This window comes from Ruegeria sp. HKCCD4884, from assembly GCF_013110855.1.
GTDB lineage: Bacteria > Pseudomonadota > Alphaproteobacteria > Rhodobacterales > Rhodobacteraceae > Ruegeria.
On record NZ_WVRJ01000003.1, the window covers coordinates 227794 to 283421 of the forward strand.

Genomic DNA, 55628 nt, shown 5'->3' on the forward strand with positions numbered 1-55628 from the left:
CCCAGCATCGCCAGGTGCCCCGGAGACACCTCTCGGAAACCCGGTCGCAGGATGATCAACACCCCGACCAAAGCAACCAGAATTGCTGCGATCCGCCGAAAGGCCAGTTTTTCGCCCAGAAAAAGGGCTGCCCCCAAAGTCACGTAGACGGGTGTCATGTAGTTCATAGCCGTAACTTCAGCCAACGGGATCTGCGTCATGGCAAAGAACCACAGCATCACCGCAACAGCATGAACCACACCCCGCACGCCGAACAGAGTCAACAAACGGGGCGTTAGCCGCGTTGCCATGATCGACCGAAGAGCCGGAAGTAAGAAAACCAGCCCCAAAGCGTACCGCAGAAACGCTGCCTGAATCGGGTTCATGGTCGTCCCCAAGGACTTCACCAAAGCCGTCATCACAACAAAAGACAGCCCGGCGGAAAACATCCAGAACATGCCTGCTATGGGGCGGGATGAAACGGCGTGTGAAGTCATGGCTTAGGTTGAACACCGAAACCCGGTCAGGAACAACCCTTCACATGACAACAAGTTTCAGTGCGATCCCCAGCATGACAATGCCAATCCCGGCATCCAGCACCTGCCACGCCCTCGGGCGGGTAAAAACAGGCGACAAAACGCCTGCGCCGTACCCTAGCGAGAAGAAGAAAACAAAGCTGGACGTCATTGCGCCCAGTGCAAACCCCAGACGGTCGTCATACTGCGCCGAGATTGAACCGATCAGCACGACAGTGTCTAAATAGACATGCGGGTTCAGCCAGGTGAAGGCCAGAACCGTGAGAAGCGCGGTTTTCAAGCTGGTGCGCTGACCATTGCCGATCTCCATCACTGCGCCACCCTGCCAGGCCGAGCCAAGGCTACGCAGCCCATACCAGGTCAGAAACGCGGCACCGCCATAGCGCATCACGGTTTCGAACCATGGCACCGCCTGCGCCAGAGTGCCAAAACCGGCCACTCCCGCGCCGATCAAAACAGCATCGGACACAGCACAGGTCAGGCACAGAATGAAAACATGCTCGCGCCGCAGTCCCTGCCGCAGGATAAAGGCATTTTGCGCACCGATCGCAAGGATCAGGCTGAAACCCAGTGCAAAACCGGCAATCATGGATGTTGGCATGGAACCTCCTGAACCTTTCCAAGCGTTGACTAAGCCCCTTGGCTTGACCTATCAAATTAAAGATTCTGCTCTGACTTAAGAAACTCTAATGCTGCTGGATCCAAACCAACTGTCCGCATTGTCAGCCATCCTGCGCCTTGGGAGCTTTGAAGCCGCCGCTGCGGAACTGGCTGTCACGCCTTCTGCAGTTTCCCAGCGGATCAAAGCGCTGGAGGATCGGGTCGGCGCATCCTTGATCCATCGGGTTACGCCTTGCACCGGAACGCCCGCAGGGTTGCGCATCGCCCGCTATGCCGAGGATGTCGGTCTTCTTGAGGCGCAACTTGCCCGCGATTTGGCGTTGGAGCAGAACCCGCGATCCGCGCGGGTGCGCATCGCGGTACCCGCCGATGTTCTGGCCACATGGTTTATCGATGCAATGGCGCAAGTGCCCGATATGCTGTTCGATTTAGTCGTTGACGACCAGGACCATTCGGCGGACTGGCTGAAACGCGGAGAGGTCAGCGCAGCCGTCACTGTGGGCGGACGTCCCGTGACCGGATGTGACGTGACGGCGCTGGGTGTGCTGCGATACCTGCCCACAGCCAGCCCTTCCTTCATCAACACGTGGTTCAAAGATGGTGTGAACGAGGGCACGCTTAGCAAAGCGCCCTGCCTGGTTTTCAACCAAAAGGATGGTTTGCAAAAGGCATGGCTGTCGCAATACATCGCGGGCCAGATGTCGCCGCCGTTTCATTTCCTGCCATCCTCGAACGGCTTCGTGGATGCCGCGATTGCCGGGCTGGGATGGGGAATGAACCCAGCGGCCCTTGCCAAAGACGCCTTGGAACAAGGGCGGTTGCTGCCCCTCCTGGCCAATGCTCCGCTGGATGTTGCCCTCAGCTGGCAGGTTGGTCGCGTACTTGCACCTGCCCTCAAACCGCTTACACATGCGGTTCAACGTGCCGCCAAGCAGGTCCTGCTGCCGCCCAGCGCGAACTGATCGCACACCAAAGTTTCGGAGGAACCGATGTTTTCACGCGATGCTCTCAGCTATGATCCCATTCCATTGCCTGACCGGTCCGAGATCAGCGATGCTGACATGCAAGGTGCCGCACAAGAGTTCTACGACAAGATGCGCCAGCGCCACACGGTGCGAGATTTCAGCCTCCGCCCCGTGGACCGTTCTGTGATCGAAACGTGTCTGCGTACGGCGGGCACCGCGCCGTCTGGCGCCAATCATCAACCCTGGCACTTTGCTGCGATCTCGGCCCCTGACCTAAAGCAGCGCATCCGGGAAGAAGCTGAAGAAGAGGAGCGCCGGTTCTACGCAGGCGGCGCAGGTGACGAATGGATAAAAGCGTTGGAGCCCATCGGCACCAACGCTGTCAAAGAACATCTGACTATTGCACCCTGGCTGATCGTGGTGTTCGCCCAGCGCTGGGGACACTTCGAAGATGGGACGCGGTACAAGAACTACTACGTGCCGGAAAGCGTGAACATTGCCACCGGGTTTCTGCTGGCTGCGCTGCACCACGCGGGCCTCAGCACTTTGACCCATACCCCGAATCCGATGCGGTTTCTGAACGATGCACTGGACCGCCCTGCATCGGAAAAACCGACAATGATCATCGCAGTAGGTCACCCTTCGGAAAACGCAACGGTACCTGCGGTGGCAAAGCTGAAGAAACCGCTTGAGGAGATTTCTTCATTCTTCTGAAGGCCACTGGATTATTCCTGCGAAAGGGGCGCGTCCTTCTGTACGGGTGACATCATGCGATAGCATGTCGCGCAGGCCACCAAACTGGCGGCAACGATGAAGCCGACCGCCAAGGCGACCTCGTGCATATGCGCGACAGCGGCCAAGGCCGCCGAAAGCAGAACCGCGAACAATCGTGTGAACGACTTGATCGCGGCTGATCCCTGTACACGTTGTTCCTTGGGCGCGACATCCAGAAAATAAAGTTTGCGCGCACTGCTGATCCCAGTCACTGCGACCGTGACAACAAACAACGCGACGGCATGCAGATGAACCTCGTGATCGATGCCCAAGTAGTGGAACGCCAAAAGAACAGCTCCGGTCGCTGCCACCATCAAGGTGCCAACCACCATGACGGCGCGATGAGACTTCATGTTCACGATTTGCCACAGCGGTCCGGAAACGAGATACCCCGAGGCGGAAGACACGATCATCGCAGTCAGACCTTTCGCAGAACTGTGATGCGCCTCGGCCGCGATGAGCGCGAAAAACGGGACAGAGAGCGAGACTGCCACCAAAGGGATACGCATGGCCATGTAACGCCGAAACCAGGCCTGCTCGAACATACCCAGAATACCTTGAACATTGGACCTGAGCGACAACCTTGTTTTGGTTTCAGTCGGTTTTGCCGGTGCGGCAGAGCGTGCATTCTCTGTCATCGCCAACATCAACAGACCCGATAGCAGAAAGAACGCGACAGACACGCCGATCATTGTGGAATGGCGTGAGAAGGGTGGGTTTTCCTTGGTGATCTGATGCACCAGCAATGCAAGGCCAATGGCACATAATCCACCTCCGCCAAGCTGCAGATAGTGCATCACCATGCGAGATCGGGAATGGACATGATCGCCCAGCAGATCGGTGAACATCAGGTTCTGAACCTCGTCGACCAGACCGATCACAAAAAAGACTGAAACGAAAACTACCGCGATCAAAGGGACGACGCCGGTCGCGGCTGCGGCCATTGCAAGGACAAGACAGGCACCGATAACGGCCTCGGTTATGGCAATTGCGCGCTTCTTTTGCGGTTTTGCTGCAATGGATTGCGCCAGAAAGAAATCGGAAATCATGCTTCCAACCATCCGCACCGAAACCAGCGCGCCTGCCACAAACATGGGCAGTTCGAAAGACACCGCCAGAAAGGGCAACACCACCGATGGGCTGCCCAGCGTCCACGCAACCTGTGACACAATACTCTGGCCGGTCAGAACCGGTACATTGCGCTTGGCGGTATCAGGTGTTTCGGATGTCATTGGCCTTTCGGTTGCGCCTTCCCTGCGGATCAACACCCGCCCAGCCTATGCGTTTACGGGGATTCAGCCAATAACCCTCAGAATTTGTGCCAAAACGAAAAAACCCGACCAGATTGGCCGGGCTTCGTATTGGCGATTTGCAGCAGCTCAGAGCTGAGCCATCACTTCGTCAGTGGCTTCGAAGTTGGTTGTGACGCGCTGCACGTCGTCATCGTCTTCCAGCGCATCGACCAGCTTCATTAGCTTTTGCATGTCTTCCAGACCCAACTCGGTCGTCGTAGTCGGTTTCCAAACCAGCTTGGTGGATTCTGATTCACCCAGTGCTTCTTCCAATGCGTTTGACACATCGTTCAGGTCAGTGTCCGCACACCAGATGATATGGCCATCTTCCGAGCTTTCGACATCTTCGGCACCGGCTTCGATCGCGGCTTCGAAAATTGTGTCTGCATCGCCAGCATCCGCCTGATAGACAACTTCGCCCTTACGGTCGAACATAAACCCGACCGAGCCCGTCTCGCCCAGATTTCCACCGTTCTTGGAAAAGGTCGAGCGCACGGTCGAAGCGGTGCGGTTGCGGTTGTCTGTCATGGTCTCGACGATCACCGCGACACCGTTCGGGCCGTAACCCTCGTAGCGGATTTCTTCGTATTCGTCGCCTTCACCTGCAACCGATTTCTTGATTGCGCGGTCGATCACGTCCTTGGGCACCGAGTTCGACTTTGCCTCTTTCACCGCCAGACGCAGGCGCGGGTTCTTGTCGGGATCGGGGTCGCCCATCTTGGCGGCCACTGTGATCTCTTTCGACAGTTTGGAAAACAGTTTGGACCGCGCGGCGTCCTGACGTCCCTTGCGGTGCTGGATGTTGGCCCATTTGGAGTGGCCTGCCATAGTGCGTCCTCGTCATCGTGATTACGTGTTCGGCGCTCATATAGACGTTTGCAGGGGGCGGGATCAAGAGAGCGACTTGCTCCTTGCGAGGCTGGGACTATGGTGACTGTATGACGACAGATCAGATTATTCTTTTTGCGCTATTCATTACGGTTTTTGGAATGCTGCTTTGGGGTCGGTTTCGTTACGACCTTGTGGCTTTTGCCGCACTGATGATCGGTGTCGTGCTGGGTGTTGTGCCAGTGGATGACGCTTTTGCAGGGTTCGGCCACCCGGCCACCATCATCGTGGCGCTGGTTCTGGTCGTCTCTGCCGGTTTGGTCCGGTCAGGGGCGGTGTTCATGATCACCCGCACATTGGTCGATGCCTCACGTGGGCTGGGCGCGCATATTGCGCTGATGGGCGGGATCGGTGCGGTCTTGTCAGCCTTCATGAACAACGTGGCTGCGCTGGCTTTGCTGATGCCGGTGGACATCCAAACCGCGCGCAAGGCGGGGCGATCAGTGGGTCTGTCGCTGATGCCGCTGAGCTTTGCCACCATTCTTGGGGGGATGGCAACACTGATCGGCACCCCTCCGAACATCATCATCGCTTCGATCCGGGCCGAGACGCTGGGCGAGCCGTTTCACATGTTCGATTTTGCGCCCGTGGGCGGGATAGCCGCAATTGCGGGTCTTGCCTTTGTCGCTCTGGTCGGCTGGCGTCTGATCCCAAATCGCGGGCCGCAAACTGAAACATCGGAAGCATTGGCGGAGTATATAGCCGAGCTAACTGTCCCCCCTGAATCCGCGCATATCGGCAAACGCGTCAGCGAGCTTTATGAGGCCGCTGAAAAATCCGACGTCGCCATCATCGGCCTGATCCGCGATGGCAAGCGGCGTTATGGCCGATCCGCCCATGCCACGTTGAAAGAAGGCGACGCACTGGTTCTGGAAGCCCGGCCCGAGGCGTTGGACGAATTTCGCGCCGCGCTGAACCTCGACTTCTCGGACACGCGACGGCAAGAAGTGTTGACGGCAGAAGGTGACGGATTGGACGTCATCGAAGTGGTCGTGCCAGAAAGCGCCCGCATCACCGGGCGCACCGCACAAGGTCTTGGATTGGCTTGGCGGCAAAGCACAGTGCTGATGGGCATCTCGCGTCAGGGTCAGCGGATCACCGAACAAGTTCGTAAAACCGAGGTTGAACCCGGCGATATCCTGCTGCTGCTCTGCCCGCGCGACCGCGCGGCGGATGTCACGGAATGGTTGGGCTGCCTGCCCCTTGCAGGGCGTGGATTGAACGTCACTGCCAACGATAAGGCGTGGCTTGCCATTGGGCTGTTCGCTGCTGCGGTTTTGGCCGCAAGTATTGGGTTGATATATCTGCCCATTACCCTTGGACTGGTGGTCATTGCCTATGTCCTAACCAAGATCATGCCAATTGCCGACATCTATAATCACATTGAATGGCCGGTGGTCGTACTTCTAGGGTCGATGATCCCACTCGGCAGTGCTTTGGAGACTTCTGGCGGGACTGAACTCATCGCCAATGCGCTGATCCAGCTGACCGATGGCCTGCCCGCCTGGGCGATCCTGACTGTGCTGATGGTCGTAACCATGACTTTGTCAGATGTACTGAACAACACCGCCACCGCCATTGTCGCCGCGCCGGTCGGAATACAAATGGCCCGCACGCTCGAGGTTTCGCCCGACCCATTCCTGATGACGGTTGCCGTTGCGGCCTCGGCCGCGTTCCTCACGCCAATTGGACACAAGAATAATACGCTGGTTCTGGGTCCCGGAGGCTATCGGTTCGGCGATTACTGGCGCATGGGTCTGCCGCTTGAGGTGCTGATCATCGCAGTTTCCATCCCTGCAATCCTTGTCTTCTGGCCGCTTTGACGGGTAAAGGCAGCACATGAAACGCTTTTTAATCCTGCAACTGCGACCGGAGACGGATGCATCCGACGCCGAATATGATTCGATTCTGGACAAGACCGGTTTGACGCCCGAGCTGACCCATCGCGTCCGGCTGGATTGTGAGAACCTGCCTGACGATCTGGATGTCACGGACTATGCAGGCGTCATCGTTGGCGGAGGTCCCGGCTGTGTCAGCGACGATCCAGCAACGAAATCTGAACTGGACGCAAAGATCGAAGGCGCGGTTATGGGCCTGATGCCGCAGATCACGGCGGAGGATCACCCCTTCATGGGCTGCTGCTATGGTTTGGGCGTTCTGGCCGCGCATCTGGGCGGTGACGTGAGCAAAGCCCAGTACAGCGAGCCAGTCGGACCCTCAGCTTGCCACCTTACAGAAGATGGTTCCTCGGATCCGCTGACAGCCGGGCTGATCCCGGAATTCGACGCCTTCGTTGGTCACAAGGAAGCTGTTCAAGCATTGCCTGAAGGCTGCGTGCATCTTGTCGCCTCAGACCCCTGCCCGTTTCAGATGATCCGCTTTGGTCAGAACGTCTATGCCACGCAGTTTCACCCCGAAGCGGATGCAAAAGACTTCGAACAGCGCATCAACATCTACAAACATCACGGCTATTTCCCGCCCGAAGACGCCCAGCGCTTGATCGACATCTGCAACGCCGCAGACGTCACCCAACCCGGCGAAATCCTGCGCCGCTTCGTCGAACGCTACAAGTGACCTAACGGCGCGGTTGCCTGCGCCTTTCATGCTCGCATAGGCTGATCCGAAACGACTTTGGGAGGAGTTGTTCTTGGACTTGCTCATCAATGTTGGCCTGCCGATCTCGCTGGCCATTATCATGCTGTCACTTGGCATTGGACTCGAGACCGCAGATTTCCGGCGCGTACTGAGCCGAAAATACCCGTTTGCAATCGGTGCGGTCTGTCAGGTGGTGCTTTTGCCCATCGCTGCGTTCCTCACCGTCACTCTGTTTGGCCTGCCCCCTGAAATCGCAGTTGGCTTCATGCTGCTCAGCTTTTGCCCCGGCGGTGTGACCAGCAATATTCTGACCAAATTGGCAAAGGGCGACGTGGCGCTTTCCGTCAGCCTGACTGCGGTGATCAGCATCTTGTCAATCCTGACAGTGCCCTTTCTGGCCGCGTGGTCCATCACCTATTTCATGGAGGAAAACGCACCTGATGTGTCGATCAGCGGCCTGGCCATTGCCATGTTTCTGATCACCACCCTTCCCGTCGCCATCGGGGTCATAGTTCGCAGGTTTGCAACCGGGTTTGCAAACCGCATCGAGAATGGGCTTTCAACGCTCGCAACCGCTTTGTTCGTTTTGATCGTTGTGGCCGCCCTGGCCGGGAACTGGCAGATTTTTATTGATAACCTGGGCATCATGGGCACCGGTCTGATCTCGCTCAACGTTGCACTTTTACTCATCGGGTTGGGGATCGCACGGGCTGCAAATCTGTCATGGGCCGAGTGTAAAAGCATATCAATTGACACTGGCATCCAGAACTCGACACTGGGCATTACACTGGCGGCCCTTATCACAGGCACAGAGAGCGGATTTAGCCCTCTGGCCCTGCCGTCCGCAGTCTACGGGATCACGATGTATGCCGTCGTGTTGCCGTTCCTCGTTTGGTTTCGCCGACGCTGAAAGGACAGTTTATGACCAAGAACACAGCAGATGCGATTGTCGTCGGCGCGGGCCTGGCTGGATTGGCAGCAGCGGCTGAACTGGGTGACCGAGGCAAGAAGGTGATCATTGTCGATCAGGAGCCCGAGAGCTTTCTGGGTGGTCAGGCGTTCTGGAGCCTCGGTGGTTTGTTCATGGTCGACACTCCGGAACAACGCCGGATGGGCATACACGACAGCCAAGAGCTTGCCCTTCGTGACTGGATGGGCAGCGCACAGTTCGACCGCGCGGAAGACGCCTGGCCCCGCAAATGGGCCGAGAGTTATGTCGAGTTTGCGGCTGGTGAAATGCGCCCGTGGTTGCACGAGATGGGTTTGCGCTGGTTTCCGGTCGTAGGTTGGGCAGAACGCGGTGGCTCTTATGCGAACGGGCATGGCAACTCTGTCCCGCGTTTTCACATCACTTGGGGCACTGGTCCCGGCGTTCTGGAGCATTTCATCCGACGTGTGAAAGAACATGCCAGCGCCGGTCTGATCCAAATGAAGTTCCGCCATCAGGTCAGCCACATCATCATGCAGAACGGCACTGCCAAAGGCGTATCTGGCGAGGTTTTGGCCGACGACACCGCCCAACGTGGCGGCAAGACCAACCGGGACGAAGTGGGTGAGTTCGAGGTTTATGCGCCGTCGGTCATCGTTACCTCGGGCGGTATCGGCGGTAACTTTGAAATGGTTCGGCAGAACTGGCCCAAAGATCGTCTTGGTGAACCGCCAAAAGACATGGTGGCTGGTGTGCCCTTTCATGTCGACGGCCGCATGATCGGGATCAGCGAAAAAGCGGGTGGACACGTCATCAATGGCGACCGCATGTGGCATTACACCGAAGGCGTCCGCAACTGGGATCCGATCTGGCCTGCCCATGGCATCCGCATTCTGCCCGGCCCCAGCTCAATGTGGTTCGACGCCAAAGGGAACCGTCTAGAACCACCCTGCTTGCCGGGATTCGATACGTTGGGGACGTTGAAGGAAATCCTGAAAACAGGGTACGAGTACAGCTGGTTTGTTCTGACCCAAAAGGTCATCAAGAAGGAATTCGCGCTGTCTGGGTCGGAACAGAACCCCGATTTCACCTCGGGCAGTTGGAAAGAAGTGATCCGTCAGCGCATCCTGTCCGGGTCCAAGGCAACCGCCCCGGTCGAGGCGTTCAAAGAACATGGCGAGGATTTCGTCGTGGCCAACACGCTGACCGAACTGGTCAACGGGATGAACCATCTGGGCGGTGGGTTGATCGACGAAGCGCACTTGCGCGGGCAGATCGAAGCGCGCGACTCGCAGGTCGACAATCCTTTCTCGAAGGACGCCCAGATGATGGCGATTCTGGCCGCCCGAAACTATCGCGGAGACAAGTTGATCCGCACTGCCAAACCGCACAAGTTCCTCGACCCGGCCAACGGCCCGCTTATTGCGGTTAAGCTGCACGTCCTGACCCGCAAAACCCTGGGCGGGCTACAAACCAACCTGGACAGCCAGATGATCGGGGAAGATGGCAACGTGGTGCCTGGCCTGTTCGCCGCAGGCGAAGTCGCCGGTTTTGGCGGAGGCGGCTATCACGGGTACAACGCGCTGGAAGGAACCTTCCTGGGCGGATGCATCTTTTCGGGGCGCAACGCAGGGCGGTCTAGGGCCGTCGCCTGACGGCCTTGCAGCTCTATTTACGGACCAGCTTGATCACAGGCTCTCCCTCAGCATCAAGAAGAGCCAGCGCGTCCCCCTCCATCGCAAAGGATGTGATGGCCTGCATCGACTTCAGAAACGCGCGCTCAACCTCATCCAATTCGGGCGGGCAAGCCATGAGGGTTGCGGCCATGTTGTCCGGAAAGGTAATCCGGTTGCCCGAAACCTCTGCCTGACCACTGAAACGGTTGCAGCCGCCACTGCCCCCAAAGGCCCCGCCTTGCCCAAAGCTCAGTTCGGGGCGTCTTTCAGCCTGCAGCGGTGCGCCGTTTAGTGTTGCCACGACCCATTCGGTGTTCTCAAGTGTTGCGCTTTTTTGGCTTTGAACCCGGACCAGCAACAGGTCAGCCGTGTTCCCCGCTTCGTTTGTCAGGACCGGATAAACCGTGTCTGTAGTGAACAACAGCTTTTGCCCCTGCGTGACCGTCGCACGCACCGCATAGCTGTGCCCGTCCTGGATCAACGCGTCGTCATAGGTCAATTCAAACTGCGCGGGCACACCTGTCAAAGCGTATCTTTGCGCCGAGAGTGTTACGGCTGGTGCATCGGCCAGCGAAACATCCTGAAGCTCGACAAACAGGGTTGCGTCAGGTGGAAGCGCAATACGCTCGCGATAGGTTGCGGTCCCCTCAACCGTACCGGCCATTGCGGCACCACTGATCATGGTTGCAATTGCTGCGCCTGCCAATGTGGCTTGGGCTGTTGTCAGCATGGCAAATCCCCTTTGCAAATCACATTCACAAAAGATTGTGTGTCACCCGGAATTTACAAGTCTAGCAGTTCACGAGTGGCGATTCCGCGCCGACATTAGATAGGCCAGATCAACGGGATAAGCAGGGATGCGAGCAATCCGACCGTCAGGTTCAACGGGACGCCCACCTTCAAGAAATCGGTAAACCGATAGCCGCCGGGACCGTATACCATCATATTCGTTTGATAGCCGATCGGCGTTGCAAATGATGCCGAGGCCGCAACCATGACAGCGACGACAAGGGGGCGCGGGTCCATCCCAATAGCCTGAGCCAGCCCGATTGCAATCGGTGTAACAACGACGGCCACGGCATTGTTTGATACCAGCTCGGTCAAGACCGAGGTCAGCAGGTAAACCGCCCATATGATCAGGAACGGCGGCAAGGCACCTAGCCCGGGCGCTACGGCCTCGACGATCAGCGACACCGCGCCAGAGTTGTCCAGTGCCGCACCGATGGCGAGCATGGCGAAAATCAATGCCAACAATCGGCCTTCCACAAAGGAAAACGCTTCGTCCGCGTCAATGCAGCGGGTCATCAGGACCACAGCGACTGCTACAATCGACAACAGAAGGATCGGCGCGATGCCCAGCGCGGCCAGGGCGACAATCCCGACAAGCGCACCAATTGCAATGGGTGCGTGACGACGGCGAAATGCCCGCGCGGACGGTTGTGTGACATCGACCATGTCCATTTCCGCTGCAAGGCGCTGGATGTCTGAGGGTGCACCTTCCAGCAGCAGGGTGTCACCGACGCGAACCACCAGTTCGTCCAACTGGCGACCGATGTTTTGATTGCGGCGATGAACGGCCAAGACATAAACGCCATAGCGCCGGCGCAGTCGCAGCATGCCCAAGGCCCGTCCCACCATCCGGCAACCGGGCGTGATCAGCACCTCAACCGTCTTGGTTTCAACGGCAGACACCTGGTCCACGCGCTTGAGTTCCTTGTTGCTTTGCAAGCTCAACAACTCGGTCATCTCGGTCCGCAACACGACACGGTCGCCGACCCGCAGTTCGACGCCTTTCAGGTTACGCCGCAGGGATTCATCCCCTCGGAGAACATCGATCAAGCGTACACCCGGCCGCTTGAACAATTGAACACCTGTCACCTCGCGCCCAATGAGGTTGCTGTCTGGCGGAATGACGGCCTCGGTAAAGAACTTCATCTTCGACCGATCGCTGAGCAGCGACGCCATGCTGTCGCGCTCGGGCAAAAGCTTGGGCGCAATGAAGCGCAGGTAGAACATCCCATAGATCACAAGGACGATCCCCAGTGGCGTGACTTCGAAGATTGTAAAGGGTGTCATCCCTTGAGCGCGTGCCACACCATCGACCAGCAGGTTGGTAGACGTGCCAATCAGCGTCAGTGTACCGCCCAGAATGGCGGCATAACTCAACGGAATCAGCAGTTTGGACGCTGGCACATTCAGGGTGCGGGCGATTTGCACAAAAACCGGAATCATGACCACCACAACTGGCGTGTTCGACACCACAGCCGAGGCCACAACAACAAACCCCATGAGCAAACCAATCGCGATACGAGGATTCACCTGCGCCTGCTTCTGCGCGGTTGAAGTGAACGAGTCCAAAGCCCCCGTTCGCACCAAGGCACCCATGATGATGAACATCGCCGCAATGGTCCACGGCGCAGGATTGGACAAAACCGCCAATGCGCTTTGATAGGGCAGAATGCCTGTGACAAGCATCAACGAGACGCCTCCGATGGCCACAACCTCGGTCGGATACACCTCGCGCAGGAACATGATGAACATGCCCGCAACAATAAGCAGCGCCAGAACTGCGCTGCCCGTGTCTGTCAGTGAAAGGAAATTCATTCGTGGTATTCTGTCCGAACCCGGGCCCAAGCGCCTGATGACATGCAGTTTCACGCATTGCGCGCAGCAGAGCAAGCCTGACGTTGATTATTCGGGCCCAGCCTGCTCCAAACGCCCGCCGACGCGCACCATTTGAACAGATTTGGCCTGACCGTCACGATCATCGGTTTCCACGAACACGCCGCTCAGCGTGGCTTCACCGTTTGCAGGGGTGAACCGCGCCTTGGGCATACCGGTGATGAAGCGGCGCATCGGTTCCTGCTTGTCCATCCCGATGACCGAGTCGTAGTCTCCGCACATGCCTGCATCTGTCAAATACCCAGTACCACCTGGCAATATCTGAGAATCCGCAGTCGGCACATGGGTATGCGTTCCTACAACGAGGCTGGCACGCTTGTCGCAGTAGTGGCCCATCGCCATTTTCTCGGACGTCGCCTCGCAATGCATGTCCACAATGACGGCTTGCGCCTGACCCCCGCGAGGGTGGGATTTCAGGATCGGTTCGATGGCCGAGAACGGGTCGTCAAAGGGCCGCTTCATGAAAACCTGCCCAAGCACCTGTACGACCAGAACCTTGCGCCCACCCGGGGCATTGAACAGCCGATGACCCCGCCCCGGCGCGCCTTTGGCGAAGTTCACAGGGCGCACAATGCGCTGCTCTTTCTCGATATACTGCAACATGTCCCTCTGGTCGAAGGCATGATCACCCAGCGTCAGGCAATCCGCACCCGCATCCAAAAGCAACTTGGCGTGATCGCCGCTGAGTCCCATACCGTTCGACGCGTTTTCACCGTTGACCACAACAAAATCCAGCCGCCATTCATCGCGCAGGCGCGGCAAGTGCTGCTGAACGGCGGCGCGACCTGCGCGCCCCATGACGTCACCAAGAAACAAAATCCTCATGATCCGGGTCGTAGGGGCTGTGCAGGGCAATAACAAGGCGGAAGCATGAAATTTGCCACCGAGTTGAGGGTTGAATTCACATTCACCTGTGGCAATGTTTTGAAACAGCGTTTGAATATAGAAGGAATTCTTCGTGAAATCTCTAGTTTTATTGACCGCCAGCGTCTTTGTCGCTACGTCCGCCGCTGCCGAAGGCACCAAAACCTCCATGCCCAACCCTGCGGCAACATTTTGCATCGAAAACGACGGGACGTATCAACTTCGGAAAAACGAAGATGGCAGCGTCTACGGCGTCTGTATCCTTAAAGACGGCACCGAAGTGGATGCCTGGGATTACTTGCGCAGCCATTTCGAGCAATAACAGCTAGAAGGTCAGCACCCGACTTTCCGTGATGACCATGTCCAACGGTTGGTCTGTTGACTCCAACGGCAGGCCCTCGGCCTCTTGCGCGTCAAAGGCGAAACCGATGGCCAGCGTCGGGCGTTTGGCGCGCAAACCTTCTAGCGTGCGATCATAGAACCCGCCGCCATAGCCCAGCCGACCGCCATTTGCATCAAACGCGACCAGCGGCACGACCAGAATCTCGGGATCGAAATAGTCATCCACCTCGGGCACTTTGGCACCAAACGGGCCATCTTTCAGCACACCTTCGGGCGTCCAGCGAGAGAATTTCAAAGGTTGACCAGCGGCCTGAATGACCGGTACGCCAACCGGCCCGTAAGCCGATGCCTCGGCCATCGCGGGCAGAGGGTCGATCTCGGTTCTGATGGGCATATAGCCTGACATGGGTACGCCCCGGTGCCCCGCCAGAACCTCGGACAACCGTCCGGCTGCACCGGGCAAACGCGTATCGAATGCAGCCTTGCGGCGCGCAAAGGCCGCCTTACGGGCTGCGGCTTTGATTTCGGTCAGATCGGTCACAAGAGCACCACGCTGGCAAGGCCAAGAAAGATGAAGAACCCCATGACATCCGTTGTAGTCGTCACAAAGGTTCCGGACGCCAGCGCCGGGTCAACACCCAAACGGTCCAGCACGACAGGTACTACCGTACCCGCGAACCCGGCGATGATCATGTTCACGACCAAGGCAGAGCCGATCACGACACCCAATAGCGGAGAGTCAAACCACAACATCCCCACGGTACCCAACACGATGGCAAAGCATAGCCCGTTGAGCATGCCGACCAACAATTCGCGCCGGATAACACGCATCACGTTTGCATTGGTCAGGTCTCGCGTCGCCAAAGCACGCACCGCCACCGTCAGCGATTGCGTGCCCGCATTGCCCCCCATCGAGGCCACAATTGGCATCAGTATGGCAAGTGCGACCAGTTGATCAATTGCAGCCTCGAACTGTGAAATCACCAGCGAGGCACAGATCGCGGTACATAGATTCACCGCCAGCCAAGGCAACCGCCGCCGACTGGTCGCTGCGACACTGTCGGAAATAGAGCTTTCGTCACTGACACCGGCAAGGCGCAGGATGTCTTCTTCGTGTTCTTCATCCAGAACCACCATCGCATCGTCGATGGTGATGACACCAACCAGACGTCCATCTGCGTCCACAACCGGGGACGAGATCAGGTGGTACTGATTGAAGGCATACGCCACGTCCTCCTCGTCCTGATCGACAGGGATGATGTGGAACTCTTCTTCCGTCAGATCATGCAGCGGCACCTCGCGACGGGCTGCCATCAGCTTGCCCAAAGTCACCTGCGCCACTGGCTTCAGGCGCGGATCGACCAGAACCACGTGATAAAACTGCTCGGGCAGATCATCATTGGCGCGCATAAAATCGATGGCTTGCCCGACGGTCCAATGCTCGGGCGCCATGACGACCTCGCGCTGCATGAGACGGCCGGCCGAGTTTTCGGGGTAGGACAGCGCCTGTTCGGCGGCGATCCGTTCGGAATCCTCCAGCGCATCCAGAATGGTTTCCTGCTGAGGCTCCTCAAGGTCCTCAAGCAGGTCAACGACGTCGTCGCTTTCCATCTCGCGCACAGCGTCCGCTAGAACATCAGGCTTCAGGACCGAGATCACCTCTTCCCGAACCGATTCATCCAGTTCGGACAGGATGTCGCCGTCGAATTCCTTGTCATAGAGGCGGATCAGGCGGGCCCGGTCAAACGGGTTGATCTGTTCAAGAAGGTCAGCGATGTCAGCCGCGTGCAGCGGCTCCATCAACTCGATCAGCTTTTCGCGATCATCGATATCTACCGCATAGAGGATCGCAGCCACTGCTTTGGGATCCAGCGCGTAAGCGTCGTCCTCCCGGGGCAGATCGTGTCCGGCTTCGTCACTGCCTGTCGTCATGCGCTGCCCCCTTTATTCGGCGATTGGCTCCTAAATAGAAGAAGCAGCTACCGGAAAACAATGACAATGCGCCGATTTACCCACTTCTTTCGTCCGCCTATGCTGATGCGTGGTTCCAAACAGGTGGAGAACAGGGCAAATGGCGCAAAAGACGCTTTTGAAAGGGCGCGTTCTGAGCTTTATCGGCTCACCCTTTGACGGAGAGCCGACCGACGCCACGCGGTTGGACGAAGCGGTCGTGATAGAAGACGGGCGCATCGCAGATGTTGGCGCCGTCGATGCTTTGGCGCTGGCTCATCCTGATGCGGTCACCAGGGATCACGGCAATCATCTGATCATGGCCGGTTTTGTTGACCCGCATGTGCATTACCCGCAGACGGGAATGATTGCCAGTTGGGGAAAGCGGCTGATTGACTGGCTGAACACCTACACCTTCCCGGAAGAAATGAAGTTTGGCGATCCCGTCTATGCAAGTGAAATCGCCAATCGCTATCTGGATCTGACCACCGCACATGGCACCACTACGATGTGCAGCTTTTGCACAATCCATCCCGAAAGCGTGGATGCATTCTTTACCGCAGCGCAGCAGCGTGGGCAGCGGGTGGTGGCGGGCAAGACATGCATGGATCGCAATGCGCCAGAAGGTCTTCGCGATACGGCTCAGACCGCCTATGACCAATCTGCCGCGCTTCTGGAAAAGTGGCACCGCATTGACCGGCTGTCCTATGCCATCACCCCGCGCTTTTCGCCGACCTCAACCCCCGAACAGCTTGAGGCGATGGGCGCGCTTTGGGCAGAGCATCCGCATTGCCTGATGCAAACCCATCTGAGCGAGCAAACGGATGAAATCGAATGGGTTCAGTCTCTGTTCCCCGACGCGCGGGACTATCTGGACACTTACGAGAAGTTTGGCCTGCTGGGTCAAAACGGCCTGTACGGGCACGTCATCCATCTGGAGGACCGAGAGCGCGATCGGCTGCGCGAAGTTGATGCCTCACTGATCCACTGCCCCACTTCGAACACCTTCATCGGGTCGGGTTTGTTTGACATGAGCGGTCTGATCCATGATGGCCACCGCATCGGTCTGGCCACGGACACAGGCGGCGGGTCCAGTTTCTCGATGCTGCGCACAATGGCGGCGGCCTATGAGATCGGCCAACTGCGTGGCCGCCCGCTGCATCCGGCGCAATTGCTGTGGCTGGGCACAGTCGGGTCCGCGCGTAGCCTGCGCATGGATGACTGCATCGGCAATGTCGCACCGGGGATGGAGGCGGATCTGGTTGTGCTGGACCTCGCCTCGACCCCAGCCATCGCCCAGCGCGAGGCCCATGCAAACGATGTGTGGGAGGCAGTCTTCCCGACCATCATGATGGGTGATGATCGGGCCGTGGCCGAGGTTTGGATCGGCGGGCAACAGGTTGCTTAAGCCTGCAACGCCCGCGCAAGCGCATTCTGACGCTCGATCACACGGGGCAGATCAATCGTAGTGATATGCCCATCCCGTACGACCTGACGGCCTTCTACAAACAGATGCTTAACGGTCATCGGTCCCGCGAGAAGCAACGCGGCAGGATCCCAACTGCCTGCGCTTTCGATGCAGCCTGTGTCCCACACCGCGATATCCGCGCGTTTGCCGGGCATAAGTCGGCCGCAATCAGTGCGGCCCAGCACATCGGCCCCACCACGCGTCGCGATCTCTAACGCTTCGCGGGCCGACATGGCATCTGCACCATTGGCGACGCGCTGCAGCAGCATCGCCTGTCGGGCTTCCAGCATCAGGTTGCCATTGTCGTTGCTGGCCGGCCCATCCGCGCCAAGGCCAACCTTGACGCCTGCATCCCGCATTGCACGCACCGGCGCGATGCCAGATCCAAGGCGGCAATTGGAACAGGGGCAGTGGGCCACACCTGTTTTGGTGCGTGAAAACAGATCAATTTCGGCCCCATCCAGTTTGACGCAATGGGCGTGCCAGACATCGGGGCCGGTCCAGCCTAAATCTTCGGCATACTGACCGGGGCGGCACCCGAACTGCGCCTGAGAATAAGCGATATCTTCGTCATTCTCAGCCAGGTGCGTATGAAGCATCACACCTTTGTCTCGCGCCAGCAAAGCTGCATCGCGCATCAGCTCACGGCTGACAGAGAACGGCGAACACGGTGCAAGGCCAACGCGGCACATCGACCCTTCTGACGGGTCATGAAACGCGTCAACAACACGGATCATATCGTCCAGAATGGCGGTTTCGTCTTCCACCAGAATGTCCGGCGGCAGTCCACCGTCGCTCTCGCCGATGCTCATGGCGCCACGCGTTGGGTGGAACCGCATCCCCAGCTCGGACGCAGCAGAAATCGTGTCTTCGAGCCGCGCGCCGTTGGGGTAGAGATAAAGATGATCGGAGCTGAGCGTACAGCCCGAAAGCGCCAGTTCAGCCAAGCCAATCTGGGCAGAGGTGAACATCTCATCCGGTCCGAACCTTGCCCAGATCGGGTAAAGCGTTTGCAGCCACCCAAACAGCAACGCATCCTGACCACCCGGAACGGCACGGGTCAGGGTTTGGTAAAGGTGGTGATGAGTGTTCACCAGACCGGGTGTCACCAGACAGCCCGAGGCATCGTGAACTTCGCCCTGCGTGTGCAAATCCTTCCCGACCTGGACGATCTGCCCATCGCGGATCAGAATGTCAGCCCCAGACAATTCCCGCCGGGTGTCATCCATCGTCAGGATAAGGTCAGCGTTCTTGAGTAGGATTTCGGTCATATCGCTCTCCTGCATCTGCCCGTTTCATGCAAGGAGTGCGTTGGCCGGCGGAAAACGGGCTCAAGAACCGGCTATATCCGGTTTAACCGCCATTCGTGTGCGCGGCAACAGTGTTCAGAAATGGCGCAGTATCTCAAGGGCGGCGGCATGAATGTCCGCGTTTGCAGCTGCCAAGGCACGACCACCATCATGCGCTGGGCCACCTTGCCAATCTGTCACGATCCCGCCTGCCGCTTGAATGACCGCTATGGGCGCTTGAATGTCGTAAGAGTTCAAACCTGCTTCGATCACCAGATCCGCCTGCCCCGCCGCAAGCAGCGCATAAGCATAGCAATCCATTCCATACCGCGTCAGTTGCACCTGCTCGGATACGCTCTGAAACCCTTTCCGGTCTTCCAAGGTCCCAACTTCGGGAAACGTAGTAAACAGAGTTGCCTGATCCAGTGTATTGGTATCGCGGGTTTTTATACTGCGGGTGCCCAACGGACCAGAAAAATGAGCGCCGGATGGCGATCCCACAAAGCGCTCTCCTATATAGGGCTGATCAATGACCCCCATGAACGGCCCATCCTGATCGCTCAGCGCAATAAGAACGCCCCAGGTTGGTGTGCCACTGATAAATCCGCGTGTGCCGTCAATAGGGTCCAGAACCCAGGTCCGGCCGCTGCTGCCTATAAGCTCACCAAACTCTTCGCCCAGAATGCCGTCTTCGGGGCGGCGCAGAGCTAAAACCTCTCGCATCGCCTTTTCGGCTGCACGGTCAGCCACTGTGACCGGATCAAACCCATCGGTCAGCTTATTTGCTGTTTCCAGATTGGTTTGACGAAAAAAAGGAAGAATGGCCGCGCGCGCTGCGTCAGCCATTTCTTCGGCGATTTCGATGTCGTTCAAAGCTGTCGGTTGCATGGCCCACAGGTGCGAGCAACGCCCAACAAAGTCAAGTCACTCAGGCGACGTCGCTGAGAACCCGCGCCAGTTCGAACAGACGGCGGCGCTGGTTTTCCGGAATCGCATAGTAAGAACGCACCAGATCCAGCGCTTCCTTGTCGCCCATAAGATCGGCAGGAACGGATTTCTTTTCCGCGTCGCTTTTTTGGGCTTCTTCCAGTCCTTCGAAGAAAAAGCTGACCGGCACTTCCAATGCCTCGGCGATGTCCCAAAGGCGGGATGCGCTGATTCGGTTGGCTCCGGTCTCATATTTTTGGATCTGCTGAAACTTGATACCAACTTGTTGCGCCAACTGCTGTTGGGTCATGCCAATCAGCCAGCGGCGATGCCGAACGCGCTTGCCCACATGGACATCGACGTGATGAGTCATTGGTATTCTCCTATACTACACAAACATCTGCGTGGGAGGTCGCGACGTCCGCTATCGCATGTCTAGAGGGTTCCCCTTAATTACCCCCTAATACGGACTGTACCGCCCCCTACACAGCACTAAGCGTTTATAATGCCGGTTTTTGAATTTTTTTCAAGACGGTTGAGTCACACCCCCTTTAGAAGGGTTGTGGTTGTATAATGAATTACCCAACGCTCTCGATCGCAATGTTGACAAAGGACCTTTTGCTTTCCGGTGCCCGCCGCCATGCTAAATTAATTGACTTTCGCCAACTCACGCGCGCCTATGACCCAAAATGCGAGGGAAATGATGCGGGCCTATTGCGTTCAATCTGAAGGAGCAGCGGCGCAGTTGTGCGACCTTGATGTCCCGGTTCCGGGCCCGGGTCAGGTGCGTGTGGCGATCAAGGCTTGTGGCCTGAACTTTGCCGATCTTCTGATGCAAAAGGGCACGTATCAGGACACGCCCCCTGCCCCTTTTACGCTGGGTATGGAAATAGCGGGTGTCGTGGATGAGGTCGGGCCGGACGTGTCAAGTTTGATGCCGGGGGACCGGATCGCAGTCTATTCTGGGAAGGACGGGCTTGCAGAATTCGGCGTTTTTGACGCGGATCGAGCGATCCCGTTGCCAGATGCCATGCGTTTCGAAGATGCCGCAGCGATACAGATCGCCTATGGCACCAGTCACATGGCGCTGGATTACAGGGCCAGATTGCAACCGGGCGAGACGCTGTTGGTCACCGGTGCGGCGGGCGGCGTTGGCTTGACGGCTGTCGAGATTGGCAAACTCATGGGAGCCAGGGTGATCGCGCAGGCGCGTGGTGCGGAAAAGCTTGCCGTTGCCCAGGCCGCAGGGGCTGAACACCTGATCGACACATCAGAAGACCTGAGAGAGCGCGTCAAAGCGTTGGGCGGTGCTGACGTGGTTTATGACGCCATCGGCGGCGACGTGTTCAAAGCCGCCTTTCGCGCCACCAACCCCGAGGGCCGCTTGCTTCCGATTGGTTTTGCCGGGGGCGAGGTTCCACAGATTCCGGCAAACCACTTATTGGTTAAGAACCTGACCGTTATCGGTTTCTATATCGGCGGATACCTGAAGTTTCGCCCCGAAGCTGTGCGCAACAGCTTCGAGACCCTTTTCCAGTGGCATACAGAAGGGCGGATCAAACCACATATCAGCCACACTCTGCCGCTTGATGATGTCGCCCAGGGAATGCAACTGCTGAAACAGCGGAAGTCGACGGGCAAAATCGTGATCACGCCCTGATCGCATTTACCCCACCACCGCACGCAGCGGTGTGCCACCCAGCATCCGAAAGTTCTGACGCACCAACTGCGCCAACGCCTCGACGACCGCGCCACGGCCCGATTCGCCGCCATAGAGGTTGATCTTGTGGGCCGGCAAGTCAGGCAATGCGCCACCAGACTCGATTTGTTCAAGGTGCGAGGCTTCGGTTCCGTCCAACATCGCGTGCACCGCAAGATCGGCACTGACCGTGGCTTCGATGGTCCGGTCATTTTCAGTTTCAACCGACAGCTCCCACGGGATTCCAGCGGCATCCAGTGCCGAGATCACCTGCGGTCGGAACAGACATCGACGCCCAAGCGCCAGTGGCAGCGGCTGTTTGCGCCACGCAGACCCGCCCGGCGCACCAATCCAGCGCAAAGGAAGCTCTGCTATGGTTTCTGAGCCCTCTGCCGTGGATGGCTCGGTTGTCAGGATCAAGTCGCATTCACCACGCTTGTACATGTCTTTCAGCTGGAGCGAATACGACGACACCAATTGCACACGCACACGCGGAAAATCCACGTTGAACCGCTGCAAAACCCGCGGGATCGCCGGATAGACGATGTCATGGGGCACACCCAGAACCACTTCGCCCTCGAATGCCTGATCCGTCAGACGGCTGATGACTTCATCATTCAGGGAAATCATCCGGCGGGCATAAGCCAGCAACTGCTCGCCTGACGCCGTCAAAGCGATAGTGCGACCGCTGCGATCCAGCAATTCCAAACCCAGAAACTCTTCCAACCGCTTTAACTGCATGGACACTGCGGATTGCGTGAGGTGCAAAAAACCAGCGGCGCGTGTGACACCGCCCTGATCCGCAACTGCCACGAAGGATCGCAGGGTCGTAATGTCCAGATTTCGCATCTTCACGATTCCTTATGTTTGTCATCAAAAATATTCGTTTTTAAAATATGTCATATACCTCCATATCAATCAAGGAAATTGATGCCGGATGCAGAAAGCATCGAAAAACCTGGAAAGGACAAAGATCATGACCCAAATTGCACTTCATACGACTTGCAGCCCAGCCAAACTGTCCCTGATGTCGCGGTTTTTTCGGGCATTGGAACTGAACCGGCAGCGTCGTGAACTGGCACAACTGGATGATGCCGCGCTTGAGGACATCGGAGTGACCCGTGCTGAAGCCTCTGCCGAGGCGCGTCGGCTCTTCTGGGATGCGCCTGATTTCTGGAAAAGATAAGTTCAAAACTCACTTTTTAACGGCGATGGGTGGCTTTGCATCACCTGTCGCCGAATTTGTTGCGTGTTTTAGTCGGTTTTCGCCCGGAATCTCTTGAAACACAGCCTCTAGTTGCCGATATTTACGGGGAAACCGCCCCGCACTGCCGGGGCGACTAAACTTTTCGATAAGGGAGACCCTTTGATGGCACAATTCGACACGATCCGGACGGCATCCGGCGCGCGCGCCGCCGAGATTGATGAGGGCCTGCGCGCCCATATGAACAAAGTCTACGGCACAATGTCCGTGGGCATGTTGATCACGTTCGCCGTGGCCTGGGCCGTTGGTTCAAACCCTCAATTGCTTTCGGTATTCCGTGATCCGGTCACGCTGAGCCCGAATATCCTGGGTTGGATCATCATGTTTGCTCCGCTGGCCATGGTGTTTGGCTTTGGTGCTGCAATCAACCGGTTGTCGGCAGCGGGTGCCCAACTGTTCTTCTACGTTTTCGCGGCGGTTATGGGCCTGTCGCTCAGCTGGATATTTGTTGCCTTCACCGGCATTTCGATTGCTCAGGTCTTCCTGGTAACTTCAATCGCCTTCGCCGGGCTGTCGCTTTACGGCTATGTCACCAAGAAAGACCTCTCGGGCATGGGGACCTTCCTGATGATGGGCGTGATTGGTCTGGTTGTTGCAATGGTCATCAACCTTTTCCTGCAATCGCCTGCCGTTATGTTTGCCGTATCCATCCTGGGCGTTCTGATCTTTGCGGGTTTGACCGCTTATGACACTCAGAAAATCAAGACCACCTACCTTCAGATGGCCCACGCAGGCGATCAGGAGTGGTTGGGCAAAGCCGCAATCATGGGCGCTTTGAACCTGTATCTGGACTTCATCAACATGTTCATGTTCCTGCTGCAACTGCTGGGTAGCCGCGAATAACAGCTTATTCTCTAGTCGAAAGGGCCGGTCATTGACCGGCCCTTTTCTTATTAGCCCGTCATTTTTTCCAATCCCCAGAATCAAAAAAGCCCCACCAATCAGGTGAGGCCCTATTCCCGGTTTTAACCGATCAGCTACAATTCAACGGAACGGCAAAACCGGAACTCCGCTCGGATGTACCTTTGCGGAATACTCCGCCCGCTGGCAGGCATCCGGTGAATCGCTCGGTTTCTTCCGCAAAGCCGATCCCAATCGAATTTTCGACTGTCACGCTGTTGGTTCCAGTGCGTAATACGCCGAACAACGTTCCGTTGACGCTGACAGTGCTGAGGAACAGGTCAGTGTCGCTGCCTTCGAGCTGAACAGCTGTATTCGGCGACTGTCCGCCACTGTTGATTGCCGCCGATGCCACTTTGGACGGATCGGTCTCATCGACCAGCAAAGTCACGGTCGGAATCTTTGCCAGTTCTGCAGGAACGTTTGTGGCCTCTGGAAGAAAGGCAACAGCGCCCGGTACATCAGAGATAGTGCGCGGCTCCCCATCAATTCCGGTGAATCCGACACCTTCGCGGTTAAACGGATCTTCACAGGCCGCGAGGGTCAGGACGGCGAATGTGGACAACAAGATTTTTTTCATGGCGCTCAACATTTTGTGGCGGTTTGCTGAAGCGTACTGGCAGGGTGCTGTAAAAAGCAAGCCGAGGTCGATGCGATTGCCCTAACCGCTGATGCGCCGCTGCAACGGAGGCGCATCAGATTGCCCCAGACTTTTCATCACTGGGCCGCGGAACTGAACAGAAAAAAGGGCCCTGCCAATCAGAGCCCCTTTTAAAATAATGTCCACGTGGAACGGCAGATTACTTAATCTTGCCTTCCTTGTACTCAACATGCTTACGAACGACCGGATCGTATTTACGAATGGTCATTTTCTCGGTCATGGTACGCGCGTTTTTCTTGGTCACGTAGAAGTGGCCCGTGCCCGCGGTCGAGTTCAGGCGGATCTTGATTGTCGTCGGCTTCGCCATGGTTATCTCCTGCGTCCGAAAAGGCAGGGGCCTTTCGGTTGAATTCCTATGAGCGTGCGCTTTTACGCGCTGCACCAACTATGTCAAGGCCAATCGGCCTATCCTGCAGTGGGAATCCTTCCCGAGATCAATCCGTCAGGGTCGGGGCCCCCATATACGTGTGAATCTGGTCTCTTTCCGCGTCTGAGAGGCCCAGCGCAGTGGACAATTGCCGCAGGTAAGACGCTTCGCGCGCGTTATCCAGACGAATGGCGGCAAGAGATGTGGCGTAGATTTGTGCTCTCAGCGGCGCGCCAGAATCAGCCGCCAATCCCATGACATCAATCGGCGCATTCAACTGCTCTTGTACAAACGCCCGTTCCTCGTCGCTGATGTCGTCACCCAATTCACCCAGGATGATTTCTTTTTCGTGATCATCCAACTCGCCATCCGCCTTGGCCGCCTGAATCATGGCGCGCAGCATCAGTTTGGCTTGTGCTTCCATCGCTGCGCCAGCCGGGGTGCCACTGAACACAGTTTCCATCATGTCACCAGTCTGTTGGTTGGCCGTTTTCGCGGCCCCTTGCATTGCGTTCAACAAGCCTCCTAAACCCGCAGCTCCGGCAGCGCTGCCGCCGAGCCCCATCTTGCCCATCATGTCCTGAAGTCCTGCTGCACCTCCGGGCAAGCCAAATTGCTCGGCCATTTTGCCCAGCTGGTCCATACCAAATCCACCACCCGAGCCCTGCATCATATCCTGCAGACCCGCCATTCCACCCATTTTCTGATACTTGTCCATGCCCTTTGCCGCAGCAAACCCGATGGCCACAGACGCCAGCGTTTTCATAAAACTCATAATCAACCTCCCGGGTTAAAATCCGTGCCTCAAACCTAACAGCCGAACGTAAAATCGAATACCGCATTCAACTCACGCGCGATTGGACCTCGTAGTAAAGCCTGTATTTCACATCTTAACCGGAGTCATGTTTGTACATATCACGGGTCTGTGATACGTTCGAGCATCCAAGAAGCCAAATCCAGGCTCGATTTCCGAGGCAGCATGTGCGGGATCGCCCCGCGTTGAGCAGAGTTGTTTTACACGACTTTTCTTGGGGGGTTATCATGACAGAATGGGTTATTCAGGCCGAAGAATTGGCCAATTGCAATTGCAACTTTGGCTGCCCTTGCCAGTTCAGCGTTTTGCCGTCTCATGGCAATTGCGAGGCGGTCGTCGTCTTCGACATTCAAAGCGGCCACTATGGCGACACTGATCTGGGGGGTCTTCGGGCGGCAGGTGTTTACCATTGGCCGGGACCTATTCATGAAGGCAACGGTCAGATGCAACTGATCATCGATGAAAGCGCCTCGGCCGATCAGCGGGCCGCCTTGCAGGCAATCATGACCGGAGAAGACACCGACGAAATGGCCACATTCTGGTACGTCTTCAGCGCGATGGCCCCGACCAAGCACGAAACACTGTTCGTTCCGATCGAGTTGGACTGGAGCCGCGAAGATCGCAGCGGGTATGCAAAGGTCACGGGTGTTTTCGACGTTGAAGTCAGCCCAATTCCCCATATCGTCTCAGGCGCGCCACATCGGGCGGCGATCCAACTGCCAAACGGGTTCGAATACCGTCAGGCCGAGGCCGCGTCGGGTTCGGCAAAAACCACCGGCAGCAAGATAAGCCTGACCTTTGATGCCACGCACGCCCATCTGGCGCATCTGAACATCTCGGGTCACGGCGTATTGGGCGCTTAAACTTGGGTGCCTCATGACAAGGCAACACTCCTCGCACCACGCCGGAGCCGTTGAACGGTTGTTGCGACAGGACACTGCGATCGTTTTGGGCAGTGTTCTGCTGATCGTTCTTGCTGCCGCGTGGTACACGGTGGCCGGGGTTGGCATGAATATGTCCGCAGTTGAAATGACGCGGATGGCGGGCCCGATTGGCGAGCCCATGACCATGGGTTCTGCCACAGCCTGGAGCATCGGTTACGCCCTGCTGATCTTTCTTATGTGGTGGGTCATGATGATTGCCATGATGACCCCAAGCGCTGCGCCGGCTGTGCTTTTGTTCACCGCGCTCAAGCGCGTAGGGCCAGACAAAGCGCGTGCCGCGACATTCAGCTTGTGCTTTCTGTCGGGCTATCTGGTGGCGTGGGCGGCCTTCAGTCTTGCCGCAACCGTCTTGCAATGGGGGTTAGAGCATATCGGACTGTCTGACGGTCCGATGATGACAATAAGTTCCGGCGCCTTTGCAGGAATCGTTTTGCTGGCTGCGGGCGCCTATCAATTTTCGGAGCTTAAGACCGCGTGCCTGCGTCATTGCCAAAGCCCCGCCCGATTTCTGGCGGACCACAACCACCCCGGTCTTTTGGGGGCGTTCAGAACCGGCGGCCTGCATGGCACCTATTGCTTGGGGTGCTGCTGGGCTTTGATGCTGCTGCTGTTCGTCGGCGGCATCATGAACCTGTACTGGATCGTCGGGATCGCCGCCTATGTGGCGCTTGAAAAACTGCTCCCCACCGCCCGCTGGCTGGTTCCGGCCTCGGGTGTGGCACTGATCGGTGCAGGAGTTTGGTTAATCGCGGCCTCGTTTCTTACCGGCGGCTGACACCAATCGGCCCAAGGGGCCAGCCGATGCAATGGCCCCAATTGATTGTCAAAACTCGGAGGTTTCAATGCCCATTTTCATTACTTATGCATCTTACTCGCAAGCTGGCGTCAAAGGCATGTTGCAGAAGCCCGAGAACCGCACAGGCCCGGTCAAAACCTTGCTCGAGAAAGTCGGCGGCAGGTTGCTGTCTTTTTACATGACCACGGGTGGCAACGATGTTGTTGTGATCAGCGAAGCCCCCGACGGGACCGACGCCGTCGCAGTGGGCATGGCCGTTGCCGCATCGGGTGCCGTGACGAATATCGAGACGGTCCGCGCCTGGACCGCGGATGAATTCGTCGCGGTCACCGAAAAAGCCGCCCGGCTGACCGGGGCTTACACGCCGCCCGGAGGGTAATTGAATACGCGCGGAGGGCCTGTAAGCCGGATCTTGTTCCGGGGTTGCCCCCTTCGATGACCATTCCTCTAGGCCGTGCATTGCTGCGCGGCTCAAGCTGCCAACCCGGTCCCTCTCGGCCAAGACGCGCTTAGCGGTGGTATCGGCAGACGCCGACCATCCCGCGCGGGGACCCTATTTGGCATTGCTCCCGGTGGGGCTTGCCGTGCCGCCCCTGTTGCCAGCGGCGCGGTGGGCTCTTACCCCACCGTTTCACCCTTACCACATGTGTGGCGGTCTGATTTCTGTGGCGCTTTCCGTCGGGTTGCCCCGCCCGGGCGTTACCCGGCACCGTTGTCTTGTGGAGTCCGGACTTTCCTCTCGGGCCTTGCGACCCCAGCGGCCATCCGGCCCTCCGCGCGGGGGATGGGTAGGCTTTGCGCCCTGCGGCGTCAAGAGTGGAAAGCGGGAAAGGGGCCAGCCCCTTCTTGGCCTGCGGCCAATTCAACCCCGAGGTATTTTTAGCCAGATGAAGAGCGGATCAGGTTGTTGTGTTGGGCTGCGTTAGCGCATTCAAATCCGCAGTTTCAAGAGGGCCTTTTGCCCAAGGGCGAAACCGCAACCGAACGGCAGCCAGCAGTTGAGTATCTTCCACCGGCGCAGTGAAACCTGCCCGTCGCGCGGCGGCGCGGAATTCGCCCGGGCTTGGTGAGGCTGACGCGATGTCTGAACCGCGCGGTCGTGCCAAAGCTTGCCGCTCTAGCCTTTGCCAGTCGAAATGTGGACCGGGGTCTGATTTGCGATCCGGAGCCATGTCGGAATGGCCGATCACACCCGACGCCAGGATTGACCAGGTGTTCATGATCCGAGGTAGCAAAGTTTCGAGCGTCGTCATTTGTGGTTCGGAAAAAGGATGCAATCCTGTGTTGTCCAATTCGATCCCGATCGACCGCGAATTTATGTCGTTCTTGCCATCCCACTCACCTGCCCCGGCGTGCCATGCGCGGTCTTCTTCGCGCACCATTTGCCAAAGCGTTCCGTCATTGCCTATCAGGTAATGGGCTGAAACCTCGGCCTTCGGGTCACAGAGACGCTCCAGAGCTGCCTGGGCGCTGCCCATGGCCGTGTAGTGGATCACGATCAAGGACGGCGTTAGCCCGTCTCGGCGTTCGCCGAAATTAGGCGACGGATGCCAAATGGGTGAGAGTTCAATTGTTGACAGCACTGCGGAACGGGCTTGGATCCCAGCCGCAAGCATAGCCGTCTCCGTCCGGATCCAGCCCCTTGCGATCGCGCTGTGGCCCGCCATTGGACAGGAACTCGATCTGTGCCTGATCAGGGGATGGGAATTGCGCGCAGTTTCGCTGTGCCTTGGCTTGCAGGTTAAAACCTGCGCGGCTGTAGAGTTGTGTGCCGACCGGGTTCGAGGTGCTAAGGGCGTATTGCACAATGTTGGGCTGACCGCTTGCGTTGCGCTCTGGCACGGCGGTTGGGGCCACAACTTCGTAAGTTTGGCGGTTCTGCTCGATCCGCGCGGCGTCGGATTCGATGCTGCGGCGTTCGGACACCGCAGCAAAGTCCTGCTCGTCAGATATTGCGCTGTTGTTTGACGCCGGTGCCGCAGGCACAACGCCAGAGCCCTGCCCCGACGTGCTGGCCAAGGCTGCAGCGGCCTGATTGGCAATATCAGCGTTTTCACCGGTTGCGACAGTGGACGAACCGGGCGCGCCCAGCGGCTGCTGGGACACATCGACAGGAGCCAGCAGCGGGTTGCCTACTGCGCCCTGCCCGGCCAACTGCGCCTCGCGCTGTGCCTGATATTCGGGCGTATTGAACCCGGTGCTGGTCAGCGGCGCGACATCGGTACAGGCCGCAACCAGCGTCAGGGCGGGGACCAAAAGCAAAACGCGCATCACTTGGCTCCGTATCTCGTGCTTCAGTTGCCTGAGGCTTACCACCATTTCCCGGGCTTGGCCACAAAACCAGCCGCGTTCTCCAGCGCATAGGCGGTGTTGAGCAGATCGCCCTCCTCCCACGGACGTCCGATCAGCTGCAGACCTAGCGGAAGCCCTTGTTTGTCGAGCCCTGCGGGCACCGAAATACCGGGCAAACCAGCCAGGTTAACGGTCACTGTGAAGACGTCGTTCAAATACATTTGAACGGGATCCGCCTCGGTCATTTCGCCCAGACCAAAGGCCGCCGAGGGGGTTGCCGGGGTCAGGATCGCGTCAACGCCTGCAGCGAACACGTCCTCGAAGTCTTTCTTGATCAGGGTACGGACGCGGCGCGCGCGGTTGTAGTAAGCATCGTAGAAACCTGCCGACAACACATAGGTACCGACCATCACGCGGCGCTGCACCTCGTGACCGAAACCTTCGGCGCGGGTCTTTTCGTACATCTCGGTGATGCCGTCGCCCTGTGCCAGCTGCGCGCGGTGACCGAAGCGAACACCGTCATAACGGGCCAGGTTCGAGGACGCCTCGGCCGGGGCAATCACATAATATGCTGGCAGCGCGTATTTGGTGTGCGGCAGCGAGATATCGACGATCTCGGCCCCAGCAGCTTTCAGCATCTCAGCCCCTTCGGCCCAAAGCTTTTCAATCTCGGATGGCATACCGTCCATGCGGTATTCCTTGGGGATACCGATTTTCTTGCCCTTGATGTCGCCGGTCAGCATCGCCTCGAAATTCGGTACGGCCAACTCGGCGCTGGTGGAATCCTTGGCATCATGTCCGCACATGGCTTCGAGCATGATGGCGGCGTCGCGCACGTCTTTGGTCATCGGCCCAGCCTGATCCAGCGAGGATGCAAACGCAACGATGCCCCAGCGCGAGCAACGGCCATAGGTGGGTTTGATGCCTGTGATGCCCACAAACGCAGCAGGCTGGCGGATCGAACCGCCCGTGTCGGTGCCGGTCGCGGCGAGGCACAGATCGGCTGCCACGGCAGAGGCTGACCCACCCGACGAACCACCGGGTGTCAGTTGTGCATCATCATTGCCGCGTCGCCACGGGCTGACCGCATTGCCGTAGACAGAGGTTTCGTTGGACGAGCCCATGGCGAATTCGTCCATGTTCAGCTTGCCCAGCATCACCGCACCCGCATCGGCCAATTGCTGCGAGACAGTAGATTCGTATTCAGGCTTGAAGCCTTCAAGAATGCCCGATGCGGCTTGCGACGGTACGCCTTTGGTGCAGAACAGATCCTTGATACCAATCGGCAGACCGCACATCGACGGCGCGTCGCCATCCTTGATCCGCTCGTCCGCTGCTTTGGCACGCTCCAGCGCGATTTCGGGCGTCTTGTGGACAAAGGCGTTCAGCGCGTCGGCCTCATCAATGGCCTTCAGGCAGGATTCGGTCAGCTCAACCGAGGTCACGTCACCTTTGCGCAGCGCGTCGCGGGCCTCGGCCAGGCCCAGTTTGTTCAGATCGCTCATGTCTTACTCCACCACTTTGGGGACTGCGAAGAACCCTTCGCGCGCGTCGGGGGCGTTTGCCAACACCTTGTCCTGCTGGTTGCCGTCGGTCACTTCGTCCTGACGACGCTTAAGGCGCATTGGCGTGACCGAAACCATCGGCTCAACCCCTTCGACATCCACTTCGTTCAGTTGCTCGATGAAACCCAGGATGGTGTTGAATTCGGATGCCAGCGCCGGCAGCGCGTCATCCTCGACCTTGATCCGGGCCAGTTTGGCCACTTTGGCGGCGGTGCTTTGGTCAATCGACATCGGCTTCCCTCATATACGTTATGGCGCGTTTACCCGTCTGTTGCGGCAGTCGCAAGACCACTGCGCCACGGGCGAGCCCGAGTTTCGAGCTCCGTGCCTTTGCCTGCCATTCAAATCTGAATGAGGGGTATACGAAAAAGTAAACTGATTAGTTCATTATCGACCTTGAAAACTGAACTGTACTGTTCATTTTATAAACAGCGACCCAACGCAAACCGGAGAAACAAAATGAAATCCCTGATCACAGCCGCAGTCTTGTCCGCCACGTTTTTGGCCGCGCCGGCCATGGCTTTGGGTATCGACACAAGCAACCTGACACGCACTTTGACCTTCCCGTCCCCTGTCGCGGAACCGGTCACGCAGGATCAGGTTAAACCTGCAAAATAAAGCGCAGGTCCCGGCCGGGTCGGACATCCCCTCTCTGACCCGGCCTTTTTTGCATTTTCCAGGATGCGCATCCCACTGCAAGCCGTTAGCATGAGCGACAATATCCAAGACGGTTGCGAAACTTTCGTGGCGTAGGCAAGCCAGTGGAGCAAAATATGAGCGCGCAAAAGCAAGCGGTTCTGGACGCAATCGATGCAGCCAATGCACATGACCCCAACCTCGACGAGGGCCGACCCGAAGCGCTGCTTTACGGCGAACGCATGTCCGCCGAGTTGGACCGTTTGTTCCCGAACGCTTCTGACGCCCTTCAGATTGCAGCCCGTGGTCAGCATGTAGAGCGCTGGAAACTGGCCCGTAGTGAATATCCCCAAGGCCGGGCGGGTTATCTGGCCTGGCGCAAGGCGCAGGCCGTACATCACGCCGAAGTGGTCATGGGCTTGATGACCCGTGAAGGTTATGAATCAGACCAGGTCGAGGCCGCAGGGCGGATGTTGCGCAAACAGGGCATCAAGCGCGACGAAGAGGTACAGGCACTGGAAGATGTGATCTGCTTTGTGTTCCTGAAATGGTATTTCCAGCCCTTTGCCGCGAAACACTCGGCTGAGAAAATCCAAAGCATCGTTGAAAAGACGGCCCGCAAGATGTCACCCGAGGGCCGCGCGCGGGTTTTGAATGAATTCGACTTGCCGGAAAAACAGGCCGCAGCTTTTCAGGATTGAGTCGGAACTGACGCAGTCTGGAACGCTCTTTTCTTACTTAGAGGACGATCGATAGGGACCGTCCCGTCGCCTTTCAGGCTTCAAGACCTGTTGCAAAGCGGCCCCGTATAAGGGCCGCGCGATACACTTCGATCATCCAACCCAGCATGATGGCATTCAGGATGTGCCACATGAAATGCGTGCCCGATGGCCACTGCCCGCAAACCGGCAAGTCCAGCGCACGGAAGGTGATTGAAAGGATCAGAATCAACGCTCCAACACACATTCCTTTGGCCAAGACCGGGTCTCGGCCCCGCAGCAGGGTCGCATAGATCAGGATGAGCAGAGGAATCGGCGCATAGCCTGCCGATCCCCCCAACCCGGGAATAAGCTGAAACAGCGGAACGGTTGCTGCCGCGTAGGGAAAGAAAAGCAACGTCCCTCCGAACGCCAACCCCGACGACATCCGCCAGACGTTTTTGTTCACAGCAAAAATGTAAACCACGATGAACAGAAGGATCGGAGCCACATCTGCCAGGGCCGCCCAGACCTGAGCATGCGTGTGAAACAGATAGCTGCCGATTCCGATCATCGCCAAAAGCGCAACAAGGACCATGGCGAGCGGCATGTCCTGATTGCGAACCCGCCTCCACATGATCCAAGCAGAAATCAGAAAAGCTGCGTTTGTTATCGCGTTTATTGGCTCTGCCCAATAGTCCGGAGACAGCCGTTCACAATAGCCATCAATTTCTCGAATCCAATCCATGGAAATTTACATAGCCGATGCTAGGCTGCTGCCAAGACACCATTTTGGAGGAAATTTGGAATGAACATTATTTGGCTGGGGCATGGTAGTTTCCGCATCGAAACCCAGGGACAGGTTCTATTGATTGACCCCTGGCTAACCGGCAATCCCGTTCTAGCGGAAGATCAGCACGACGCGGCGTTGGATGGGGCCACCCATATCCTTTTGACGCATACCCATTTTGACCATGTGGCTGATGTACTGCCTCTGGCCAAACACCTGAAAATCCCCGTCGTCGGTCAGTACGATCTGATGGGATACTGGAACGAAGCCGAAAGCATCGAGACCATCGGCTTCAACAAAGGCGGCACCGTCGATCTGAACGGGGTAAAGGTCACTATGGTTCCGGCGTCTCACAGCTCGACTTTTTCAACTCCAGACGGGCTGCGTACCGGCGGCAGTGAAGTTGGCTTTATGATCGCGGCTGAGGGGCACATGCTTTATGTCTCGGGCGATACGGACATCATGGCCGATATGGATTGGATGGGGGATTACTACAAACCCGACATCGGCATATTGTCAGCTGGCGGGCATTTCACGATGGACATGAAGGCCACAGCCTACGCGGCCAAGCGCTACTTCAACTTCAAAACGGTTGTTCCGTGCCATTACAAGACCTTCCCGATCCTGGAACAATCGGCGCAGACGCTGATCGACGGGCTGCCGGAGGTTAACGTGATAGAGCCCGAGGTGATGCAGCCCATCAAACTGTAGGCGGGGTTTCAGCCCGGCACGTCTTTGCGGCGAGATGCAAAGAAATCTTTCAAAAGCTCTGCCGCATCGTCACCGGCGATCCCATCGTAAATCTCGGGTACGTGATGCGCCTGCGGGTGTGAAAACACGCGCGCGCCGTGTGCCACACCCCCTGACTTGGGATCGGCCGCGCCGTAGTAAATCCGCCTTATGCGCGCGGCTGCCAAGGCCGCAGCGCACATCGCACAGGGTTCCAGCGTGACGTAGAGATCATGGTCCGGCAAACGCTCGGACCCCGCCTTTGCGCATGCCGCACGCAGGGCAAGAATTTCGGCATGCGCGGTTGGGTCTTTCAATTCGCGCGTCCGGTTTCCTGCCGCTGCAACAACGGAACCGTCCGGCCCGACGATAACGGCCCCTACTGGCACCTCGCCGCGATCCGCTGCCGCGCGTGCCTCGGCCAGAGCCTGATCCATATGAGATTTGAACGTCATGCCCCTGACTGCATCAGAAACCTGCCTTTCGCAAGCGCGCGGGATGCGGTATGGGCCTGACATGAACAAGACCCCTCCTCCCGGCGACCGGATCGCCAAAGTCCTGGCCCGTGCTGGCATCGCATCGCGGCGTGAGGCTGAGCGCATGATCGAAGCAGGCCGTGTGGCCGTGAATGGCAAGATCATCGAAAGCCCTGCCCTGAACGTCACGGCCAAAGACAAGATCGTTGTCGATGGCAAACCGGTCTCGGAACCCGAGCCCTCGCGCCTGTGGTTGTATCACAAGCCTGCGGGATTGGTGACAACCACGCGCGACGAAAAAGGCCGCGAAACGATTTTCGACAAGCTGCCCGAAGATATGCCGCGGGTGATGAGCGTCGGGCGACTGGACCTGAACTCCGAAGGATTGCTGCTGCTGACCAATGATGGCGGCATCAAACGCAAGCTCGAACTGCCCTCGACCGGTTGGCTGCGCAAGTACCGTGTGCGGGTGAATGGCCGCCCGAAAGACGAAGATTTCGAACCACTGCGCAAAGGGTTGGTCATAGAAGGTGAGCGGTTTCAGCCTATGACCGTGTCGCTGGATCGTCAGCAAGGCGCCAATGCATGGCTGACCATTGGTCTGCGGGAAGGCAAGAACCGCGAAATCCGCCGCGCGATGGAAGATATCGGCTTCACCGTGAACCGCCTGTTGCGCGTGTCTTACGGCCCGTTCCAATTGGGCAGCCTGAAGCAGGGCGAGGTTGAAGAGGTCCGCCGCCGTGTGATGCGCGATCAACTTGGGCTGGACGGAGACGTCAAACCTGATGCCGCACCAAAACGCACTGCCCGACCGCAAAGAAAACGGGCACCAATCGGCAAGAAACCTCGCAAGTGATGCGGGTTCGGCAACCTTCCCCCTAGCGCTAAGCCCTCGCATCCCCTAAATTTTCAGTGAATGCTGCTGTTTGGGGGGCGTGATGTCCGGAAGCGGAGTGCAAAAACTCGTCTACGCTGTCTTGTTGTTGCTGTTGCTTGGTGTCTGCACCGGCCTGCTTGGGGGGCTGTAGGCCATGGCAAAGCGGTTTGGCGGCAAGTACAGCCCGCAGGGCGATACCTCGGGCGATTCACCTCTGCCAAGGGGGCAATTTGACGGCGCACGGGTTGAACCTGCCGGTGCGCGTGCGAACCTTTTGTTTCTTCCGGCCATTCCTTTGGTGTTTTTGTCGCTGAACGATGGTGCGATCGGCATGACCATCGGGCTTATCGCAGCTGGTATCTTGACAGCTGCCGCGTTCCTGCTGCGCGAAGGTCTGCGGGCCGAAGCTGCGTATAACGCCCGAAAGACCGCCCGACGGCCTGCTTTTCCGCGCAAGATATTTGCAAGCATTCTGACCGGTCTGGGTGCAGGACTGGCCACATACAGGACCGAGTTTCTGGATGCAGAAACTGCTGCACAAGCCAGCTTGTTGGCCCCGGTGCTTTTCGGAGTGGCGGCAACCGTTCTGCACTCGGTCTCATTCGGCATTGATCCGATGAAAGACAAAGGCATGGAAGGGATCGACACCTTTCAACAAGACCGAGTGGCCCGCGTTGTCGATGATGCCGAGAAACATCTGTCTGAGATGACCGACGCCATCAAACGCGCAGGCGACCGCAGGGTCGAAGCCCGCGTCGAGCGGTTTCAGGACACCGCGCGGGATCTGTTCCGCACGGTCGAAGAAGACCCCCGCGATCTGGCCGGTGCCAGAAAGTACCTGACTGTCTATCTGCAGGGCGCACGGGACGCGACCGTCAAGTTTGCTGACGTCTACGCGCGAACCCGCGATGCGCAGGCGCTTGCGGACTATTCTGCGCTGCTTGACGATCTGGAACAGAATTTCGCCGCGCGTACGCGCAAAATGCTATTGGATGACCGCAGTGATCTGACGGTTGAAATTGACGTGCTGCGCGAAAGGTTGCAGCGCGAGGGCGTCCGGTTGGACTGACCGGCCACTATTTGAGCGAGGAACATCCCCATGTCCGATGAGATCAAGAACAAGGCAGTTCAGGCCGAAACTCTGGTGCAGGAAGTCACAGCCGTTGCTTTGCCTGAACCTCAGGCCGAGGTCGTGTCGCTGGAAGACGCCGACGAACCCGTTAGTGCCGAAATCCGCAAGCGGATGGATGAAATCGACATGGGCAATACCAACTCGATCGTGTCTTTCGGATCGTCCGCACAGGCCGAACTGCAGGAAATCAGTCAGGCCATGCTGGCGGATGTGCGCAACAAGGATGTGGGCCCCGCCGGGGACAGCCTACGCAATATCGTCACCACGATCCGCGGCTTCTCGGTCAGTGAACTGGACGTGCGCCGCGAACGCAGCTGGTGGGAAAAACTGCTGGGCAAGGCCGCGCCGTTTGCCAAGTTCACCGCCCAATACGAAGAAGTTCAGGGCCAGATTGACCGCATAACCGACGACCTTCTGAGCCATGAGCATACGCTGCTGAAGGACATCAAATCGCTTGATCTGCTGTATGAAAAGACGCTGGGCTTTTATGACGAACTGGCGCTGTATATCGCAGCAGGCGAGGAAAAGCTGACCGAATTAGACAGCCACGACATTCCCGAGAAAGAAGCCGAAGTTGAGGCCGCGCCCGAGGATCAACAGGTTATGAAGGCCCAGGAACTGCGCGACATGCGTGCCGCGCGCGACGATCTGGAACGCCGGGTTCATGACCTGAAGCTGACCCGCCAAGTCACAATGCAGTCGCTGCCCTCAATCCGGTTGGTGCAGGAAAACGACAAGTCGCTGGTGACCAAGATCAATTCGACGCTGGTGAACACCGTGCCTCTGTGGGAAACCCAGCTGGCGCAGGCCGTCACCATCCAGCGCAGCGCCGAGGCTGCAGCCGCGGTACGTGACGCCAATGATCTGACAAACGAACTGTTGACCTCGAACGCGGCCAACTTACGCGAATCCAACAAGATGATCCGCGAAGAGATGGAGCGCGGTGTGTTCGACATCGAGGCCGTCAAGCAGGCCAATGCTGACCTGATCGGAACTATCAACGAAAGCCTGGCGATTGCGGACGAAGGTAAAGCGAAACGCGCGGCGGCTGAGGTTGAATTGCAAAAGATGGAGACCGAATTGCGTGACACGCTGGCCGCTGCCAAAGCGCGCCGGGACGGGATTGGTGACAATTCCGGTACGTCGGTCCCTGGCTAAAGGCGGGATCCGCGTGCGGCGCTTCAACTCTCTGAAACTTGCGTTAGGGGTGACTTCGGTATTGGCCTTGGCCAATTGCGATGAAACCCTGACATCCACTGTTGCGCCGCAACCCCGGCCCGAACCCGCACCGACAGCGGCGAATGCGTATGTACCGCCCTCTGCCGCCAGTCAGGATTTGGCGCGTTTCTACCAGCGGGTTGAACGCGACCTTCTGGTTCGGGGGCTGTTGCGTACAGATGGCGGCGGACCGGATACGCCCTATGATGCCGACGATCTGGCTCGTAATTTCGAAGCAATCGCGTTTTACAGCGAATATCCGACGCAGAGTGTTTCGATCGGTTCTCGCCAGACAGATGGGCAGCTGAGCCGTTGGTCCGGCCCAGTGCGCATCCAGACCGAGTTTGGCCCTTCGGTTTTGCCCGAAACGCGGACTAAGGACGCGGATCAGGTTCGCGTGTTCGCGGGCCGTCTGGCCGGTTTGACCCAGCACCCGATTTCGGTTGTGTCGCGCAACGCCAACTTCCATGTCTTTTTCGCAGGCAAGGACGACAGCGCCTATGTCGCGTCGCGCCTGAAGCAATTGATCCCGAATATCAGCCAGGCTTCGCTGGATCTTGTTGCCAACCCACGCGCCAATTTCGACTGTCTGGTCTTTGCCTCCGCGACCAGGGCGTCGCCCTACAAATATGTGCGTGCAGTCGCGTTGATCCGGGCCGAACTGACCGATCTGGTGCGTCGCAGTTGTATTCACGAAGAGATTGCGCAGGGACTTGGTCTGTCCAATGACAGCCCCGCAGCACGGCCTTCGATTTTCAACGATGATGATGAGTTTGCGCTGCTGACCAGCCATGACGAGAAACTGTTGACGATGCTGTATGATCAGCGCCTACAACCTGGTGTGGGCGTGGATGATGCGCGCCCCGTCGTACGTATTATTGCCCGCGAGTTAATGGGTCAGCCGCTCTGACCCCAAGGACAGGAGAACCCAAATGGGAATTTTCGATTTTCTGACCGGAGAATTCATTGACGTTATCCATTGGGTGGATGACACCCGTGATACGATGGTCTGGCGGTTTGAGCGTGAGGGGCACGAGATCAAGTACGGTGCCAAACTGACCGTGCGCGAAGGTCAGGCAGCGGTGTTCGTGCATGAAGGGCAATTGGCCGACGTGTTTACGCCGGGTCTCTATATGCTTGAGACCAACAACATGCCGATCATGACCACCCTTCAGCATTGGGATCACGGCTTTCAGTCGCCGTTCAAATCCGAGATCTATTTCGTCAACACAACTCGGTTCAACGACCTGAAATGGGGCACCAAAAACCCGATCATGCTGCGCGATCCCGAGTTTGGGCCAACCCGTATTCGGGCCTATGGCACCTACACGGTGCGTGTAAAGGACCCAGCCAAGTTCCTTGTCGAAATCGTCGGGACAGATGGCGAATTCACAATGGATGAAATCAGCTTTCAGGTGCGCAATATCATCGTGCAGGAGTTCAGCCGCGTCATCTCGGGCTCAGGCATTCCGGTGCTGGACATGGCCGCAAACACCGCCGATTTGGGCAAACTCATCGCAGCCGAGGTGACACCCGTTCTGGACAGCTATGGGCTGGAAATGCCGGAGTTTTACATTGAAAACATCTCGCTGCCGCCTGCGGTCGAGGCAGCGCTGGATAAGCGGACATCGATGGGGTTGGCGGGCGATCTGGGTAAGTTCACACAGTATTCCGCTGCAGAGGCAATGACGGCTGCGGCCAATAATCCGGGTCAAGGCGGCGGCATGGGGGCTGGTCTTGGCATGGGTATGGGCATGGCGATGGCACAGCAAATGTCGAACATGGCAGCGAGCCAGCCGAGCGGCCCGTGGGGATCGCCCGCCCCCGCTGCCCCGCAACCGGTAGCACATGCGGCACCGCCTCCTCCGCCACCTGTCGAACATGTGTGGCATATCGCTGTGGATGGTCAGACAAGTGGGCCGTTTTCCAAAGCCAAGATGGGACGCATGGCCAGCGAAGGCGAACTGACACGTGACACATATGTCTGGACCGCAGGACAAGACGGTTGGAAAAAGGCAGGCGACGTGCAGGAACTTGCGCAGTTGTTCACAATCCTGCCGCCTCCTCCGCCTGGAACGTGAACAAACACGGTCTTCCTTCCTATTCATCATGACCACCGGGTAATTCATGACACAAGTCACCGCCCCTGACCCGACCGAACACCGTTTCCCCTGCGACCAGTGTGGCGCTGACTACCGGTTCAACCCTGGTGATGGTACCTTAACCTGTGATCATTGCGGGCATTCCGAGCCGATCAGTGCCGGGCCGTGGGGCGGTGCAAGTCTGCGAGAGCTGGACTTTGACGCCGCCATCGCTGACCGCCTGCCGGACAGTGAGATCGAGGAAACCCGCGTTCTGTCCTGCCCAAACTGTGCCGCGCAGGTGGAGTTCGACCCAAACACCCATGCAGCAGAATGCCCGTTTTGCGCCACGCCGGTCGTGACAGATACCGGGATCAACCGGCATATCAAACCAAAAGGCGTATTGCCTTTTGCATTCGACGAACGATCAGCCCACAAGGCGATGGGCGATTGGTTGGGGCGACTGTGGTTCGCACCAAACGGGTTGAAGGAATATGCACGCAAAGGGCGCAAGATGCAGGGTATTTACGTGCCCTATTGGACCTTCGACGCCGACACCAAGTCTTCGTATCGCGGCGAACGCGGCACTGTCTATTATGAAACCCGCACCGTAATGCGAGACGGCAAGCGGGTTCAGCAACAAGTGCCAAAGGTACGCTGGACCCCCAAGTCCGGCCGCGTCGCGCGGTTTTTTGACGACGTGTTGGTGCTGGCGTCTAAGTCGCTTCCAAAACGCTACACCGACGCGCTGGAGCCCTGGGATCTGCCCGCGCTGGAGCCTTATCAGCCCGAATACCTGGCCGGTTTCCGTGCTGAAGCCTACAGCGTTGAACTGCGGGAAGGGTACGCCGAAGCCCGCGCCCATATGGCGCGCGTGATCGAGCGGGATGTTCGATTTGACATCGGCGGGGACCGTCAGCGCATTCATGCCGTAGATACAGATGTGCGTGATGTCACGTTCAAGCATATCCTTCTGCCGGTTTGGATGGCCGCCTATAAATACCGCGGCCAGACCTACCGATTTGTGGTCAATGGCAGAACCGGGCGGGTTCAAGGCGAACGTCCTTGGTCAGCGATCAAAATCACCATCGCTGTTGTACTAGGTTTGTTGGTGGCTGCGGGTGTCGGGTATTTGGCGGCCACAGGGAAATAGTCGGACCTGCGGACAGGCTTGTGCATCGGGCAAAGCCCGGTCATGTTCAGCGCGGAAACAAAGGGATGGGTCTGCCGTGTCGTTAGCTGAACTGAATACTCTGCTGAATGGCCGCTATTCCTGCCGGGCGTTTCTGCCTGAGCCAGTCCCCCGTGCACAGATTCAACAGATCCTAGCAAGCGCATCCCAAGTCCCTAGCTGGTGCAATGCACAACCCTGGCAGTTGGTGATCACCAGCGCAGATGAAACAGATGCTTTCCGTAAAGCGATGATAGCGGAGGCTGTCAGCGGAACCCCAGCACCGGATCTGCCGTTTCCAACCTCCTACTCCGGCGTGTACCAGGATCGCCGCCGCGCCTGTGGTTGGGCGTTGTACGAAGCTGTTGGGGTGGAACGCGGGGACCGCGCCGGGTCGGCGCAGCAAATGATGCAGAACTTTGCCCTGTTCGGCGCACCGCATTGCGCCATCCTTTCAAGCCCGGCCGAGCTTGGCCCCTATGGCGCGATGGATTGCGGTGGTTTTGTCACGGCCTTCGCGCTGGCAGCCCAAGCGTTGGGGATCGCGACCATACCACAAGCCGCATTGGCTACTTACGGTCCATTCTTGCATCGCTATTTTCAGATCCCCGAAGACCGCTTGATCCTGTGCGCGATTTCTTTTGGCTATGCGGCCCCTGATCATCCTGCAAATAGCTTTCGCACAGAACGCGCCGCACCGAGTGACTTTGTGGAATGGCGGGATTAAACAATCCCAGAGGTTGGCTTTTGCATAACAAGGAGGAATCCCTTGCGCGCAGTATTGCAGAGGGTATCGCATGCCAAAGTGTCGGTCGATGGCACTGTCACAGGATCATGTGGACAGGGGTTGATGATTCTAGTTTGCGCCATGCAGGGCGATGGCAACGAGCAGGCCAAGAAGCTTGCCGAAAAGGCGGCCAAGATTCGTATCTTCAAAGATGATGCGGGGAAAATGAACCGCTCACTTCGGGATATTGGCGGATCGGCTTTGGTGATCAGCCAGTTTACACTCGCCGCCGATACAAAAAGCGGCAACCGGCCGGGGTTTTCAACCGCAGCCCCGCCGGATCAGGGTGAACGCCTGTATATAGAATTTGCAAATCACCTTTCCGCACAAGGTATTGCGGTGGAAACGGGGCAGTTTGGGGCTGATATGGCGGTCGAACTTGTAAACGACGGCCCTGTTACGATCTGGATTGAGAATTGATGGATATCACAAAGCAAGCCGTTTCGTTTTGGCAGGCCGGAGTTGATGCGGTCGATGGGTACGCTGCCACCAAGGCCGCACTGCCGGGTGTTCCCAAGCCCGATCGGATTCTCGCGGTCGGCAAACCCGCTGCCGCGATGGCACGTGCGGCGCTGGCTCAGTTTGGTCCGATCCCCACTCTTGTGGTCACCAAAGACGAACACGGTCGCGATCTTCCCGAGTCGGTCGAGGTGATCGAGGCCTCTCATCCGGTGCCGGATGACCGCAGCCTTGCGGGTGGGCGCGCGCTCCGCGTTGCGATGGAGCAGATGCCGCCGGGCTCTCATGTCCTTCTGTTGGTTTCAGGCGGCGCGTCCTCGTTGGCCGAGGATCTTCTGACCGGCACATCTTTACGCGATCTGGAGGCGTTGAACCGCAGACTGCTGTCTGAGGGAATGGACATTCGGGCGATGAACGCCGAGCGGCGCAAGCTGTCACGCATCAAGGGCGGCGGCTTGCTGTCTCATTTCAAAGGCGCACAGGCGACTGTTCTGGCGATTTCAGACGTGCCCGGCGACGATCTCAATGTCATTGGCTCGGGCATTGGAGCTTTGCCAGATGACTACAGCTTCACTGCGACGACACAGATCGTGGCGTCAAACGCACATGCCCGAAATGCGGCTGCCTTAGCAGCAAGCGAAGCGGGTCAAACGGTTCTGGCCAATGACGAAGCGCTGCACGATGACTATCTGCGAGTGGCGGCAAAGCTTGGATCGATGCTACGCGGCATGGACAAGGGTGTGATGATCTTTGGCGGTGAACCGACCGTGGTTCTACCCGGTCACCCAGGGCGCGGTGGGCGAAATCAGGCACTGGCGCTTGCATTGGCCAAAGAGATCTCAGGTCAAACGAACCTGACGGTTGTTGTTGGTGGTACAGATGGCACGGACGGCCCAACAAACGCAGCCGGAGGGATCGTGACTGGCGCAACTTGGGTGGACGCAGCCGAAACCTACCTTCAAAACGCTGACAGCGGTACTTTTCTGGATTCAGCGGGTGCGCTTTTGGTGACAGGACCAACCGGGACCAACGTAATGGATCTAATTGTCGCAATACGCGTATGATTTGACGCATTTTCCTACACTTTGTTCCATCAAGAACCGAAAATGAAAGAATATGCAGACGGTTTCTCAATATACAGATCACGAAGGCGGCGTTCGTGACGTCATCGTGAAGACCATCGTTTTCGGTGCACGCGCGAAATATCCTTGCTCGGTTGTCTGAAATGCGCCAACTTTGACTCATGCGTCAATAAAAAGTCCGCAAAGGGCTAAAACCACTCAATAGGGAGAATACTCAATGAACGAACAAATCACGCACATGGCCGGCCAGGTCACCGCCGGGAAGATGACCCGCCGCGAATTTATGGGGAAAGCTGCGGCTTTAGGCGTCTCGGCAGCGATGGCCAGCACGATGTTTGCGGATGCCGCGCGGGCGGCAGGGCCCAAAAAAGGCGGGGACCTGAAGTTTGGCCTGCAAGGTGGCGAATCAACTAACTCGCTTGACCCGGCGACCTATGCAAGCTCAGTTCCCTTCCAGAACGGCAAACAATTCGGCGATCAGTTGGTTGAAGTGGCACCCGATGGCACCATCGAGCCACGCCTGGCAGAAAGCGTAGAAGGTAGCGCAGACGCCAAAGTATGGACATTTAAGCTGCGTCAAGGCGTTGAGTTCCACAACGGAAAAACGATGACCAGCGAAGACGTGCTTAAAACGATGCAGCGTCACTCGAACGAAGACTCGAAATCTGGTGCGCTTGGCATCATGAAAGGTATCGAGTCCATGAAAGCTGACGGGGACAACTTCCAAGTCACGCTGACTGAGCCAAACGCTGATCTGCCCTATCTGATGGCCGACTATCATTTGATCGTTCAGCCTGACGGAGGGATGGAGAATCCTGGCGCAGGCATCGGAACCGGACCTTATAAGGTAGAAGTGGATGAACCCGGTGTACGCCATCTTTACACAAAGTTCGAAAACCACTGGAACTCGGATTTCGGAAATTTCGACAGTGTAGAAGTGATCGTGATCAACGATGCTACGGCCCGTACGGCCGCGCTTCAATCTGGACAAGTTCACGCAATCAACCGGGTCGAACCGAAAGTGGCCGACCTTTTGGGACGCGCGCCAAACCTGACAGTGCACTCGACCGCAGGTCGCGGACACTATGTCTTCATCATGCACATTGACACTGCACCGTTCGACAGCAACGAACTGCGCCTCGCTCTGAAACACGCCATCAACCGAGAGGATCTGGTTGAGAAAGTGCTTCGAGGCTATGGTTCGATCGGGAACGACATGCCGATCAACGCGGCTTACCCGCTGTTTGATGAGACTATTCCGCAGCGCGAATTCAGCGTTGAAAAGGCCGCTGAGCATTATCAAAAGTCGGGCCATGACGGTTCGCCAATTATTCTGCGTGTGGCAGATGGCGCCTTCCCTGGTGCGGTAGATGCAGCGGCCCTGTTCCAACAGTCTGCAGCAGAAGCTGGAATTCCGCTTGAGATCAAGCGTGAGCCAAATGATGGCTACTGGTCGGAAGTCTGGAATGTTCAGCCATTCTGCGCGTCCTACTGGGGTGGCCGTCCGGTTCAGGATCAAATGTATGCGACTGCCTATCTGTCGACTGCGGACTGGAACGACACGCGGTTCAAGGTCCCGGCCTTCGACGACTTGCTGTTTGCCGCACGTGCTGAACTTGACCCTGAAAAGCGCAAAGGTATCTACAGCCAGATGGGCATGATGGTCCGCGATGAAGGCGGTCTGATCTGTCCGATGTTCAACGACTTTGTTGAGGGCATCAGCAACCAGTTGGACGGTTGGGAAACCGACCCGACACAAGAGCTGATGAACGGCAATATGTCCCGCAAAATGTGGTTCGTCTGATCCGGGCTACTGTATATGCATCCCATCATCAAACTGGTGTTCCAGCGCTTAGCGCTGGGACTCTTGCTTCTCTTCGGTGCATCGGCTCTGATATTCGGCCTCACTGAAGCCCTTCCCGGGGACGCGGCGCAAGCCGTCCTTGGCCAATCCGCAACCCCCGAAGCGCTGGCAAACCTGCGCGAAGAAATGGGCCTAAACCGGCCAGCCCTGACCCGCTATTTTGAATGGTTGGGTGGCATTGTGCAGGGTGATCTGGGCCAATCACTGACAAACAAGCTCGACATCGCTGAATCCGTTGGCAGCCGTCTGGGCAACACGCTGTTTCTGGCGTTCTGGGCCGCTATTATTTCGGTTCCACTGGCAATCTTCCTGGGCCTTCTGGCGGTCCGCTACCGCAACCGCTGGCCCGACAAGATGATTTCGGCGGTCACACTGACCACGATCTCTATCCCCGAATTCCTGATCGGTTATGTGCTGGTCTACTTCGTTGCCGTCAAACTGGGCTTCTTCTCGCCGCTTGCAATGATCAACGACAGCATGACCCTTGGGCAAAAGCTGAACTCTATCGCTTTGCCTGTCATCGTGCTGACTCTGGTGGTTTTGGCGCACATGATGCGTATGACCCGCGCTGCAATCTTGAACGTGATGCAGTCGGCCTATGTCGAGACGGCAGAGCTTAAGGGCCTGAGCAACTTTCAGGTGATCTACCGCCACGCATTCCCGAATGCCATCGCACCGATTGTAAACGTGGTCATGCTGAACCTGGCCTACCTTGTTGTTGGCGTCGTCGTGGTCGAGGTCGTCTTCGTCTATCCCGGCATGGGGCAATATCTGGTGGATCACGTGACCAAGCGTGACGTGCCCGTTGTCCTGGCATGCGGTGTAATCTTTGCCGCGATCTATATCGGTTTGAACATGATTGCAGACATCGTCTCGATCCTTGCCAACCCAAGGTTGAGGCATCCGAAATGAAGAACATTCCTATCTCTGCAATGATCGGTCTTGGCTTTACCGGCCTGTACTTCTTTGTTGCCATCTTTGCCCCCCTGCTGGCCCCTTATGGCATGGCCGAGGTCGTCGGCGATGTGTGGGAGCCGTCAAGCTCGCAATTCTGGCTGGGCACGGACAACATTGGCCGCGACCTTCTCAGCCGCATGATCTATGGCGGGCGCACGACGATCTTCATCGCCACGGCAGCAACGATCCTCAGCTTTGTGACCGGCTCGGTCCTTGGTTTTCTGGCGGCCGTTATGGGCGGCTGGGTCGATCAGGTCATGTCACGCACAGTCGATCTGATCATGTCGATTCCATCGCTGATCTTCGCATTGGTGGTTCTGGCCATGGTTCCGGTCACCATCCCTGTTCTGATCGTTGTCATGGGCCTGCTGGATGCCACGCGCGTCTATCGTCTGGCGCGCGCTGTTGCGGTGGACATCGCCGTAATGGATTACGTCGAAGCCTCGCGCCTGCGGGGTGAAGGCCAGATCTGGGTGATCTTCCGGGAAATCCTGCCCAATGCTCTGTCGCCGCTGGTGGCTGAACTGGGTCTGCGTTTCATCTTCATGGTCCTGTTTGTCTCGACCCTGTCCTTCCTGGGTCTGGGCGTTCAGCCGCCGCTGGCGGACTGGGGCGGCATCGTGAAGGAAAACAAGGACGGCATCGTCTACGGTATCGGTGCGGCGCTGTATCCCGCTGTCGCCATCGCGACGCTGGCGATTTCGGTCAACCTGGTGGCTGACTGGGTCCTGAACCGCACCACATCACTGAAAGGAGGCCGGGGATGAGCGATCCACTTCTCAAGGTCCGCGACCTCAAGATCGGCGCAACCGTGTATCCACCGGGTGAAAAACCTCATGACATCGAGATCGTGCACGGGGTCAGCTTTGATCTCGAGCGCGGCAAGGTGCTGGGCCTGATCGGGGAATCCGGCGCCGGGAAATCCACCATCGGTCTGGCCTCAATGGCTTATGGCCGGGGTGGTGTGAAGATCACCGGTGGTGAGGTTTGGGTCAATGGGCGTGATATCCTGAAAACCTCGCACGGGGATATCCGCAAGCTGCGCGGTGGCGAAGTCACGTATGTGTCTCAGTCCGCCGCGGCGTCCTTCAACCCGGCCAAGAAGATCATGGATCAGGTGGTCGAGGCTGCGGTCGAACAGAAAAAGTTCAGCCGCAAAGAGGCCGAAGGCCGGGCGCGTGAACTGTTCGCCAAGCTGGGTCTGCCCGACCCGGACAATATCGGCGACCGGTACCCGCATCAGGTTTCGGGTGGACAGTTGCAGCGCTGCATGACGGCTCTGGCCTTGTGCCCCGAGCCTGATCTTGTGGTCTTCGATGAACCCACTACGGCGTTGGATGTGACTACCCAGATCGATGTTCTGATGGCAATCAAAGAAGCCATCGCGGACACCGGGGTTGCTGCACTTTACATCACCCATGACTTGGCAGTTGTGGCGCAGGTAAGCGATGACATCATGGTTCTGCGCATGGGCAATACGGTCGAGTACGGCAACACCGATCAGATCATCAACAATCCGCAGGAGGAATACACGCAGGCGCTGGTCTCGGTTCGCTCAATTGAGCATGAAGAGAAGCAACCGACACCAGAACCGGTGCTCAGCGTTGACGGTATCACCGCGCGTTACAAGGGGTTGAACTTCGACGTGTTGCACAACGTCAATGTCGAGCTTCATCCGGGGCAGACACTGGCCGTTGTGGGCGAATCCGGCTCGGGTAAATCGACGCTGGCGCGGGTCATCACCGGGTTGTTGCCCCCTCGTGATGGTGAAATCACCTTTGCCGGGCGCAAACTATCGCCAGACCTCAAAGGCCGAACCCGCGAAGACCTGCGCGAATTGCAGATGATCTACCAGATGGCCGACGTGGCGATGAACCCGCGTCAGACCGTTGGAACCATCATCGGCCGCCCGCTGGAATTCTACTTCAACATGCGGGGTGCGGAAAAGCGCAAGCGGGTCATCGAACTGCTGGATGAAATCGAGTTGGGCGAAAAGTTCATCGACCGCTATCCAGCCGAGCTGTCCGGTGGTCAGAAACAGCGTGTCTGCATCGCCCGGTCACTGGCGGCAAAGCCGAAGATGATCATCTGTGATGAGGTAACGTCTGCGCTCGACCCTCTGGTGGCGGATGGCATTCTCAAGCTGCTGCTGGACCTGCAAAAGATCGAGAACGTGGCCTATCTGTTCATCACCCACGATCTGGCGACGGTCCGCGCGATCAGCGACAGCATCGCGGTGATGTATCAGGGGCGCGTGGTGCGCTACGGGCCGAAATCGCAGGTGCTGAGCCCGCCGTTTGACGACTATACCGACCTTCTGCTCAGCTCGGTGCCCGAAATGCATCTGGGTTGGCTGGAAGAGGTTGTCGCCCATCGCAAGATGGAGAGCGCTGGGAACTGATCCACGCTTGTGACAGTTCCATGAAATCTGAAAATCCCGGCGCTTTGTCAGATGACAGGTGTCGGGATTTTGCTATTGGGGGCGTGAACAGTCGCGTTTAGGGCCGCGAATCTCCTAGGCTCGACTGAAGAATTTACTGAAAGGCTCGGGCATGGACCGCAAACTTCTGCTCATCATTCTGGACGGCGTCCCCTATCGCAATTTTCGACGTTTGTTTGGCAATCTGGAAGGCTGGGTCGACAGTGGCGACGCACGGGTTTGGAAGTTGCGGGCCGTGCTGCCTTCGACGTCGGCCAGCTGCTATGCGTCAATCCACACAGGTGTGACACCGCAGGAACATGGCTGCACCGGCAACGGCAACGTCTTTCGTTTGAGCCACAAGGATGTGTTCAGTCAGGTTCGCGAAGGTGGCGGCGTAACCGGAGCAGTAACGCATAGCTACTGGTCCCAGTTCTTCAACCGCCACCCGTTCGACTATGTCCGTGATATCGAATATGACGAGCCCGAAAGCCAGACGATCAACCATGGTCGTTTCCACAGCATGACGGGATATGGCAAAGACAATCAGATGACGCCATCCGACGTGGACCTGTATGGGACACTTACCAATCTGTGCCTGCGCTTCGGGCTGGACTATGGCATCCTGCACACCTGCACGCTGGACAGTATGGGCCACCGTTTCTTCCACGATTGCGAAGAAATGGATCATGCTTGCTTTGTCGCTGACGAGATGCTGGCCCCTTTTATACCCCGCTGGCGTCAGCTGGGATATGATGTGATCGTAACCGCCGATCACGGGCAGGACGAGCGCGGCCATCACGGTGGTCGTGGCCCGTTGCAACAGGAAACAGCACTGTATTACTTCGGCGATGCAGAAGGACCTGACGCAGAGACCGTCATCAATCAATTGCAATTGGCGCCGACAATCCTGAGCCGAATGGGCGCCCCCATTGCAGAGACGATGAAAGGCGAAGTGTTCCTGCGATAAGGCGAACGCGTCTTTGCACTAAGATAATTCTTAGTCGTAAGACCAGATCCCTTGCCCCAAGGCTTCGACAGCGACAGAGATACGTTCGAAGCTTTCCGCAGCGCGTTTTACCGAGGTCCGTGCCCTCAGATAGCCGTGCACAAGGCCAGGCTCGTTGATCCAATGGGCCTGGCCCCCTGCTGCGGTAATTCGCTGACAGTAGTTCAGACCGTCATCACGCAACGGGTCACAATCGGCCGTCACAACCACAGTTGGGGGCAGGTTCGAAAAGTCGCTGTCCTGCAAGGGCGCGTAGGTCGGGTCGTTCTGCGGCTGATCACCTGAACATCGGACGGTCTCATAGAACTTGATATCGTCCAATGTCAGCAATGGCGCATGGGCGTGTTCAAGATATGAACCCTGACTACGGTCGCCACCAAGCCCCGGATAGATCAGCACTTGCCCTAAGATGCCGTCCAATCGCCCACGCGCGTGATGGGCAACGGCAGCGGAAAGGTTCCCACCAGCACTGTCTCCGGCCAGGATCAGCGGGTCACCATATTCACGCGCCGCCCAATTCACCGCCGTCCAACAATCCTCGAACTGCGCGGGATGCACGTGTTCCGGGCACAGCCGGTAGTCAACCGAAACGACACGATACCCTGTCTGGGCGCACAGTTCGGCGCAGACATCGTCGTGGCTGTCCAACCCACCCACAACGAACCCACCGCCATGGAAATAGACGATGGTTCGCGTGGGTTGCCCGGCGGTGTAGATACGGACCGGAACGCCATCAGCCGCCTGATCCTGTGTTTCTACACCCGCAGGGCAAGGTTGTCGGAAATCCTGACACATGGTGTCATAGACGCGACGCTGATCCTGAATTGAAAGATCAACCGCATCATCGGGATAGCTTTCAGCCGTGCGACGTATGAACGCCCAGGTTTCCTCGTCAATCAGGCGTTCATAGTCCATTGTCCCTCCGGCTTACTCAGACCACTCCCATGGCTGGGTAAATGCGCCCAGCACTTTTGAGACATCGTCTTCCGAAGATCCGTTCGCGTCAAGCTGCGCGACAAGACCGCGCTTTTTGTCGTCGATCACTGAAACAACACGTGCCGAAACATCAGCTGCCTCAAGCGCACCATTATAGATACGTGTGATGGCCTGCTTGCGCAGATCGGGCTTAAAGACCTTACCAACCGCAGTTTTCGGCAGTTCGTCCAGAATGGTCATATGCTTGGGCTGCGCCGCACGTTCATGTACATGAACCTTGCAGTAGTCCATAAGCTCTTTTTCCGTGACCGACGCCCCGTCGACCAGTTCGACAAACGCACATGGCACTTCACCGGAATGCGCGTCTGGTTGACCGATGGCACCTGCAAACGCGACAGCTTCATGTCCCAATAGCGCTTCTTCGATCTCGGCTGGGTCGATGTTATGGCCACCGCGAATGATCAGATCCTTGGCGCGACCCGTGATCCACAGATAGCCGTCTTCGTCAAACCGCCCCAGATCACCCGTGCGCAAATACTTGTCGTAATAGTAAAGATCGACATTCTTGTCGGCCTCGGTATAGGTGTTGCCCGCATAGACACCGGGGTTCGAGATACAGATTTCTCCGATTTGATCCGTACCGCATTCGACCGGTCCATCCGGCCCGCTTTGCAGGATTTTTACATCCGTATAGGGGAACGGAATACCGATCGATCCGATCTTTTTCTCACCATCCACAGGATTGCACGACACCAGACACGTGGCCTCGGTCAGGCCATAGCCTTCAACGATCTTCACACCCGTGGCTTCTTCAAAGCGACGGAACAACTCAACCGGCAGCGGGGCCGAGCCAGAGAAGGCCGTTTTCACGCTTGAGATATCGGCATCGACCGGGCGCTGCATTTTGGCCGAAATAGCGGTGGGTACGGTGATGATAAAGCTCACCTTCCAGCGTTCGATCAGCTTCCAGAAATTGTCGAAAACGCCGTCTCCGCGATACCCGGCCGGTGTCGGGAAGATTACATGTGCGCCCGAGGACACGGCCGCCATCATAATCACGTGCACCGCAAAGACGTGGAACATGGGAAGCGGGCACATGATGACGTCGTTTTCGTCAAACAACAGCGTGTGACCCAGCCAGCCGTTATAGACGAGGCCGGAATACTTGTGCTGCGCCACTTTTGGCATACCCGTCGTACCACCCGTATGGAAGTAACAGGCAACGCGGTCTTCCTTGCTGTCTTCAAACGTCAGCGTGGTCGGCTGCTTGGCCAGCTCTTTATTAAAGTTTTTGTAGTTCGCATGGGCCAGTTTTTCCTTGTCACCCATCTTTGGGCGCAGGAACGGCACCAGCCAGGATTTGGGTGGCGTAAGATAACGATTCAGGTCGATTTCCAAAATGGTGTTGACCTTGGGGGCGTGACGCACAGCCTCTTCCACCTTCTGGGCCACATCCGTTTTTGGGAACGATTTCAGCGTCACCACAACCTTGGCGCCGGTCTCGCGAAGGATGGCCGCGATCTGTTCCGGCTCAAGCAGCGGATTGATCGGGTTCACGATCCCGGCTACCGCTCCGCCCATCATCGTGATCAGCGTCTCGTTACAGTTTGGCAGCACATAGGCCACTACATCTTTTTCGCCAACGCCCAGCGAACGGAACAGGTTCGCCGCCTGGTTAACCTTGCCCTGCAGTTGCGACCAGGTCAGGGTCTCGGCCTTGTCGGTTGGCCCCGAGAACAGTTGAAAACTGATGGCATTGTGGTTGGGAAACTTCTCTGCCGTGCGCGACAAGAGCTGATGGAAGGTGACGGGTAAATCCCGATCCTCCCACGGCATTTCCTGTTCCATGCGCGTTTTGTCTTCCAATCCCACAAAAGCCATGTGGTTCCTCCCGTATGATCTCCCGCATTTCGCGCGGGCTTGTTGTTCGCCTCCAAGATGGGATCAAAACCGACCACGCGCAAGCGAGGGCTTAGCTGTGACAACGAGTAAAATGTAGAATGACGCTACGGCGAATGGGAAAATGCCCGTGCGTCACCCTTATTCTGCGGCAACACCGTCGGTGAATTGCAACCGGGCCAGACGTGCATACAGCCCGTCCTGAGAAACCAGATCATCATGGCTGCCTTGCGCCACGATACGACCCTCTTCCAGCACGACGATACGGTCGGCTTTTTTTACGGTTGCCAATCGATGCGCGACGATCAGCGTCGTGCGCCCGGCGCGCATCTGGTCTACCGCGCCCTGCACCGCACGTTCGCTTTCTGCATCCAGAGCCGAGGTCGCCTCGTCCAGCAACAAAACCGGCGCGTCTCTCAGGATGGCACGGGCGATGGCAATGCGCTGCTTTTGCCCACCGGACAGCATCACACCGCGTTCACCGACAAAGCTGTCATACCCTTCCGGCAAGGCCGCAATGAACTCATGTGCGGCGGCTGCACGAGCCGCGGCTTCAACTTCGGCATCGGTTGCATCCAAACGCCCGAAGCGGATGTTTTCACGGGCCGAGGCGGCAAAAATCACAGGGTCCTGCGGAACCAGAGCCATATGGGCACGGAAATCTGCCCGATCCAGCTCTCGCAGGTCATGGCCATCCAACGTGACACGGCCCGAATTGGGATCATAGAAGCGTTGGATCAATTGAATGACGGTCGTCTTGCCTGCACCTGACGGTCCGACAAACGCGACAGTTTCGCCCGGATTGACCTGCAGCGACAGATGATCCAGCGCGACGGTATCGGGGCGCGCTGGATAGCGGAAGCTGACATCTTCAAACCGGATTTCACCTTTAACATCTTTGGGCAGGGTCAAGGGCTTGGCAGGATCGGTCACGGTGTCTTCGGCATTCAGAAGTTCGACCAGACGCTCGGTCGCCCCGGCCGCGCGTTGAAGTTCGCTCCAGATTTCTGACAGGGCCGCAACCGAGCCTGACATGATGATCGAATAGATCACGAACTGCACCAGAACGCCTTCGGTCATCACACCGTTTCGTACGTCATTGGCGCCCATCCAAAGGACACCGACGATGCCAGAAAAGACCAAGAAAATCACGATGACCGTCAGAATCGCACGGGTCTGAATGCGACGCAACGAGACCACATACGAGGTTTCGGTCATCTCTCCGAATTGCTTGCGGCTTTCTTTTTCATGGGTAAAAGCCTGCACGGTCTGAACAGCGCCCAATGCCTCACCTGCATTTCCGGACGAGGCTGCGATCCAATCCTGATTTTCACGACTGATCACGCGCAAACGGCGGCCCAGAACCAGGATCGGAACAACGACAATCGGGATCAACAAAAGCACCAGCCCGGTCAATTTGGCCGAGGTCAGCAGCATCAAAACCAGCCCACCAAAGAACATCAGCATGTTGCGCAACGCGATCGACACGGATGACCCGAGCACCGATTGGATCAGGGTGGTGTCCGTTGTGATCCGGCTGAGCACCTCGCCGGTCATGATGCGTTCATAGAATTCAGGGCTCATCGCGATCACGCGATCGAACACGGCCTTGCGAATATCGGCCACTACACGTTCGCCCAGCCGCGTGACCAGCGCATACCGGATGCCGGTGCCCACAGCCAGAACAGCGGCGATACCCAGTGCCGCCAGGAAATACCAATCCAGCAGTTCGCCATCCTGAATACGGAAGTTGTCGATCACGCGCCTCACTGCAAGTGGCAGGGTCAGCGTCATGCTTGCGGTCAGAATCAACGCCAGAGTCGCGCCGATCATCAAAAGCTTGTACGGCTTCATGAAAGGCCAGAGCGAGGCCAGTACCCCAATTTTCTTTGAGCGGGCCCGCTCTTCGCTGGCACCGGGGGCAGCGGCTTGAGTTGGTTTGTTGGCGGTCTGTCTTGCCATGTCGGGCCCTTATGGATTGAACGCTAGAAAGTGAACGCTTTCTTGGCCTCAGCCGCCCTTCTGGTCAAGCATCACGACATGGATCAGCCACCCGAAAGGGCCATTTGACGCAGAAAAGTAAGGGTGATTGGAGCGGGTAGACGGAATCGAACCGACATAGCCTGCTTGGAAGGCAGGGGCTTTACCATTAAGCTATACCCGCTCAATGTTTCGCCTTCCTATTTGATGGCTAAGTGGGCGTCAAGAGCGAACCACCACTTGGGCAAATTGACCCGAAAGAAAGAGTTTTTCGTAGTTTGTGAGGAAGGTGTGAGCAAAGGCGTTCTCTTTGATATCGCAGGTGTTCTGTATCAGGGTAACGAGCCGCTGCCGGGCGCTGCGGAGGCGGTCTCGGGCATACGGAACGTAGGGCTTCCGGTTCGCTTTCTAACGAATTCGACCCAACGACCGAAGCGCGCAATTCTGGGTAAGCTACAGGGCTTCGGAATAGAGGCAGATGCCACAGAAATCCTCACACCAGCTGCAGCCGCTTGTGCTTGGCTAGAGGAAAACGGTTTCGCGCCACATCTGCTGATCCATCCGGATCTGGAAGAGGACTTTGCAGCGTGCTCGAAGTCCGGCCCAAAAGCGGTCATCGTTGGAGATGCCGGCCTCTTTTTCACCTATCAACGGCTGAACACAGCCTTTCGCCTGATCAAAGACGGGGCTCCCTTTCTCGCATTGGCGTCGAACAGGGTATTTCGCGATACAGACGGCGAATTGAGCCTGGATGCTGGTGCCTTCGTCCAAGCGCTTGAGTATTCTAGCGGCAAAAATGCTCTCCTGTTTGGAAAGCCATCACCAACGTTTTTCCGCTCTGCCGTACAAAGCATGGGGTTAGAGCCTGCTGACGTAAAAATGATTGGCGATGATGCCGAAAGCGATATCGCGGGCGCTTTGAAGGCAGGCTTTGGCGCGGCCTTTCTGGTTCGAACCGGAAAATACCAAATCGGCGACGAGGCGCGCTATGAACCAAGACCCACTGCAACCGCGGACGGAGTCCGCGCCGCGGTGGAACTTGTAATCAAAGGACGCGGTTGAATGCTTCGAACGAGCATTGCTTCGGCGGCAGCTGTCACGCTGGAAACGGATGGGTTTCGTGTAGTGAAGGGCGATCTGACCGATACTTAAGTTCTGTGTTGGGTTGGAACATGGCCTGCGCATTGACTTAAGAATTGCGCTCATAGAGGGCACCGACAATGTCCGACAATCGCAGAGGACAGAATTTGCAAAGTTGAGCGGACGGCCCAAAGCGGCCATTTGCGTCAGCCGCATCGAAGGTCTGGTTCGAGCCCAAAGCAGTCGCTACCTTCGTTCTCAGAGTTTGAA

Annotated in this window: 57 protein-coding genes, 1 tRNA gene and 1 other RNA gene (1 of these 59 running past the window's edge); 32 read left to right on the plus strand and 27 right to left on the minus strand. The window is 57.5% G+C overall.

Annotated features, from left to right (window positions below):
- Nucleotides 1–476: the 5' portion of a DMT family transporter gene (locus GS636_RS05910; protein WP_171092466.1), read on the minus strand. It extends 433 nt beyond the left edge of the window; only the first 476 of its 909 coding nucleotides appear in the window; it begins with the start codon at nucleotides 474–476; the stop codon falls past the left edge of the window.
- A 40-nt stretch (nucleotides 477–516) separates the two neighbouring features.
- Nucleotides 517–1116, minus strand: coding sequence for a LysE/ArgO family amino acid transporter (locus GS636_RS05915; RefSeq protein WP_171668778.1), 600 nt, complete (start codon nucleotides 1114–1116; stop codon nucleotides 517–519).
- A gap of 88 nt (nucleotides 1117–1204) precedes the next feature.
- Here GS636_RS05915 and GS636_RS05920 point away from each other — a divergent pair, with 88 nt between their 5' ends.
- Together GS636_RS05920 and GS636_RS05925 are read left to right on the plus strand one after the other, a co-directional pair.
- The gene (locus GS636_RS05920) at nucleotides 1205–2098 is read left to right on the plus strand and encodes a LysR family transcriptional regulator ArgP (RefSeq protein WP_171668779.1); all 894 of its coding nucleotides are present in this window, start codon (nucleotides 1205–1207) and stop codon (nucleotides 2096–2098) included.
- Between the two features lie 27 nt (nucleotides 2099–2125).
- The gene (locus tag GS636_RS05925) at nucleotides 2126–2815 is read left to right on the plus strand and encodes a nitroreductase family protein (RefSeq protein WP_171105729.1); all 690 of its coding nucleotides are present in this window, start codon (nucleotides 2126–2128) and stop codon (nucleotides 2813–2815) included.
- A gap of 11 nt (nucleotides 2816–2826) precedes the next feature.
- Here GS636_RS05925 and GS636_RS05930 read toward each other — a convergent pair whose 3' ends face one another.
- Together GS636_RS05930 and GS636_RS05935 are read right to left on the minus strand one after the other, a co-directional pair.
- Nucleotides 2827–4107 (minus strand): permease, encoded by a 1281-nt coding sequence (locus GS636_RS05930; protein WP_171668780.1) that lies wholly within the window; start codon nucleotides 4105–4107, stop codon nucleotides 2827–2829.
- Nucleotides 4108–4254: 147 nt separating this feature from the next.
- Nucleotides 4255–4995 (minus strand): YebC/PmpR family DNA-binding transcriptional regulator, encoded by a 741-nt coding sequence (locus tag GS636_RS05935; RefSeq protein ID WP_170352472.1) that lies wholly within the window; start codon nucleotides 4993–4995, stop codon nucleotides 4255–4257.
- Nucleotides 4996–5105: 110 nt separating this feature from the next.
- Between GS636_RS05935 and GS636_RS05940 the strand changes: the two genes are divergently transcribed.
- From GS636_RS05940 to GS636_RS05955, 4 genes are all read left to right on the plus strand, one after another.
- Complete coding sequence (locus GS636_RS05940) at nucleotides 5106–6878, plus strand: SLC13 family permease (protein ID WP_171668781.1); 1773 nt, start codon at nucleotides 5106–5108, stop codon at nucleotides 6876–6878.
- A gap of 16 nt (nucleotides 6879–6894) precedes the next feature.
- Nucleotides 6895–7629 carry a glutamine amidotransferase gene (locus tag GS636_RS05945; protein WP_171668782.1) on the plus strand — a complete coding sequence of 245 codons (735 nt, stop codon included), beginning with the start codon at nucleotides 6895–6897 and terminating at the stop codon, nucleotides 7627–7629.
- 73 nt (nucleotides 7630–7702) lie between these two features.
- Nucleotides 7703–8560 (plus strand): bile acid:sodium symporter family protein, encoded by an 858-nt coding sequence (locus GS636_RS05950; protein ID WP_171668783.1) that lies wholly within the window; start codon nucleotides 7703–7705, stop codon nucleotides 8558–8560.
- Between the two features lie 11 nt (nucleotides 8561–8571).
- Entirely contained in the window at nucleotides 8572–10233 is a 1662-nt protein-coding gene (locus tag GS636_RS05955) for an FAD-binding dehydrogenase (protein ID WP_171668784.1), read from the plus strand.
- A gap of 13 nt (nucleotides 10234–10246) precedes the next feature.
- On the opposite strand, the gene GS636_RS05960 is transcribed toward GS636_RS05955, so the two are convergent.
- The 3 genes from GS636_RS05960 to GS636_RS05970 form a co-directional block, all read right to left on the minus strand.
- Nucleotides 10247–10984: a YbaY family lipoprotein gene (locus GS636_RS05960; protein ID WP_171668785.1), complete on the minus strand. Its 738-nt coding sequence runs from the start codon at nucleotides 10982–10984 to the stop codon at nucleotides 10247–10249.
- Between the two features lie 95 nt (nucleotides 10985–11079).
- Nucleotides 11080–12858 carry an SLC13 family permease gene (locus tag GS636_RS05965; protein WP_171668786.1) on the minus strand — a complete coding sequence of 593 codons (1779 nt, stop codon included), beginning with the start codon at nucleotides 12856–12858 and terminating at the stop codon, nucleotides 11080–11082.
- A gap of 87 nt (nucleotides 12859–12945) precedes the next feature.
- On the minus strand, nucleotides 12946–13761 hold the full coding sequence (locus GS636_RS05970; RefSeq protein ID WP_171668787.1) for a TIGR00282 family metallophosphoesterase: 816 nt from the start codon (nucleotides 13759–13761) through the stop codon (nucleotides 12946–12948).
- Nucleotides 13762–13894: 133 nt separating this feature from the next.
- Between GS636_RS05970 and GS636_RS05975 the strand changes: the two genes are divergently transcribed.
- Nucleotides 13895–14122: a DUF333 domain-containing protein gene (locus GS636_RS05975; RefSeq protein ID WP_216602834.1), complete on the plus strand. Its 228-nt coding sequence runs from the start codon at nucleotides 13895–13897 to the stop codon at nucleotides 14120–14122.
- A 3-nt stretch (nucleotides 14123–14125) separates the two neighbouring features.
- Here the strand turns inward: GS636_RS05975 and GS636_RS05980 are convergent, their stop codons facing one another.
- Nucleotides 14126–14683: a 5-formyltetrahydrofolate cyclo-ligase gene (locus GS636_RS05980; RefSeq protein ID WP_171668788.1), complete on the minus strand. Its 558-nt coding sequence runs from the start codon at nucleotides 14681–14683 to the stop codon at nucleotides 14126–14128.
- Nucleotides 14680–16074 (minus strand): magnesium transporter, encoded by a 1395-nt coding sequence (gene mgtE, locus GS636_RS05985; protein ID WP_171668789.1) that lies wholly within the window; start codon nucleotides 16072–16074, stop codon nucleotides 14680–14682. Before mgtE ends, GS636_RS05980 begins: the two co-directional genes overlap by 4 nt.
- 139 nt (nucleotides 16075–16213) lie before the next feature.
- On the opposite strand from mgtE, the gene guaD reads away from it, so the two are divergent.
- On the plus strand, nucleotides 16214–17500 hold the full coding sequence (gene guaD, locus GS636_RS05990) for a guanine deaminase (protein WP_171668790.1): 1287 nt from the start codon (nucleotides 16214–16216) through the stop codon (nucleotides 17498–17500).
- Here the strand turns inward: guaD and GS636_RS05995 are convergent.
- From GS636_RS05995 to GS636_RS06005, 3 genes are all read right to left on the minus strand, one after another.
- On the minus strand, nucleotides 17497–18831 hold the full coding sequence (locus tag GS636_RS05995; protein WP_171668791.1) for an 8-oxoguanine deaminase: 1335 nt from the start codon (nucleotides 18829–18831) through the stop codon (nucleotides 17497–17499). The genes guaD and GS636_RS05995 overlap by 4 nt on opposite strands.
- Before the next feature lie 114 nt (nucleotides 18832–18945).
- Nucleotides 18946–19737 (minus strand): histidinol-phosphatase, encoded by a 792-nt coding sequence (hisN, locus tag GS636_RS06000; RefSeq protein ID WP_171668792.1) that lies wholly within the window; start codon nucleotides 19735–19737, stop codon nucleotides 18946–18948.
- 40 nt (nucleotides 19738–19777) lie between these two features.
- Nucleotides 19778–20149 carry a helix-turn-helix domain-containing protein gene (locus GS636_RS06005; protein ID WP_171092502.1) on the minus strand — a complete coding sequence of 124 codons (372 nt, stop codon included), beginning with the start codon at nucleotides 20147–20149 and terminating at the stop codon, nucleotides 19778–19780.
- 330 nt (nucleotides 20150–20479) lie between these two features.
- Here GS636_RS06005 and GS636_RS06010 point away from each other — a divergent pair, with 330 nt between their 5' ends.
- The gene (locus GS636_RS06010) at nucleotides 20480–21436 is read left to right on the plus strand and encodes an NADPH:quinone oxidoreductase family protein (RefSeq protein ID WP_171668959.1); all 957 of its coding nucleotides are present in this window, start codon (nucleotides 20480–20482) and stop codon (nucleotides 21434–21436) included.
- 6 nt (nucleotides 21437–21442) lie between these two features.
- Here the strand turns inward: GS636_RS06010 and GS636_RS06015 are convergent, their stop codons facing one another.
- On the minus strand, nucleotides 21443–22324 hold the full coding sequence (locus GS636_RS06015) for a LysR family transcriptional regulator (RefSeq protein WP_171668793.1): 882 nt from the start codon (nucleotides 22322–22324) through the stop codon (nucleotides 21443–21445).
- A gap of 127 nt (nucleotides 22325–22451) precedes the next feature.
- Here GS636_RS06015 and GS636_RS06020 point away from each other — a divergent pair, with 127 nt between their 5' ends.
- Nucleotides 22452–22661 (plus strand): DUF1127 domain-containing protein, encoded by a 210-nt coding sequence (locus GS636_RS06020; RefSeq protein WP_171092506.1) that lies wholly within the window; start codon nucleotides 22452–22454, stop codon nucleotides 22659–22661.
- A gap of 183 nt (nucleotides 22662–22844) precedes the next feature.
- Complete coding sequence (locus GS636_RS06025) at nucleotides 22845–23582, plus strand: Bax inhibitor-1/YccA family protein (protein WP_171092507.1); 738 nt, start codon at nucleotides 22845–22847, stop codon at nucleotides 23580–23582.
- Between the two features lie 130 nt (nucleotides 23583–23712).
- On the opposite strand, the gene GS636_RS06030 is transcribed toward GS636_RS06025, so the two are convergent.
- The 3 genes from GS636_RS06030 to GS636_RS06040 all read right to left on the minus strand — a co-directional run bounded on the left by GS636_RS06030 (nucleotide 23713) and on the right by GS636_RS06040 (nucleotide 25442).
- Entirely contained in the window at nucleotides 23713–24219 is a 507-nt protein-coding gene (locus tag GS636_RS06030) for a hypothetical protein (protein WP_171668794.1), read from the minus strand.
- A gap of 220 nt (nucleotides 24220–24439) precedes the next feature.
- On the minus strand, nucleotides 24440–24607 hold the full coding sequence (rpmG, locus tag GS636_RS06035) for a 50S ribosomal protein L33 (RefSeq protein WP_037309480.1): 168 nt from the start codon (nucleotides 24605–24607) through the stop codon (nucleotides 24440–24442).
- Nucleotides 24608–24734: 127 nt separating this feature from the next.
- A complete protein-coding gene (locus tag GS636_RS06040; protein WP_171185120.1) occupies nucleotides 24735–25442 on the minus strand; it encodes a DUF533 domain-containing protein in 708 nt (235 codons plus the stop codon).
- A 266-nt stretch (nucleotides 25443–25708) separates the two neighbouring features.
- Between GS636_RS06040 and GS636_RS06045 the strand changes: the two genes are divergently transcribed.
- The 3 genes from GS636_RS06045 (at nucleotide 25709) to GS636_RS06055 (ending at nucleotide 27600) form a co-directional block, all read left to right on the plus strand.
- Entirely contained in the window at nucleotides 25709–26344 is a 636-nt protein-coding gene (locus tag GS636_RS06045) for a DUF1326 domain-containing protein (protein WP_171092514.1), read from the plus strand.
- A gap of 13 nt (nucleotides 26345–26357) precedes the next feature.
- Nucleotides 26358–27200, plus strand: coding sequence for a DUF2182 domain-containing protein (locus GS636_RS06050; protein ID WP_171668795.1), 843 nt, complete (start codon nucleotides 26358–26360; stop codon nucleotides 27198–27200).
- A 67-nt stretch (nucleotides 27201–27267) separates the two neighbouring features.
- Entirely contained in the window at nucleotides 27268–27600 is a 333-nt protein-coding gene (locus GS636_RS06055) for a GYD domain-containing protein (RefSeq protein ID WP_171092518.1), read from the plus strand.
- Nucleotides 27601–27606: 6 nt separating this feature from the next.
- Here GS636_RS06055 and rnpB read toward each other — a convergent pair.
- The 5 genes from rnpB to gatC form a co-directional block, all read right to left on the minus strand.
- An RNA gene (gene rnpB / locus GS636_RS06060) (RNase P RNA component class A) lies at nucleotides 27607–27998 on the minus strand.
- 122 nt (nucleotides 27999–28120) lie between these two features.
- On the minus strand, nucleotides 28121–28837 hold the full coding sequence (locus GS636_RS06065) for an N-acetylmuramoyl-L-alanine amidase (RefSeq protein WP_171668796.1): 717 nt from the start codon (nucleotides 28835–28837) through the stop codon (nucleotides 28121–28123).
- The gene (locus tag GS636_RS06070; RefSeq protein ID WP_171668797.1) at nucleotides 28788–29492 is read right to left on the minus strand and encodes a hypothetical protein; all 705 of its coding nucleotides are present in this window, start codon (nucleotides 29490–29492) and stop codon (nucleotides 28788–28790) included. Before GS636_RS06070 ends, GS636_RS06065 begins: the two co-directional genes overlap by 50 nt.
- 38 nt (nucleotides 29493–29530) lie before the next feature.
- Nucleotides 29531–31018, minus strand: a complete 1488-nt coding sequence (gatA, locus tag GS636_RS06075; protein ID WP_171668798.1) for an Asp-tRNA(Asn)/Glu-tRNA(Gln) amidotransferase subunit GatA — start codon at nucleotides 31016–31018, stop codon at nucleotides 29531–29533.
- A gap of 3 nt (nucleotides 31019–31021) precedes the next feature.
- On the minus strand, nucleotides 31022–31309 hold the full coding sequence (gene gatC / locus GS636_RS06080) for an Asp-tRNA(Asn)/Glu-tRNA(Gln) amidotransferase subunit GatC (RefSeq protein ID WP_171092525.1): 288 nt from the start codon (nucleotides 31307–31309) through the stop codon (nucleotides 31022–31024).
- A 228-nt stretch (nucleotides 31310–31537) separates the two neighbouring features.
- On the opposite strand from gatC, the gene GS636_RS06085 reads away from it, so the two are divergent.
- On the plus strand, nucleotides 31538–31696 hold the full coding sequence (locus GS636_RS06085) for a hypothetical protein (protein ID WP_171092527.1): 159 nt from the start codon (nucleotides 31538–31540) through the stop codon (nucleotides 31694–31696).
- Nucleotides 31697–31851: 155 nt separating this feature from the next.
- Nucleotides 31852–32415, plus strand: coding sequence for a DUF4202 domain-containing protein (locus tag GS636_RS06090; protein WP_171668799.1), 564 nt, complete (start codon nucleotides 31852–31854; stop codon nucleotides 32413–32415).
- Nucleotides 32416–32488: 73 nt separating this feature from the next.
- Here GS636_RS06090 and GS636_RS06095 read toward each other — a convergent pair whose 3' ends face one another.
- Nucleotides 32489–33160 carry a ceramidase domain-containing protein gene (locus GS636_RS06095; RefSeq protein ID WP_171668800.1) on the minus strand — a complete coding sequence of 224 codons (672 nt, stop codon included), beginning with the start codon at nucleotides 33158–33160 and terminating at the stop codon, nucleotides 32489–32491.
- A 60-nt stretch (nucleotides 33161–33220) separates the two neighbouring features.
- Here GS636_RS06095 and GS636_RS06100 point away from each other — a divergent pair, with 60 nt between their 5' ends.
- Nucleotides 33221–33913, plus strand: a complete 693-nt coding sequence (locus GS636_RS06100; RefSeq protein ID WP_171668801.1) for a metal-dependent hydrolase — start codon at nucleotides 33221–33223, stop codon at nucleotides 33911–33913.
- Nucleotides 33914–33921: 8 nt separating this feature from the next.
- On the opposite strand, the gene GS636_RS06105 is transcribed toward GS636_RS06100, so the two are convergent.
- On the minus strand, nucleotides 33922–34386 hold the full coding sequence (locus GS636_RS06105; RefSeq protein WP_171668802.1) for a nucleoside deaminase: 465 nt from the start codon (nucleotides 34384–34386) through the stop codon (nucleotides 33922–33924).
- Here GS636_RS06105 and GS636_RS06110 point away from each other — a divergent pair.
- From GS636_RS06110 to GS636_RS06175, 14 genes are all read left to right on the plus strand, one after another.
- Nucleotides 34385–35263 carry a pseudouridine synthase gene (locus GS636_RS06110; RefSeq protein WP_171668803.1) on the plus strand — a complete coding sequence of 293 codons (879 nt, stop codon included), beginning with the start codon at nucleotides 34385–34387 and terminating at the stop codon, nucleotides 35261–35263. The genes GS636_RS06105 and GS636_RS06110 overlap by 2 nt on opposite strands.
- A 175-nt stretch (nucleotides 35264–35438) precedes the next feature.
- The gene (locus tag GS636_RS06115; RefSeq protein ID WP_171185140.1) at nucleotides 35439–36353 is read left to right on the plus strand and encodes a 5-bromo-4-chloroindolyl phosphate hydrolysis family protein; all 915 of its coding nucleotides are present in this window, start codon (nucleotides 35439–35441) and stop codon (nucleotides 36351–36353) included.
- A 30-nt stretch (nucleotides 36354–36383) separates the two neighbouring features.
- Nucleotides 36384–37574, plus strand: a complete 1191-nt coding sequence (locus GS636_RS06120) for a toxic anion resistance protein (RefSeq protein WP_171092540.1) — start codon at nucleotides 36384–36386, stop codon at nucleotides 37572–37574.
- The gene (locus tag GS636_RS06125) at nucleotides 37540–38544 is read left to right on the plus strand and encodes a DUF2927 domain-containing protein (RefSeq protein WP_371808703.1); all 1005 of its coding nucleotides are present in this window, start codon (nucleotides 37540–37542) and stop codon (nucleotides 38542–38544) included. The genes GS636_RS06120 and GS636_RS06125 overlap by 35 nt, the downstream gene beginning before the upstream one ends.
- A 22-nt stretch (nucleotides 38545–38566) precedes the next feature.
- Entirely contained in the window at nucleotides 38567–39715 is a 1149-nt protein-coding gene (locus tag GS636_RS06130) for an SPFH domain-containing protein (RefSeq protein WP_171668804.1), read from the plus strand.
- 46 nt (nucleotides 39716–39761) lie between these two features.
- Nucleotides 39762–40868: a TFIIB-type zinc finger domain-containing protein gene (locus GS636_RS06135; RefSeq protein ID WP_171668805.1), complete on the plus strand. Its 1107-nt coding sequence runs from the start codon at nucleotides 39762–39764 to the stop codon at nucleotides 40866–40868.
- A gap of 76 nt (nucleotides 40869–40944) precedes the next feature.
- The gene (locus GS636_RS06140; protein ID WP_171668806.1) at nucleotides 40945–41613 is read left to right on the plus strand and encodes a nitroreductase family protein; all 669 of its coding nucleotides are present in this window, start codon (nucleotides 40945–40947) and stop codon (nucleotides 41611–41613) included.
- 42 nt (nucleotides 41614–41655) lie between these two features.
- The gene (gene dtd, locus GS636_RS06145) at nucleotides 41656–42093 is read left to right on the plus strand and encodes a D-aminoacyl-tRNA deacylase (protein WP_171185148.1); all 438 of its coding nucleotides are present in this window, start codon (nucleotides 41656–41658) and stop codon (nucleotides 42091–42093) included.
- Nucleotides 42093–43196, plus strand: coding sequence for a glycerate kinase (locus tag GS636_RS06150; RefSeq protein WP_171668807.1), 1104 nt, complete (start codon nucleotides 42093–42095; stop codon nucleotides 43194–43196). Before dtd ends, GS636_RS06150 begins: the two co-directional genes overlap by 1 nt.
- Before the next feature lie 235 nt (nucleotides 43197–43431).
- The gene (locus tag GS636_RS06155; RefSeq protein WP_171092551.1) at nucleotides 43432–45018 is read left to right on the plus strand and encodes an ABC transporter substrate-binding protein; all 1587 of its coding nucleotides are present in this window, start codon (nucleotides 43432–43434) and stop codon (nucleotides 45016–45018) included.
- A gap of 15 nt (nucleotides 45019–45033) precedes the next feature.
- A complete protein-coding gene (locus GS636_RS06160) occupies nucleotides 45034–45990 on the plus strand; it encodes an ABC transporter permease (protein WP_171092552.1) in 957 nt (318 codons plus the stop codon).
- Nucleotides 45987–46802 (plus strand): ABC transporter permease, encoded by an 816-nt coding sequence (locus GS636_RS06165; RefSeq protein ID WP_171092554.1) that lies wholly within the window; start codon nucleotides 45987–45989, stop codon nucleotides 46800–46802. The genes GS636_RS06160 and GS636_RS06165 overlap by 4 nt, the downstream gene beginning before the upstream one ends.
- Entirely contained in the window at nucleotides 46799–48436 is a 1638-nt protein-coding gene (locus GS636_RS06170; protein ID WP_171092556.1) for an ABC transporter ATP-binding protein, read from the plus strand. The genes GS636_RS06165 and GS636_RS06170 overlap by 4 nt, the downstream gene beginning before the upstream one ends.
- Before the next feature lie 151 nt (nucleotides 48437–48587).
- Entirely contained in the window at nucleotides 48588–49424 is an 837-nt protein-coding gene (locus tag GS636_RS06175) for an alkaline phosphatase family protein (RefSeq protein WP_171668808.1), read from the plus strand.
- A 30-nt stretch (nucleotides 49425–49454) separates the two neighbouring features.
- On the opposite strand, the gene GS636_RS06180 is transcribed toward GS636_RS06175, so the two are convergent.
- From GS636_RS06180 to GS636_RS06195, 4 genes are all read right to left on the minus strand, one after another.
- Nucleotides 49455–50378: an alpha/beta hydrolase gene (locus GS636_RS06180; protein WP_171668809.1), complete on the minus strand. Its 924-nt coding sequence runs from the start codon at nucleotides 50376–50378 to the stop codon at nucleotides 49455–49457.
- A gap of 12 nt (nucleotides 50379–50390) precedes the next feature.
- A complete protein-coding gene (locus GS636_RS06185; RefSeq protein ID WP_171185157.1) occupies nucleotides 50391–52280 on the minus strand; it encodes an acyl-CoA synthetase in 1890 nt (629 codons plus the stop codon).
- A gap of 159 nt (nucleotides 52281–52439) precedes the next feature.
- Nucleotides 52440–54260: an ABC transporter transmembrane domain-containing protein gene (locus GS636_RS06190; RefSeq protein ID WP_171668810.1), complete on the minus strand. Its 1821-nt coding sequence runs from the start codon at nucleotides 54258–54260 to the stop codon at nucleotides 52440–52442.
- A 128-nt stretch (nucleotides 54261–54388) separates the two neighbouring features.
- A tRNA-Gly gene (locus GS636_RS06195) sits at nucleotides 54389–54462 on the minus strand.
- Between the two features lie 107 nt (nucleotides 54463–54569).
- Between GS636_RS06195 and GS636_RS06200 the strand changes: the two genes are divergently transcribed.
- Nucleotides 54570–55340, plus strand: a complete 771-nt coding sequence (locus GS636_RS06200) for a TIGR01458 family HAD-type hydrolase (protein WP_216602835.1) — start codon at nucleotides 54570–54572, stop codon at nucleotides 55338–55340.
- Nucleotides 55341–55628 lie beyond the last annotated feature (288 nt).

What these genes read in the sequence shown, in the direction of transcription:
- GS636_RS05915 (WP_171668778.1), bottom strand. Translation starts at nt 1,116, where the DNA reads ATGCCAACATCCATGATTGCCGGTTTTGCACTGGGTTTCAGCCTGATC.
- GS636_RS05920 (WP_171668779.1), top strand. Translation starts at nt 1,205, where the DNA reads ATGCTGCTGGATCCAAACCAACTGTCCGCATTGTCAGCCATCCTGCGC.
- GS636_RS05925 (WP_171105729.1), top strand. Translation starts at nt 2,126, where the DNA reads ATGTTTTCACGCGATGCTCTCAGCTATGATCCCATTCCATTGCCTGAC.
- GS636_RS05930 (WP_171668780.1), bottom strand. Translation starts at nt 4,107, where the DNA reads ATGACATCCGAAACACCTGATACCGCCAAGCGCAATGTACCGGTTCTG.
- GS636_RS05935 (WP_170352472.1), bottom strand. Translation starts at nt 4,995, where the DNA reads ATGGCAGGCCACTCCAAATGGGCCAACATCCAGCACCGCAAGGGACGT.
- GS636_RS05940 (WP_171668781.1), top strand. Translation starts at nt 5,106, where the DNA reads ATGACGACAGATCAGATTATTCTTTTTGCGCTATTCATTACGGTTTTT.
- GS636_RS05945 (WP_171668782.1), top strand. Translation starts at nt 6,895, where the DNA reads ATGAAACGCTTTTTAATCCTGCAACTGCGACCGGAGACGGATGCATCC.
- GS636_RS05955 (WP_171668784.1), top strand. Translation starts at nt 8,572, where the DNA reads ATGACCAAGAACACAGCAGATGCGATTGTCGTCGGCGCGGGCCTGGCT.
- GS636_RS05960 (WP_171668785.1), bottom strand. Translation starts at nt 10,984, where the DNA reads ATGCTGACAACAGCCCAAGCCACATTGGCAGGCGCAGCAATTGCAACC.
- GS636_RS05965 (WP_171668786.1), bottom strand. Translation starts at nt 12,858, where the DNA reads ATGAATTTCCTTTCACTGACAGACACGGGCAGCGCAGTTCTGGCGCTG.
- GS636_RS05970 (WP_171668787.1), bottom strand. Translation starts at nt 13,761, where the DNA reads ATGAGGATTTTGTTTCTTGGTGACGTCATGGGGCGCGCAGGTCGCGCC.
- mgtE (WP_171668789.1), bottom strand. Translation starts at nt 16,074, where the DNA reads ATGACGACAGGCAGTGACGAAGCCGGACACGATCTGCCCCGGGAGGAC.
- guaD (WP_171668790.1), top strand. Translation starts at nt 16,214, where the DNA reads ATGGCGCAAAAGACGCTTTTGAAAGGGCGCGTTCTGAGCTTTATCGGC.
- GS636_RS05995 (WP_171668791.1), bottom strand. Translation starts at nt 18,831, where the DNA reads ATGACCGAAATCCTACTCAAGAACGCTGACCTTATCCTGACGATGGAT.
- hisN (WP_171668792.1), bottom strand. Translation starts at nt 19,737, where the DNA reads ATGCAACCGACAGCTTTGAACGACATCGAAATCGCCGAAGAAATGGCT.
- GS636_RS06005 (WP_171092502.1), bottom strand. Translation starts at nt 20,149, where the DNA reads ATGACTCATCACGTCGATGTCCATGTGGGCAAGCGCGTTCGGCATCGC.
- GS636_RS06010 (WP_171668959.1), top strand. Translation starts at nt 20,480, where the DNA reads ATGCGGGCCTATTGCGTTCAATCTGAAGGAGCAGCGGCGCAGTTGTGC.
- GS636_RS06015 (WP_171668793.1), bottom strand. Translation starts at nt 22,324, where the DNA reads ATGCGAAATCTGGACATTACGACCCTGCGATCCTTCGTGGCAGTTGCG.
- GS636_RS06020 (WP_171092506.1), top strand. Translation starts at nt 22,452, where the DNA reads ATGACCCAAATTGCACTTCATACGACTTGCAGCCCAGCCAAACTGTCC.
- GS636_RS06025 (WP_171092507.1), top strand. Translation starts at nt 22,845, where the DNA reads ATGGCACAATTCGACACGATCCGGACGGCATCCGGCGCGCGCGCCGCC.
- GS636_RS06030 (WP_171668794.1), bottom strand. Translation starts at nt 24,219, where the DNA reads ATGAAAAAAATCTTGTTGTCCACATTCGCCGTCCTGACCCTCGCGGCC.
- rpmG (WP_037309480.1), bottom strand. Translation starts at nt 24,607, where the DNA reads ATGGCGAAGCCGACGACAATCAAGATCCGCCTGAACTCGACCGCGGGC.
- GS636_RS06040 (WP_171185120.1), bottom strand. Translation starts at nt 25,442, where the DNA reads ATGAGTTTTATGAAAACGCTGGCGTCTGTGGCCATCGGGTTTGCTGCG.
- GS636_RS06045 (WP_171092514.1), top strand. Translation starts at nt 25,709, where the DNA reads ATGACAGAATGGGTTATTCAGGCCGAAGAATTGGCCAATTGCAATTGC.
- GS636_RS06050 (WP_171668795.1), top strand. Translation starts at nt 26,358, where the DNA reads ATGACAAGGCAACACTCCTCGCACCACGCCGGAGCCGTTGAACGGTTG.
- GS636_RS06055 (WP_171092518.1), top strand. Translation starts at nt 27,268, where the DNA reads ATGCCCATTTTCATTACTTATGCATCTTACTCGCAAGCTGGCGTCAAA.
- GS636_RS06065 (WP_171668796.1), bottom strand. Translation starts at nt 28,837, where the DNA reads ATGCTTGCGGCTGGGATCCAAGCCCGTTCCGCAGTGCTGTCAACAATT.
- GS636_RS06070 (WP_171668797.1), bottom strand. Translation starts at nt 29,492, where the DNA reads ATGCGCGTTTTGCTTTTGGTCCCCGCCCTGACGCTGGTTGCGGCCTGT.
- gatA (WP_171668798.1), bottom strand. Translation starts at nt 31,018, where the DNA reads ATGAGCGATCTGAACAAACTGGGCCTGGCCGAGGCCCGCGACGCGCTG.
- gatC (WP_171092525.1), bottom strand. Translation starts at nt 31,309, where the DNA reads ATGTCGATTGACCAAAGCACCGCCGCCAAAGTGGCCAAACTGGCCCGG.
- GS636_RS06085 (WP_171092527.1), top strand. Translation starts at nt 31,538, where the DNA reads ATGAAATCCCTGATCACAGCCGCAGTCTTGTCCGCCACGTTTTTGGCC.
- GS636_RS06090 (WP_171668799.1), top strand. Translation starts at nt 31,852, where the DNA reads ATGAGCGCGCAAAAGCAAGCGGTTCTGGACGCAATCGATGCAGCCAAT.
- GS636_RS06095 (WP_171668800.1), bottom strand. Translation starts at nt 33,160, where the DNA reads ATGGATTGGATTCGAGAAATTGATGGCTATTGTGAACGGCTGTCTCCG.
- GS636_RS06100 (WP_171668801.1), top strand. Translation starts at nt 33,221, where the DNA reads ATGAACATTATTTGGCTGGGGCATGGTAGTTTCCGCATCGAAACCCAG.
- GS636_RS06110 (WP_171668803.1), top strand. Translation starts at nt 34,385, where the DNA reads ATGCCCCTGACTGCATCAGAAACCTGCCTTTCGCAAGCGCGCGGGATG.
- GS636_RS06105 (WP_171668802.1), bottom strand. Translation starts at nt 34,386, where the DNA reads ATGACGTTCAAATCTCATATGGATCAGGCTCTGGCCGAGGCACGCGCG.
- GS636_RS06115 (WP_171185140.1), top strand. Translation starts at nt 35,439, where the DNA reads ATGGCAAAGCGGTTTGGCGGCAAGTACAGCCCGCAGGGCGATACCTCG.
- GS636_RS06120 (WP_171092540.1), top strand. Translation starts at nt 36,384, where the DNA reads ATGTCCGATGAGATCAAGAACAAGGCAGTTCAGGCCGAAACTCTGGTG.
- GS636_RS06130 (WP_171668804.1), top strand. Translation starts at nt 38,567, where the DNA reads ATGGGAATTTTCGATTTTCTGACCGGAGAATTCATTGACGTTATCCAT.
- GS636_RS06135 (WP_171668805.1), top strand. Translation starts at nt 39,762, where the DNA reads ATGACACAAGTCACCGCCCCTGACCCGACCGAACACCGTTTCCCCTGC.
- GS636_RS06150 (WP_171668807.1), top strand. Translation starts at nt 42,093, where the DNA reads ATGGATATCACAAAGCAAGCCGTTTCGTTTTGGCAGGCCGGAGTTGAT.
- GS636_RS06155 (WP_171092551.1), top strand. Translation starts at nt 43,432, where the DNA reads ATGAACGAACAAATCACGCACATGGCCGGCCAGGTCACCGCCGGGAAG.
- GS636_RS06160 (WP_171092552.1), top strand. Translation starts at nt 45,034, where the DNA reads ATGCATCCCATCATCAAACTGGTGTTCCAGCGCTTAGCGCTGGGACTC.
- GS636_RS06165 (WP_171092554.1), top strand. Translation starts at nt 45,987, where the DNA reads ATGAAGAACATTCCTATCTCTGCAATGATCGGTCTTGGCTTTACCGGC.
- GS636_RS06170 (WP_171092556.1), top strand. Translation starts at nt 46,799, where the DNA reads ATGAGCGATCCACTTCTCAAGGTCCGCGACCTCAAGATCGGCGCAACC.
- GS636_RS06175 (WP_171668808.1), top strand. Translation starts at nt 48,588, where the DNA reads ATGGACCGCAAACTTCTGCTCATCATTCTGGACGGCGTCCCCTATCGC.
- GS636_RS06180 (WP_171668809.1), bottom strand. Translation starts at nt 50,378, where the DNA reads ATGGACTATGAACGCCTGATTGACGAGGAAACCTGGGCGTTCATACGT.
- GS636_RS06185 (WP_171185157.1), bottom strand. Translation starts at nt 52,280, where the DNA reads ATGGCTTTTGTGGGATTGGAAGACAAAACGCGCATGGAACAGGAAATG.
- GS636_RS06190 (WP_171668810.1), bottom strand. Translation starts at nt 54,260, where the DNA reads ATGGCAAGACAGACCGCCAACAAACCAACTCAAGCCGCTGCCCCCGGT.